The following is a 54,458-nucleotide window of genomic DNA, read 5'->3' on the forward strand; positions in this document are numbered from 1 at the left end:
TGAACCAGTTTGCTATCCTGTTTGGCGAGCGCTTCACGCTCGCACGTGGCTAGAAATCTTTAAACCGCCTCGCACACAAAAATGCGGACAGGTTCGAGAAAGCCGCTCACACCGCTAATTCTTAAGTGGGGGCCTCGCGCAGTTGCGGTAGTGGTGCATCTGGAATCTGGGTTCTCGCGCATTCCGCGTTTGTGGCACAGCAGTCATTCTTCCGGCGGCGCTGCGCGCGCCGCGGCGGTTGTTCACGCACCGCCCCTGCTAAGCGGGGTCCTCGCGCAGTTGCGGTCGTGGTGCATCTGGAATCCGTGCTCTCGCACACTCCGCGTTCGTGGCACAGCAGTCACTCTTCCGGCGGCGCTTCGCGCGCCGCGGCGGTCGTTCACGCGCCGCCTCTACTAGTGGGTTCCTTGCGCAGCTTCTGTAGTGGTGCATCTGGAATCTGTGTTCTTGCACACTCCGCGTTCGTGACATAGCGATCATCGGTTGGTCCGCGTGAGACGTACCCTGCGTCAAATCGCGCTGCGGTAATCCCTGATGGGCGAGCGCGCACTCGGCGAATCGGACACCCAAAATCGAGTGCCCGTTCAAGCTTCCGAGGGCAATTCATGATTGCGTCTCTTTTTTCGGCCGTGAGCCAACCTTAGTGCGCTACCACTCCGCGCCGCGATGAAGTCTTGGTGCGAACTCGCTTGCTCGGCATCCGCCCGGTCACAGAGGTATTCTCGCCGGTGTCTGATGCCCCCTGCCCCGCCGTCATCAGAAGCTCCGTTGCGTGACGGGCGGTCAGATGCGTTTGAGGAACACCCTTCGCATCCAGCGCGATGATGCCGTACAACTCCCGGTCCACCTCGACTTCTTGACGATAGTCTTCGCCGGTTTCGATCCAGAGTCCCAGTAGCGTGCGCTGGCGATGTCTCTCGTCGAGCGTGATAGCCGGATTCTGATAAATCGACGTTGCCAGCGTCAATAGCTTTTCCAGTTGAGCTAGTTGCCGCTCAATAAGACGGAAAGCCGATAGCGCAAGTTTCTCGTATTGAATGGCATCAACCGACGGGCGCAAAACCGTTCGAGAACTCTTGGGGGATTTACTCATGTGCGATCTCCAGTTACTGACTTGGATCGCCCGACACTAGCCTGAAAAATTTGGGTGAGCGGGCACATTGGCAGGGTTCACAGACCGGTGCATAGAACCGAAAACCGGCGAGCCGTGAGGCTCCCCCACCAAGGCCCGCCCATTGGAAATAGATACCAAAAGGCAGCCGAGCACTTGCTAATGCAAGTGTGCGGGGTCCTATGCTTAACAGGCTGTGAAACCCGTTTGTCGTGACGTACACGACCAAACGAGTCTAAAACGTATGGCGTCGGGAGTGATCGCCCGCCCAGGCTAAATGGAGCACGGCGGCCTCATTTCCGAAATTTCCCAACGTTCTTGTCAGCGCGCGAAGAACCCCTTGATGCCGAACGGATCAGAGTCACTCATCTGCCTCGACGGTTAGTTGGAGTACCTTGACGGCGCGCGAAGCGCCGCCGGAAGAATGACTGCTGTGTCACGAACGTGGAGTGCGCGAGAACACAGATTCCAGATGAGCCACTACCGTGACTGCGCAAGGAACCCACTTAGCAGAGGCGGTGCCTGAACGACCGCGACGGCGCGCGAAGCGCCGCCGGAAGAATGACTGCTGTGCCACGAACGCGGAGTGCGCGAGAGCACAGATTCCAGATGCACCACTACCGTGACTGCGCGTGGGCCCCGCTTATGAGCTAGCGGGTGAGCCGCTTTCTTTTGCTTACTTTTCTTTGCGGCAGGCAAAGAAAAGTGAGTGCCGCCCCGCACAGGGGCAACGCTAATAGACCACCAAGCCAGCAAGGAAAGGCCAACACCCGCAGAACACAACCAACGCCCCACGCAGGCAAAAAAGTCAAAGCTTCTGCTCCACAGCCAGCATCAAAATCCGCTTCCACTGCCTGGCCTGCCGCTCGCCCGCCATGGGCAAGACCCAGACCTGATGCTTAGGGTCTTTGACGTTCAGAGCGACCTGCGACTGCCCGCTTTGAGCCTGCACTTCAGCCCCAAGCAAATCGGCAAAAATATAAGCCCCGAGCTGATCACCAACCCGAATCTCACAGAGCCGTTTTCCGGCAGCAAGCCGAACAAAACCCCAATCACCCTGCAGCAAATGAGTCCAATCACCGTCGCGAACATTAGCCGCGACATCCCGACGCCGTCGCCACCAGACAGCCACAGCGGCGATAACAATCAAACCCACCAGCACGGCAACGCCAACCGCCACCGCCCACCCCAAAGCAACCTGCAAGGCATAAAACGCTCGCACCGCGCCATAAACCACCGCGCCGAGCGCAAAGAGAACGACAAGAATCGGCATCACTAGCTCACAAGACAAAGAACTTCAGCCTGGCACGAGCAACGCCTCTCCCTCACCGCAAAAACCATGGCAGAAACCGCGCCAGAGGCACCCCCCCTATTGCTGCGGATGCGCCGCCGCCCACTCCTTCACAGCCTTGAGCGTATTCTCAACATGCTTCTCAGGCGACAGACTCGTGTACTCGTAAATAATTTTCCCGTCCGGCGCAATCACATAAGAAACCCGATTCGCCATCGAGGCATGCATCGGCAACCCCGCGTCGTACGCGCCGATCACCTTCGAGTCGGCATCCGCCGCGACCGGGAATTTACTGCGGCATTCGCTCACGGAAAACTTCGTCAATGTATCGATGTTGTCATGCGACACGCCAATCACCGTCGCGCCGTACTTCTTGTACTCATCGACCGCCTCGGCGAACTCATGCGCCTCGATCGTGCAGCCCTTGGTAAAAGCCGCAGGATAGAAATACAGCACGACCGGCCCTTTCTTCAGCTCGTCGGCAAGCGAATAGGTGTACGTCTTGCCACCCAACGAAGCTTCGGCAGTGAAGGCCGGCGCGGCGTCGCCCGGCTTGAGCGTGGCCGAGGCCGTCAGCGAATAGATCGCGAAACCGGCCGACATGACAGCGGCGAGTGCCAGCGGGATGAATCTCTTCTTCATTTGCGGTTCCTCCGAGCGTTGATGCACGCGATTCGTCCAATGAGCCCACCATCGCGTCGCCGGACAGCGGATCGACGGCACGACGACGAACACGGCACGCTATTGGACCACGTACCTGCAAGGTACGCACGATCGCATCGAGGAGATGCAAACGAACGGGAATATAAGCTCGCCGGTTCGACCCGCAACCCGCGACATTGCGGCGATGCACTAATCCAGCCGCGCGAGATCAGGAGCGCGTGAAGCGGAAATCCCGCAGTACCCGCCCCACCACATGGCAACACCCCGCGTGCGCTCAAGCCGCCTCTTCGATATGCGCCCCGAACCAGGCCGCCGCCGACAGATTCAACTCCGCCAGCACGTCCGCGGTCAACATCGCAAACCCCGCAGGCGCATCGACCGCGGCGGCGATCGCCGCCGCGTCGATCCCCTCGCCCGCCGCCTCCGCCAGCCGCAGCAAGACCCCGAGCGGGCCGCTGTGCGACACGATCGCGTCACGAATCTGCGGCGCGAGCCCCAGTTTCTCCAGCACCACCGCCGGCGTGCTGCCCACCACCACATGCACCAGCGAAAAAATCCCGGTCATGAAAGCCGCATCGGCAAAATCTTCGTCATACGGCCGCAGCCACCCCGCCGCCAGCTCCATGAACCGCGAGCGCGTGCCGGCCAGTTGCACCAGCGGATCGGCCCGCCACGGCAGATCGCCACTATCCGCATACAGCAGCAGTTGCGCCCAGCGCGCGATCTGCCGCGTCCCGGTTGCAATAATGGCCTCACGCAACGACGAGATATTCCGCCCCAACCCGAACGCGCTCGAATTGACCAGCCGCATCAATTGCACGACCACGCTGGGGTTGAGCTTCAGCTCCGCTTCGAGCTCGAAAATCCCTGCATCGCGCGACAGCAGCGCCAGCAGGCGCAGCAAGCCCGGTCGTGGCGACCGGTTGCGCGGCGCGGCCAACACCTGCGGCCGCGCGAAGAAATAGCCCTGAAACAGATCGAAACCCAGATCGCGCGCCAGTTCGAAGTCTTCCCGGGTCTCGACCTTCTCGGCAATCAGCGTCTTGCCCTGCGCCCGCAGCATCGACGCCAGCTTCGGCAGCGCGGCCCGCGCGGTCAGCAAAAAGTCGACCTTGACGATATCCGCATACGGCAGCGCGGCGAGCACGTCGTCCGTCAGTTCGACCACATCGTCGAGCGCCACCTGAAACCCGGCCCGGCGCAACTCGCTCAGCCGGCGCGCAAGATGCGCGTCGAATTTCACGGTTTCAAGGATTTCGAGCACGAAGCGATCGGGCGGCATCAGATGGACGATGTCGTTGAACAGCAGCGCGCGGTCGATATTGACGAAGCCGCGATGCAGCCCGAGCGCGGCCTGCACGCCGATCCCGCCGATCGCCCGGGCCACCACCTGGGCGGTCGCCTGGGCGTCGTCGGTCACTTCGGCATAGTTGTGCGCGCCGGCGCGGAACAAAAGCTCGTAGGCACTCAGCGCGCCGTGGCGATCGAGGATTGGCTGGCGGCCGAGGTAGACAAACTGCGCGGCGGACGCCTGTTCGGCGTGGTCGGCGGTTGAGTCAAGCACCTCGAGTCGGGGGATGGCCCTGACAGATTGGCGTTCAGACATGGATCACAGGAGCAAGTATTCAAAAAACGACGCGGCAACAACCTCACAGTCGTACCGCACAACAGGCATGAGTCTTTAACGGACAACCGGCCATCTCACTTTAATGGAATCGACGCCGCGCGACGCCACGGTTCCCTTACCGCGTGTTTTTTTTAGTGGCGGCTAAAGATTTCCCGCCGACGGTCGTTATCTCGTTCTGATGGGGCGGCCTGATAATCTCTCGGCCGTCCGATTCCGGCGGCGAGCACAGCGCCCCGCCTGCAGACGATTACAGGTTGCCAGCGACAAACATGGAAGCGAACAGGATCACCGCGCCCCGCCGGGGCTCCTTGCGCACGGTCATGGACCGGCTTCGTGCGTTCGGCCGGCGTGCGGACGTCAAACCGCAGTCGGCCTCGAGCCGCGCTGCGCAACTGGAACAGGTGGTCGGCGCCGTCGACCTGCTGGCGCACATCGACGACGAGCTCCGCTTCATCTATGTCTCCGATGCCAGCCTGCGCTTCATCGGCTATCACCGCGAGTACCTCGAGACCATCACGCTGCACGATCTGGTGGCAGCGGCCGACGTGCCGCGCCTCGACGCGCTGCTGACGCTCGCGGCGACCACCGGCAACGTCGAGAAAGCCACGCTGGGCCTGATCAAGTCGCTGACCTACCCGATCACCGTCGAACTGCGCGTGGTGCGCAGCAGCCACAACGGCACCGAAGGCTACGCGATCGCCGGCTTCGACGTGTCCGCCTGGCGCGCAACCGAAGAACGTCTGACCCAGGCGCTGCATCTGGACCGCCTGACCAATCTGGCCAATCAGTCGGCGCTGATCCCGGCGCTGCTCGACGCGCAACTGCAAGCGGACGCGCACGGCACGCCGACCGCGCTGCTGCTGCTCGACCTCGACGACTATCAGCGCGTGAACCGCGCGCTCGGCTACGATGCCGGCGACGAAATGCTGCGCGACACCTCGCGCCGTCTGCTGAACATGACGAGCCCCAACGAAACGGTGGCACGCGTGGCCAGCGACGAGTTCGCGATCCTCGTCAAACCCGCCGCCACCCGCACCGACGCGGCAGCCGCCGCCGAGGCGCTGGCGCGGCGCCTGTTGACCGCGATCCAGCAGCCCTATGTCTATAACGGCCAGCAGGTTCATCTGTCCGCAAGCATCGGCATCGCGCTCTATCCCGACGTGCGCCATGCCAACGACAACGCCAGCCACGACACCCATCTGCTGCGTTGGGCCGACCATGCCCTGCTGCAAGCCAAGGCGGCCGGCGGCAACACGCTCGCCTTCTACGTGCCGGACGACAACCCGGCCGACGCCGAACGCCTGAAGCTCGAAGCCGATCTGTACGACGGCGTGCGCAACGGCGAGTTCTCGCTGCACTTCCAGCCGATCACCAGCAGCCGCACGCACGGCGTGGTCGGCGTCGAGGCGCTGATCCGCTGGCTGCATCCGGTGCACGGCCTGGTACCGCCGTCGATGTTCATTCCGCTCGCGGAATCGATCGGCCTGATCAACTTCCTCGGCAACTGGGTGTTGAAAGTCGCCTGCATGCAGTTGATCCAGTGGGACGCCAAGGGAATCTCGCTGCAATACGTGGCGGTCAACGTGTCGCCGCAGCAATTCCGCGACCCGCGTTTCAAGGACTCGGTGCGCGAGGCGATCGAGCTGACCGGCATCGACCCGCGCCGCCTCGTGTTCGAGATCACCGAAAGTCTGTTGATGCACGACCCGGCGCATGCCAAGAGTCTGCTCGAGGAATTGACGGCGATGGGCATCCGTTTTGCGGTGGACGATTTCGGCACGGGCTATTCGAGTCTGGCTTACCTGCAACGATTCCCGCTGGCCAAACTGAAGATCGACAGGAGTTTCGTCGAGAATCTGCTAACCTCCCGGAACGATCAGGCAATCGTTAGCGCGGTCGTCGGGCTGGCGCAGACGCTCGACCTCGAACTGGTTGCCGAGGGCGTCGAAACGGAAGCGCAGCGCGCGCTGCTCACCGAGATGGGCTGCGACCATATTCAGGGGTGGCTCGTCTGCAAGGCGTTGCCCTCCGACGAACTCGCGCAGCGTTTCGAAGCGCGCACGCTTCACTTGCATACCGCGTAGCAATGCAGGTCGATCGCTCAGTTAGCGGATCATGCAGCGGAACAAGCCGGCCTACCAGGGCCGGCGTGGCACTCATTGGAACATGTATGGCTTTGGCGGGACTCACATGGTAAAGGCGGCGGTGCTCGACCGGCTCTGGACGCGAATGAGCGAGCGCGGCGATTTCCCCATGCTGTCGCAATCGCTGCGCACCACCATGGCGGCGATGAACAATGACGACCTCGACTTCACCGGCCTCGTGCAGGTGGTGCTGTCGGATTTCGCGTTGACGCAAAAGGTGCTGCGGCTCGCCAACTCGGCGATGTACATGGCGTTCGGCGGCAACATCACCACGGTGTCGCGCGCGCTGATGGTGCTCGGCATGGACGCGGTCGGCCACCTGGTGGTCGGCCTGAAGATCGTCGATCACTTCCATCACAGCGCGCCGCGCCGCATCGACGCGAAACTCGAACTGAACCGCACGCTGCTGTCGGGCTGCGTCGCGCGCAAGCTGACCGAGCGCGGCGATCTGCGCGCGGGCGAGGAAGCCGTGGTCTGCACGCTGATGCGGCAGATCGGCAAGCTGCTGGTGGTGTTCTACCTCGACGCGGAGTGGGACCAGATTCGCCGTCACGTCGAAGCCGGCACGCTCGAAACCGACGCGTGCGTGCTGGTGCTGGGCGTGACCTTCGACGAAATCGGCGCGGAAGCCGCGGTGCGCTGGCGCCTGCCGGACATGATCCGCTCGGGCATGGGCGAGTTCGATCCGCAAGATACCGAACAGCCGCGCCAGGTGCAGTGGCTGCGCGCCATCACCAATTACTCGACGGCGGTCGCCGGCGTCCTCACCCAGCAGAACATGCCGGATTGGGAACGCGAGCAACGCATCGCCGAACTGGCGCAGGAATACAGCCGCGTCCTGAACACCGACCCCGACGTGCTGCTCGAAATGAGCCTTGCGCTCGCCCGCGAAGAAGGCGGCGACGGTGTGATGGCCGAGATCGTCGAGTTGCGCGCGAACGCGGACGCGATTGCCCGCGAAGCGCTCAGTCCGGAAGATCGCATCGCGGTCGGCGTCGAGGATCTGCGCGGCCTGCCCGACGGCAGCCCGCTCGCCCCGGCGCTCGCTCTGGCGGCCGAAACCGTGCTGGCCGGCCTGGGGTTCGCGCGCACGGTGGTGTTCGTCAAGCACAGCAACGGCACCTTCAAGGCGCGCCTGGGTCTGGGTCCGAAGATCGACGCAGCGCTCCCCAAGCTCAGCTTCAACACCGCGTTCGAACCCGACGTGTTCCATCTCGCGATCGCGAACTCGGTGGGCATCTTCATCGAAAACGCGCGCGATCCGAAAATGGTCGCGCGGCTGCCGGAATGGTTCCGCCGCTCGTTCGACGACGCCCGCGCCTTCGTGTTGCTACCGGTCGTCGACGAAAGCGATCAGACGGTCGCGCTACTCTACGGCGACTGGTCTCACACGCAGGAGCCACGACGAATTTCTCAAAAGGAAATGAGCGTCCTGAATGAATTGGCCAAGGAGTTAGGCCGTTTTTTCGGCCTGGGGCAGATGCGGGAAATGGAGACGATGTGAAAACCTGGCGAGATCGTTGATCGCCACGCTTCACTCTCCTGATTCTGGATTTGCCCGACGCCGCGTTTCAACAGATGTACCAAGGCCGGCATGCAGCGCATGCCGGCCTTGCTGTTTCTGCTTCTCATGATCGAGCGCCGGGGTTCGGCCGACGCTCAGTCCTCGATGCGCTCCAGCCCTTCCGCGCTGCGATCCGCCACACCGGCCCATGCGCCCGCGGCCAGGCCCATCTGCGCGACCTCCTCTACCGTCAACGGCTGCAGACGCTCGCACAGCATGGCGATCTCGTCCCATGCGCCGCGCTCGAGTGCCTCGACCGCGCTCAGCAACAGACCCAACACGCCTTCGCGTTGCAGAATCGCGGATTGAATCGGACGCGACAGCGTCAGCACGTTCAGCGTGCTTTCGAGCGAACCGCCGAACACCGCGTCGACGAACGAAAACACCCCGGTCAGGAAGGCCGCGTCGGCTTCGTCACGGCCGGCTTCCGGCAGACGTTCGATCGCCAGTTCCATGAAGCGCGCGCGGGTCGCCGCGAGTTGCAGCAACGGATCGTCTTCGAGCGCGACCTTGCGGCCGTCGGCGTAGAGCAGTAACTGCGTCCAGCGCGCGATGCGGTCGGTGCCGGTCGCGTTGATCGCGTCGCGCAGCGTGGTCACTTTGTGGCCGACCGCCAGGCCGCTCGAATTCGCCAGCTTCATCAGATGCATTACGAGCACCGGGTTCAGCTTCAACTCGGCTTCGAGTTGCGCGACGGTCGGCTCGCCCGCCAGCAATTGCAGCAGGTTCAGCAACGCGTGGCGCGGTGCGCTGACACGGCGCGTCATCGAGGTCTGCGGACGCGCGAAGAAATAACCCTGGAAACGATCGAAGCCGAGACCATGCGCGGTCTCGAAATCGGCCTGCGCATCGAGGCCGGACGCGATCAACAGCTTGCCCGCCGACTTCAGCACGCTCGACAGTTTCGGCAACAACGCGGCCGGCGCGCGCGCGATGTCGATCTTGACGACTTCCACGTACGGCAGCAGTTTGGCGAACGTTTCGTTGGGCTGCGTCACGTCGTCGAGCACGAAGCGATAGCGGCGGCCATGCAGTTGCACGATGCGCAGAATCAACGCGTCGTCGACCACCATGGACGGCGACAGTTCGAACATGAAGCGCTCGGCCGGCACGCGCAGAATCGCGTCGTCGAGCAGCATCTCGCGGCTTACGTCGACGTAAGCCGGATGCCCCGTGAGCGCGCCGCGCAGATTGCCGTGGATCAAGCCGCGAATCACGGCTCGCCTCACTAACTGCGCGGGGTCGGGCGCGCGGCCTGCCTGCGCGTCGACGTCAGTGCCGGGCGCCGCTTCGGTTACGGTTTCCGCCCCGGCTTGTGCAGCGGCCGCGGTTGCAGCGATTGCGGCAGCCGCGGCGCTCGCGGCGTCCGCCGGCGTATTCGCCGCGTCCGCGCTCACCGGCACTTCCGGCTCGAGCACCTTGATTTCGTAGCCGCACAGCATGCCGTCGCGATTCAGGATCGGCTGACGCGCGAAGCTGGCATTGAGTTGCGCATCGTCCGCAGCGCTGGTGTGGCTCGGATTCTCGATTGCGACGTTGGTCATTCAGGTCTTCCCCCGCTCAGCGCCGCCCGGCGCCGCCTGCTGTATTTTGGTTTTGCCGCATTCAACGCGCACCGTTCAAGGCCCGAAGACCCGCGGCGCCCGCGATGCGCCCGGCGATTTTAGCGCAGCGCGCCATGCCCGGACATGTCAATGAAGCAATATCTCGAAATAATTGGAGAGGCGTCGGAAAGAGCCACGGCGCGGAATCGACGATACTGTGATGCGGTGCAACAGCGTTCCTCCTGCCTTTAACCACCAAGGAAAAATATGGACGTCAAAAGCGTGCTGTCGACTGCCTTCGCGATGCCGATCACGAGCCCGGCATTTCCCATGGGCCCGTATCGTTTCATCAATCGCGAGTTCCTGATCATCACTTACCGCACCGACCCGGACAAACTGCGCGCGGTGGTGCCCGAGCCACTCGAAATCGGCGAGCCGCTGGTGCACTACGAGTTCATCCGCATGCCGGACTCGACCGGCTTCGGCGACTACACGGAAAGCGGTCAGGTGATTCCAGTGTCGTATAACGGCGTCGCGGGCGGCTACACGCTCGCCATGTATCTGGACGACCATCCGCCGATCGCCGGCGGCCGCGAGTTGTGGGGCTTTCCGAAGAAGCTCGCGAGTCCGGTGCTGTCGGTCCACACCGACACGCTCGTCGGCACGCTCGATTACGGCCCGGTGCGAATCGCCACGGGCACGATGGGCTACAAGCATCGGCAACTCGACCTCGCGCAGCAGAAGAAGCGCCTGGAAACGCCGAACTTTCTGCTCAAGGTGATTCCCCATGTGGACGGCACGCCGCGCATTTGCGAGCTGGTGCGCTACTACCTGCAGGACATCGATCTGAAAGGCGCGTGGACCGGTCCGGCCGCGCTCGAACTGGCGCCGCACGCGCTGGCGCCGGTCGCGGAATTGCCGGTGCTGGAGATCGTCGAGGCGCGGCATCTGCTTGCCGACCTGACGCTGGGTCTCGGCGAGGTGGTGTTCGATTATCTCGACCAGCCGAAGGAGAACGTGCGCTAGGTTGCGTGTTGAGTGGCGCGTGAGTTGCCGTTGGGCGATGCCTTTACAGTGATTCGCGGTGATGCAAAGACGCAGTGCCGCCTCATAAGCAAAACGGCAGCTAACGCTGCCGTTTTGCGGTCCATGGGAAGCAGCGTGCTGCTTCGATCGGCGCTTTACTTCAATACGACTTTCACGTCGAAGTACTTCGCGGCCAGACGGTCGATCGTGCCGTCCGCCTTCAGTGCCTTCAGCGCCTGGTTCAGCTCGTCCTTCAACGCCTTGTCACCCTTGCGAATGCCGTAGCCGACGCCCGCGCCGAGCAGCTTCTCGTCGCTCACGGCCGGACCCGCGAAGTCGAAGCCCGCACCCTGCGGCTTCTTCAGGAAGCCCTTGGAAGCCGCTTCCGCGTCCTGGAACGACGCATCCAGACGACCCGACGCCAGGTCGGCATAGATCTGGTCTTGCGTCTGATACGGCACGACGTCGACACCGGCCGGCGCCCAACGCGCCTTCGCGTAGGTTTCCTGGATCGTGCCTTGCAGCACGCCGACGTGCTTACCCTTCAGCGAAGCCGGCGTCGGCAGCAGACCGCTGCCCTTCTTCGCGATCATCTGGTTCGGGATCGTGTAGATCGGATCGGTGAAGTCGATTGCCTGGCGGCGTTGCTCGGTGATCGTCATGTCCGAGTTGATGGCGTCGAACTTACGCGCCTGCAACGCGGGAATCAGGCCGTCGAATGCGTTCTCGACCCACACGCATTTCACCTTCAGCTTCGCGCACACGGCGTTGCCGACATCGATATCGAAACCCTGCAGTTCGCCCGACGGCGACTTCGATTCGAACGGCGCATACGACGCCTCGACGCCGAAGCGCACTTCCTTCAAATCCGCCGCGGATGCGGAGCCAGCCGCCGCCGTTGCCGTCGCGAACAGCGCAAGCGCAGCCATGTTTCGCCAATTCATCTTCATTACGGGTGTTCCTCTACGGTTTTGAACAAGACGGAGCCGAATCCGGGCAAGCATCATTGCCGCGCCAAAAATGCGATTCAAACTCGTGCGGCCGGTGTGGTGCAGCGCAACAGCCGCGAGGCCGGGATTGTACAGGCTTCGTCGGCCGCGCCTGGCGGGCGGCAGCTGGGGCGCGCTTCCGGTGTGGGCGAATCGACGCGCCTCGAACGTGCAAATTTGTGTCGCGATTAGGCAAGGGAACATTCCGGCGAAGCGGAATAGGCGGCGATAGCGCCTCCCGTTTTATGTTTAAGGCACCCGGCAGATACAGCGCCTTAATCCATTGCACCCAAAATTTGCCATTGCCGTTGACGCCCGGAAATTCCATCGATGCAAGATGACCGAAAGAACATCGGCAATACCGTTTGACCAAATCCGCGAATATGCCGATCACATACTTAATTTCCAGAAATTTATGCCACTTCACACTAATGCGGATCGAACATCTGGTCCACCGGTCTGGAGTTTCGTAGAATCGCGCCGAGCGCGGTCGCTCGTTTAGCTAACACGAAGAGGCAGTATGGGAGCGCAGGACATAATCGGGGCAATAACTGGCGGACTTGTCCAGAACGATCGCCTGCTGAAGCTGGATACGACATTGGGAAATAATGTCCTGGTGTCACAGCGAGTCGTCGGCCACTCTCGAATTGGCCGTCACTATGCGTTCACGGTTGATGTCGTGTCTACCTCCGATACGATTGAACTCAAGAAACTGATCGCCCAACCGGTAACGCTTTGGGTCCAGCAGACCGATCGGTCCTATCTGCCCCATCACGGTTACGTGCATACCGCGCGGCGTCTCGGATCGGACAGTGGCTTGACGAGTTATCAGATCGGCTTTGCATCGTGGATGCACTTTCTGCGTTTCCGTAAAGATGCGCGAATCTGGCAGGACAAGCCGGCCGACGAAATCCTGACCGACGTCTTCAACATGCATCCGCAGGCGCAGGGTGCATTTCGCTTTGCCCTGAGCAAGCCGCTGCCCTCGCGTTCGTTCTGCATGCAATACGAGGACGACTGGAATTTCGTTCACCGACTCATGGAAAACGAAGGGCTATTCGGATACTTCGAGCAGGCCAGCGACGGACAGTCCCATACCTTCGTCCTCACAGACAGCCTCGACACATTTCAGCCGCTTTCGCCGCAGAGTGTCGAGTTCTATCGCGCGGGCACGAATAGCGAAGCCGATGCGCTAGTGCAGTGGTCTGGCACGCGAACACTTCAAAGCACGACGCTGACAACCCGCACCTTCGACTACAAGGCACCTGGGTCTCCCTTTAATCCGAAGGGCACCAACATCCCGACACTCCCCACGCAGGGGAATTTACCCCAGCAGGCGGAAGTGTATGAATACACTGGGGCCTATACCTACGACAAACAGGACAGGGGCGATGCGCTGTCAAAAATCCGTATGGAAGAATGGGAGTCGCGGGCAAAACGGTTCTATGGCTCAGGCGGTGTGCGTAATGCCGATGCGGGTCGCTGGTTCGAACTGGACGATCATCCCGGCCATGCGACAGATAGCCAGCAGAACCTCCAGTTTGCGATTATCGAAACGGTCTGGTTCATCGAAAACAATCTGCCGGTGTCCAGTCAGGCTTCCGATTTCCCGCACAGTCTGAAGAACGAACTCGCCGCTGCAAAAGCTAACCATGCTGGCCTGAAAATCACCCACGCGGATGGTAGCGAAGGTTTCTTTTTCGTCGAGATCGAAGCACAACGCAAGGTGGTTGCGTATCGCAGCCCTTTCGAACATCACAAACCAGCCATGCATTTGCAGTCGGCGACCGTTGTCGGCCCTGCGAATGCAGAGGTCTATACCGATCCGCTGAATCGGATCAAGGTTCGCTTCCATTGGGATCGGCTCAATAACGGCGACGAAAAAGCCTCGTGTTGGGTGCGTGTCGCGATGTCGGACACCGGCGGCGGATACGGTGGTGTGCATGTGCCGAGAGTCGGCGAAGAGGTCCTGATTAGCTAGGTGGACGGCGATTGCGATAGACCACTCGTGACAGGCCGTGTTTATAACGGCGCGACGAAACCGCACTGGCATTCCAACGGTCTGCTATCGGGCTACAAGTCAAAGGAATATCAAGGCAGCGGCTACAACCAGATGGTGATGGACGACTCTACTGGTCAGAACCGTGTTCAGCTTTATTCAACGAGTACGAACGCACATTTGCATCTGGGTTACCTGATTGCACAAACCGACAATACTCGCGGGACCTATCTCGGCAGTGGCTTCGACCTGAAATCGGATGCTTACGGCGCGGTGCGTGCAGGCCAAGGCCTGTATGTCACAACCTACCCGGCGACCAGCCAGCCGCTGGACGCACGGCAAACAACGTCGCAGTTAGTGAATTCGGAAAGCGTGCTGGAAGCGATGTCGAATGCCAGCACGACACATCAGGCGGAAAGTCTCAAGGACGGCTACGACTCGCTGAAGTCATACACGGACGCGACGCAGAACAGCGTGTCGGGTTCGTCGTCTGGCGGTAACACAGCGGGCGGTGGAACCGGAAACGCGAATGCGTTCAAGGAGCCGGTCATGCTATTCGGTAGTCCGTCAGGCATTGCATTGTCTACACAGAAATCCGTTCACATCGCGAGCGACGCACAGACCAACCTTGTGAGCGGACAGAGCACGCATATCGCTACTGGTAAATCGCTCATTGCGAGTGTCGCGGAAAAACTCAGCCTGTTCGCGCAAAACGCTGGGATGAAGCTCTTCGCGGCCAAGGGTAAGGTTGAAATACAGGCGCACTCGGACAACATCGAACTGACGGCACAGAAGACAGTGAAGATGCTGTCCGCGACGGAAAAGATTGAGGCGGCGGCGAAACAGGAAATTCTTCTGACATCGGGCGGTGCATACATTCGCATCAAGGATGGCAATATCGAGATTCATGCGCCGGGAAAGATTGATATCAAGGGGAGTCAGCATAGCTTTGCCGGGCCGACTGAGGCCACTTATCCACTTCCGGCACTGCCTTTCGATCACTTGTATGACCAGCCAGTATGGCTTGTAGACGACAGCGGATATGCAATCGTTGATCGACCTATTCGTGTCCATCTAAAAAACGGACAGGTCGTTACTGGGAAGACTGATCACGACGGAGTCGCACAGTTGGCTATTAGCGACCAGGCGGACATTCTCCGTGTGGAGATTCTGAAGAAAATCCGGGGGAAAACGGTATGATCAACGATGGCTTGCAACAACCCGAATTGTTGCCCAGTAGCGACGCGATTTTTCCGGTCTTTGTGCGAAACAACGTGAGCCCTGACTCCGGTGAAACGCAAACGCAATTGTCTGGTGGGCCGCTCGTCTACGAGACCGGATATATATGTAATGTCGCGATTGCAGACGAGATCGTTGACATGATGCGGAAATCGGGCGAAAGCACAGAAGTTCAACAACATCATGACGTGCCCTTGACACCAAAGGCACCTTCGGCGTCATCTACACAGCCGGCTGCAAATAGTCCGCCGGTGCCGAAAAAGAAGAACAAGAATGACACCGCAGATCATCAGCAACTGATCGATAGACTGAACAAACCGCCCCATGTCATTGAATTCCAAGGCGTTATTCTTGATAGAAACGAGCGACTGCAAATCATTGCTGCAATCGCTTTATGCGAGAGCGGCCACGACCCTTTTACCGCCGAAAATCGCGATACGGAGTTCCATGCGCAACCAAGTCCTAGCTTGAGCTATGGCCGTCTGGTGCATATAGGATTGTCATACGGAATCATTCAGTTCACTCAAGACAGCGGAGGTTTAGGAAAGCTTCTGCAAAGAATGGTTCAGAAAGACAGCGCAAAGTTCGCCGAGGTTTTCGGTGACAACTACGCAGAGTTGATAACGCTCACAACCACCGGCGTCGACGTTTCGAATGTTGATTATGCGTCTGGGCAGGCCCATTGGAATTCGATACGTCACGCAAGCGAGGGGACGCATTTGGCTTACCTCGCGGCCCACCACACTCTGCCGGTCAGTAGCGAAATTCGTGGGAGACGGGTTCAGCCTATTGCTGTGAATGTTGGAGGCCTGAAGCAAGACCTGTGGGAAGGCCAATGGGCAGCCCGCTTTGTGGAAGCCGGCAAAGTGGACGCCTTCCAAGAGGCCGAGTTGGAGTTTGCAGTGGAAGGGTATATGAATCCCGCACTCAAATTCTGCAAAGACAAGAACATCCGGTCCGCGCTTGGCATAGCGTTTGTGACAGCATGTGCGATCCGCGGCGCTAAAAAAATGCTCATTACGGCTGCAGCGAAGTGCTGTGGTGTTGCTGTCCCTTTCGTCAGTGGAGAGGATGAGAAACGGGCGGTGGAATATATCGCCCACCTCGACCCGACCCATGACAACACGCTTGCAGGTATTCCTGTCCAACGCGATGAGATTATTCGTGCCAAAACACTCTTAAAGGACGAAACAGGATTTCTTGCTGAAGATCTGTATTACTCAGCCACGTATACATCCGAATACGATCACTAATATTTAAGATGCCTACCATGAATTTTAATCGCTACCTCATTCTCGCTTTGTCCTGCGTTTCTTTGAACGCCTTTGCCTTGGACTGCAATAACCCTCCTGGAGGGACCGACCTGGCGAGCGCGCAAGGCAATTTTCAGTGCGCGGAGAAAGCACGTGTTGCAGCCGACAAGGTTCTCAACGATACCTACAAGAAGCTGCTTGGCAGCCTCAAGGATGATTCGGAAAAAGAGAATTTTTCACGGACTCAAATCGTATTGGCACAGCGCGCGTGGGTTGCATTCAGAGACGCGGAGTGTGAATTTCGGACAAGTTTGAGCGGTGGCGCGCATCAGTGGCTAGTCGTGAACCGATCCCAATGCATCGCTGAAATGACTACCGATAGAACTAAGGCGCTGCAGAGCTATTTAGAGCAAGCTCAGTCTCAGTGAATTTAATACCGACACGTGATCAAAACAGTATTATTTTTTATTTTCAAAAATAAACTGAGCCATAACTCGCCTACGAACACCAGATGGAGAAGCATGTGGAGCGGAAGCTGCGACTGGTCCAAGCTTGGTGCGATCTAGAACCAGCAGATCAGCCGTGTTCCAGCAGGAGGCGGGGATGGCCGAAAAAACCTATACACATTGGGCGGCTTAAACCCTTGTCATGTAAGAGCACGTCCGACGTGCCTAAGATCATCGAGTTTTCTTGGGAAACGCAAGACGGTGTCCGGTCGCAATCCATTCGAATATTACAAGCCTGTGATGCATTTTCAGCCACCGATTGTCGTTGGCCCTGCGAACGCGGACGTTTACACGGATCCACTGATGCCTATCAAAATTCGTTTTGATAGGCATCAGCTCAATAACGACGGCGAGAAAGCATCTTGCCGGGCGCGGGCCGTGATGTCCCATACCTGTGGTGGGTACATTGAGGTGCATGTCTCAAGAGCCGGTAAAGAAGTGCTGATCAACTTGGTGGGCGGCGATTGCGATAGTCCCCTCACAACGGGCCGTGTTCACGGCGGCGCAACGAATCCTCACTAGCATTTCAAGGGCCTGTAATGAGACACAATATAAAAATTACAGATTCAACAGCGGGTATCGACGGCACATTTTTTGGAAATGCAATCAGCGATACTTGGACCTTACTGGCGGGAGTGGATATCGATGAAAAACAAGTTCGCCGCGGTGATCATTTTCACCTCCAGCATCGGATGGGCTGCTCCTCCAAGCGAAAATCTGGTTAAAGGCTGCCTTCAGGCACGCTCAGTTGCGCCCGCTGTCACCATCCGAAACATTACCGTTGAGGAAGCTTTTCAAGAGGATGGCTATGCCAACGGATTCAATGCAATCTATATCTTCAAATATAAATATGTCGATATGGTTTATGCTCAAGGAAAGCGAGATCAAGCGTTAATTTATTCCGGCAAGCTTTACAGACTTTCCAAATCCACACCAATCGGCGATAACGTCGAGGTTAAATCCACCGCATTCAATCCGATGTTGGCACAATGGAGTCTTGCCAAAGAAGGAAAACGCAAGTATTTTTGTGTTGGCTTTAATTTTGACGGACTTGGACAGAGCGGCTCATTTCAAAATTTACACGGAGGCTATCTCTTGAATTTAAAAACTAGAGACTTGTATTTTGCTGTGCGTGACATCAGACAATGATCCCGCACGAGATAGGCGCGATCCGTGCGAATCGCGCCGTTGCAGTTGCCCCGTTACCGCTACGCGTTACCCGTAGCGTGAAGGGTATCCTCCGTCGGGTCTGCTCGATCGCCGCCAGCACGTCGGTAAAGCGCGCCAAGGATGCCCAGATGCGCAGAAGCGCCCGTATCGAGCATAGGACCAATTCCGCTCAATGCGCGCACAGGTTATCACCGAGCATTTTTGCGCCAAAAGTCTTCTGCCATGCAATCCAGGCTCGTGACAACTGAGAGGGACTGAAGTGATACGTATGGCAGTAGCTTTCATGATGGCTCTGTCGTCGCTCGTCAACTACGACGTGGCGATTGCGCAGACCCAGCCGTCGCAGGATGAACAGACGCTCTGCAATGAAGACGAGGACGTCTATTTCAGTTGTTCGTTGGAGAACCAGAAGACGGTTTCCGTCTGCGCCAAGGACAACACCACGCCCAATCGAGGCTACGTACAGTATCGATACGGCAACAAGGGCGACGCCTTCGCATTCCCACCGGAGAATGTTCTGCCCGCCACAACGACCAGGATCACGGACGTCTCCGAAGGCAGTGTCCGTGGCCTGCATTTAAGATTCTCGAAAGAGCCGTACACGTACATCGTTTCGTCGGTCTCGCCAGGTGAGATTTATGTATCGAAAAATGGGAAGATTATTTTCGATAAAAAATGCCAGGCCTCAAGCTACAAGAGTTTCTCGAACAAGGTTTTCGACGGGGTCAACGAGGCACCCGTGACGAAGGTCGATATGCACTAAATGATGTTCATCGATCTGACCTCGTCGCGAAGAGCAGAAACCGCTCTCACGCGACCGAGGGATAAAACGCACTAAGACAGGATCTGGCGGCGACACACCGACCGGGCGACGTTAATGCAGTCGTAAAGTCAGACCAGCTTCGACACCGTATCCTCAGTCGTCTCCACAACCAACAGCCCCGCACGCAACCCCGGCTTCACCGTCGCATTCGGAAACACCAGACGCTCTTCCTCATGACGCACGATGTAGCGATAGTCGCCGTCGCGGGCGAGCAGCGTGTCTTTCGCGAACGGCGTGAAATTGGCCACATCCGCCGCCACCAGCAATTCGAACGCGTCGCTTTGCTTGGTGAGCTGATCGATCACGGTGAACACGCGCGGCAACACCGCCGGCGCGTTGCCATGCGTGCCCGCCAGCAGATGACGCACCGCTTCATCCGCACCGGCGAAACGCGTCAGGTCGTTCTGGCCGAACGGCCGCACCTTGCCCAGTTCTAGCGTGCACGCTTGCGCGCCACACGCTTGCGCGGTGAAATGCGAATACGTGTTGCCCTTGGTGGTATGCAAAAGCACCGCGCTGATACGCGCCTCGCCGAGCCATTCGAACATCGCACGCGAAAACGGCTTGCCGGTATGCGGCAGCAGCGCGAATTGCTCGAAAGCCGATGCACGAATCGCCGTGTGCATGTCGATATGCCAGCGCTCACCGGGCTCGTTCGAGTCAGAGCCAGTGTCAGAGGCCACCGCCGATCCCGACCCCGCAAAAAACCGCACCGCAGCCTGCTCCAACGCAGCGGCACGCGGCGCCTCATGACTCTGCGGCACTTGCAGATGCCGCCCGCTAAACAACCGGTTCAAATCGTCATCGCGATAACGACACGCGTCGCGCATGGCGTCGACATTGCCGAGAATCACCAGCAAGCGGCAAGTCAGCGCGGCGACGCCTTGCGCGATATCACGCACCAGATACGACAGCAATTCGATCGGCGCCGTTTCGTCGCCATGCACACCCGCCGACACCAGCACGCTGCGCGTCGCGCCCTGCCCTAACGCGGCGGGTTCGATCAGCAACACGCCGTCATCCAGCCACGACCAGCGCGCGCCGCCTGCACACACGCCCCGTGTTTCATCCGCGGCCGGCCGTGTGCCCGCCAGCGTGTAGGCGAGAAAATCGTCGAGCATCGCGGCCGGCATACGGTGCTCAGCGCTGGAAGTCATACAGCGAACCCAGATCGAGAATCTGCGTCAGTTCATCGAGCGCGGTGCGCGATTCGTGAAGCAGATGCGGATCGGTCAGATCGGACGGCGCGAGACGGTCGCGATAGTGCTTCTCGATCCATGCATCCAGACGACCGAACAGCGTATCGTCGATCCACACGCCCGGTGTGACGGCCGCGCGTTCCGCGTCGTTCAGCACCACCCGCAAACGCAAACACGCCGGGCCGCCGCCGTTCTTCATGCTTTCGCGCAGATCGAACACCAGCACGTCGTCGATCGGGCCGGTATGCGACGTCAGATCGTCGAGGTACGCTGCCACGCGCGCATTCTCGCGGCATTCCTGCGGCACCACCAGCACCTGCTTGCCGTCGGGGCGCGTCAACAACTGGCTATTGAACAGATACGAGGTGACGGCATCGGACACGTTCACCTGCGCGTCGGGCACTTCGATCACGTTGAAGTCGGATTTGAAACCCAGCAGTTTCGAACGCAACTCGTCGTACACCGCGCTCTGGTCGACGAACGCCAGTTGATGACAGAACAACGTGTTGCGATTGCCCACCGCGATCACGTCGTTATGGAACACGCCCGCGTCGATCACGTCGGGGTTCTGCTGCGCGTACACCGTGGCCGCCTCGTCGAGCCCGTGACGATGCGCGACGGCGCGGCTCGCCTCGAACGTCTGGCGTGCCGGGAAACGCTTCGGTTCCGGCCCGCGACGATACTCGCTACGGCCATACACGAAGAATTCGACCCCACGTGTGCCGTATTCCGAACCGAAGCGCGTGTGATTCGCCGCGCCTTCGTCGCCGAGCGCGGGCGTGCCGGGCAGCGCCTCATGCACCGCGAAACGATCGGCATCGCTGAAAATCGCGCGCAACGTGCGGCGCGTCGATTCATGTTCGATCGCGCGGTGCAGCTTGCTGCACAGATTGGCCGGCGTGAAATGCACGCGGCCATCCTGCGTATCGGCGGACGGGCTCACGGTCGCCGCATTCGCGGTCCACATGGCCGAGGCCGAACTCGCCGCTGCCAGCAACTCGGGCGCGTCTTTAGCCACGCGCGCGATCACCGTGGCGTCGTCGCCGGAGAAGCCGAGTTCGCGCAACAGACGCATCGACGGACGCTCCTGCGGCGGCAACACGCCCTGGTGAAAACCGAGGTCGGCGAGTTGCTTCATCTTGCGCAGACCCTGCTTCGCGGCCGCCTTCGGATTCGCTACCGACTTCTCGTTGTTCTGCGACGCGACGTTGCCGAACGACAGTCCCGCGTAGTTGTGGGTCGGGCCGACCAGACCGTCGAAATTGGCTTCAGTGGCTTGCATCGTCGATCCTTAGAATTGGAGGCCCGGCGAGACGCTCGCGGGCATTTGCAGTTGCGCGCTTTCGACGGAAGCCATCGGGAAGGCGCAGTAATCGGCGGCGTAATACGCGCTCGGCCGATGGTTGCCGGAGCGGCCCGGACCACCGAACGGCGCCCCGGAAGAAGCCCCATTGGTCGGCCGGTTCCAGTTGACGATACCGGCGCGGATGGTGCGCTGAAAATGCGTCCACAGCGCTTCGTCGTCGGCGAGCAGGCCCGCGGAGAGACCGAACTCGGTGTCGTTGGCCCGGTCGAGCGCTTCGTCGAAGCTGCCGTAGCGGATGATCTGCGCGAGCGGGCCGAAGTGTTCTTCGTCCGGCAGATGCTTCACGTGCGTCACGTCGAGAATCGCAGGCGTGACGAAGCCGAGGTTCGGGTCGCGCTGCTCCATTTCAAGCAGGGCGTTCGCCCCGTCGGCCAGCAAACGTTGCTGCGCGGCGACGAGTCGCGAAGCCGCGCGCGCCGAGATCACCGCGCCCATGAACGGCTGCGGATCGGCGTTGTATTCGCCCACGGTAATGCGCGCGGTGACTTCCGTGAGACGCGCGAGGAAGCGATCGCCAAACGCGTCGTTCGGCACGAAAATCCGCCGTGCGCAGGTGCAGCGCTGCCCCGCCGACAGAAACGCCGACTGGATCGTGTGATGCACGGCGGCGTCGACATCGGCCACCGGTCCGATCACGAGCGGATTGTTGCCGCCCATCTCCAGCGCCAGCACGATCTCCGGGCGGCCGCCGAACTGCTTGTGCAGCAAGGTGCCGGTATCCGAGCTGCCGGTGAAGAACAGGCCGTCGATCTGCCGGTGATTCGCCAGCGCGATACCCGTCTCTTTCTCGCCTTGCACGAGATTCAGCACGCCCGGCGGCAAGCCCGCATCGCGCCAGATCTGCACGGTCAGCGTCGCGACAGCCGGCGCCAGCTCGGACGGTTTGAACACGACCGCATTACCCGCGATCAACGCCGGCACGATATGCCCGTTCGGCAAATGGCCCGGAAAGTTATACGGCCCGAACACCGCCACCACGCCATGCGGACGATGCCGCAACACAGCGGTACCGTCGGCCATGGCCGAGCGCTTCTCGCCGGTGCGCTCGTGATAGGCCTGAATCGAAATCTCCACCTTGGCGGCCATCGACGCCGCTTCGGTACGCGCTTCCCACAACGGCTTGCCCGTCTCGCGGCCAATCGCTTCGGCCAGCGCTTCCTTGCGTTCGGTCACGAGTGCAGCGAAGCGGCGTACCACGCCGCAACGCTCGTCGAGGCTCAACGCCGACCACCCGGCGAACGCGCGGCGCGCGCTGCGCACGGCGCGATCGACGTCGTCCGCCGACGCGCCATTGCCTTCCCACACCGCCGCGCCCGTACCGGGGTTACGCGACGCGAAAACGGGTCCTGTGCCGGCGGCCCATTCGCCGTCGATGAAAAGCTCGCTCATGATCATCCTTATTTGTGTTTCTGCGGCAGCACGCGCACGAGGTCGCCTGCCTTGACGTCGAGCGCCGCGGCTTCGGCGGCGCTCAGGCGGAACACGCCGTCCTGCGGCACGCCCGCCACCACGCCGACGCGAAAATCGCCGAGCGACGTGTTCGATACCATCGACTTCGGCCCATCCTGCGGCGCACCCGCCGGCGCGCCAGTGATCTCGACCGGCACCAGCACGCTCTCGCGCACCGTGCGCAAGTCGGCGATATGGCATTCGAGCACCGGACCGGCGTCGAAAATATCCACATGATTCTCGTAACGCAGCCCTTCCGTTTCGAGCATGCGGCGCGCCGGAATCGTGTCGTTGTGCGTGAGACCGACGCAGTCCTGCGCCTCCTGCGGCAGCAACTCGACATACACCGGATAGCGTGGCATCAGCTCGGCGAGAAACGCCTTGCGGCCGTGCGAACTCAGATAGTCCGCCGCGTTGAAATCGATCTGATAGAAATGCGAGCCGACCGCGCGCCAGAACGGCGAGGTGCCGTCGGCATCGAAATGACCGCGCAATTCCGCGCACAAACGCTGCGGAAACCGCTCGCGAAACTGGGCGAGAAACATAAAACGCGAGCGCGACAGCAAACCGCCCACCCCGCTCGTGCGATAACGCGGGCTCAGGAACAGCGAGCAGACTTCGGCATAACCCGTCAGGTCGTGCGAGATGTTCAGCGCGCGCATTCGCGTCCAGATGCCGAGATCCTGGCTCGCGTGCACCACCGTGCTCACGCGATAGTTGTAGAACGGCTGCTGCAGACCGACTGCCGTTTCGATGCCACACACGCCGGCCACGTCGCCGGTATCGGTGTCTTCCATCACGAAGAAGTAGCCGGCTTCATGCGGCTCGGCCTTGTCTTCCATCGTGCGGCGCGCGCGTTCCACCCGCGCCGCCAGCGCGTCGCGATCCGGCTTGAAGGTGGTGAGACCCGGGCCGGTTTCCTGCGCGAGCCGCATCAGCGCGTCCACATCGCCTCGTTGCACAACGCGTACGACGATCATCGTGCGTCTCCCCTAGGTTCATCCTGATGCGACGCGTGCAGCGGCACGCAGCGCACCGCGTCGCCCTCGCTCACGCCGAGCGCGACGCGCGCCGCGTGCGGCAATGCCGCGTCGCGGGTCTTATCCGCTGCGTGATCGACTGCGTTGCCGGCCGCCAGTTCGCCGAGCACGCAACGGAATTCGCCGTCGGCGCCGTTATGCGCGATCAGATACGTCGACCCGTTCGCCGCAGCGGCCGCGTCGCGCACCACGCGCGTTTCGTTGCGCGTGACGCAGGCGCTGCGATCCACCTGCGCGGTCAGCACCGGGCCCGCATCGAAAATATCGATGTAGCGGTCGGTCTCGAAGCCTTCTTCCTGGTGAATCTCGTAAGCGAGCAAGGCCTTCGAATCCGGCTCGCCGAGCACGCGCTGCGCCGCTTCCGGCAGCAACGGCACATACACGGGGTAAGTAGGCATCACTTCGGCGATAAACGTGCGGCTGCGGCCACCCGATTCGATTTCGATGTCCGCGAAATCGCGGCCGAAGAACTTGCGCCCCACCGCTTCCCAGAACGGCGACACGCCGTGCTCGTCGGTCACGCCGAGCAGCAGCGAGAACACCTCGGACGTGAAGCGCTTGCGATTCGCGGCGATATACATCATCCGCGCGCGCGACATCAGATGCGCGGCGGCGTCGCCACGCAGCGACGGATCGATGTAGTACCCCGCGAGCCGGCTCTTGCCGGTCAGTTCATGCGACATGGTCAGCGCGTGAATCTTGCGATTCACGTGCAGTTCGCGCGACGCATGAATCAGCGCGTCGTTGCGAAACGCGTAGAACGGGTCCGAATAACCGGCCGCGGCGACGATGCTCGCCGTGCCCATCAGCTTGCCGCTTTGTCCGTCTTCGAGCACGAACAGATAAAACTCCTCGCCCGGAAAATCGACATCCGCGCGAAACGAGTCTTCCGACAACGCGATGCGCGCTTCGAGCGCGCCCCGGTCGTGCGGTAGCGAATGCAGCACCGGTTGCGCGGTGCGCGCCATCTGTTCGAGCGCGTCGAGATCGGCGAGGCGGCTGGGGCGTACGAAGAGCATCATCGTTCCTGTTGAATGTGACGCATGATGCCGTGCCTGTGGCTCGTCATCGGTCTGGCGCGAAAAATCACTTCGACGCCGCCTCGGCTCTCGCGCCGACGATCTCTTCGATCGCCTTCGCCAGACGCGCGAAGCCTTCGTTCATATCGTCGAGCGGCATGACCAGCGACGGCACGAAACGCAGCACGTCGGGACCCGCCATCAGCATGATCACGCCATGCTGACCGGCGGCAGTGACGAAATCCTTCGCGCGGCCCTTGAAGGCGTCGGTCAGTTCAGCGCCGATCAGCAGGCCTTTACCGCGCACTTCCTTGAAGAGACCAAAGCGTTCGTTGAGCTTCGCGAGGTGGCCCTTCAACGCGTCGCTGCGCGTACGCACGCCTTCCAGCAACTTCGGGTTGCTGATCAACTCGACGACCTTCTCCGCGATAGCCGCGCCCAGCGGATTGCCGCCGTACGTCGTGCCGTGCACGCCGACCTTGAAATGCGCGGCCAGTTCGTTCGTGGTCAGCATCGCGCCGATCGGGAAACCGTTGCCGAGCGCCTTCGCGGTGGTCAGGATATCCGGCGTCACGCCGCTTTCCTCGTACGCGTAGAAGTAGCCGCTGCGGCCCACCCCCGTTTGTACCTCGTCAAAAATCAGCAGGGCGCCGTGCGCGTCGCACGCTTCGCGCAGCGCTTTCAGGAAGGCCGGATCCGCCGGGATCACACCGCCTTCGCCCTGAATCGGCTCGACGATCACCGCACAGGTTTTCGCGCCGATCGCTTGCTTCGCCGCTTCGATATCGTTGTACGGCAAATGGACGATGCCCTGCGGCACCGGGCCGAAGCCTTCCGAATATTTCGGCTGACCGCCCACGCTCACGGTGAAGAACGTGCGGCCATGGAACGACTGCGTGAACGAGATGATCTCGACCTTGTCGGCGCCATGACGCTCGAACGCGACGCGACGCGCCAGCTTCAGCGCGGCTTCGTTCGCTTCGGCGCCCGAGTTGGCGAAGAAGGCGCGGTCGGCGAAGGTCAGGTCTTCGAGACGTTTGGCCAGACGCAGCACCGGTTCGTTGGTGTAGCCGTTGCCGATGTGCCACAGCTTGCCGCCCTGCTCGTGCAGCACTTTCAGCAGTTCGGGATGGGCATGACCGAGCGCGGTGACGGCAATGCCGCCGGCGAAGTCGACATAGTCGCGGCCTTGCGTATCCCAGACGCGTGAGCCGAGACCGCGATCCGGCACGAAGGCGGCGGGCGAAAACACCGGCACCATCACTTCGTCGAAAGTCTGGCGTGTCACTGTCAGGTCGTTCATGGCAAATCCTCGTTACGGGTGAGAGGTAGTACAGATAGTGTAGGAAATCGTCAGCGAGCCGTCTTGCGCATACGCGACGCTTTCTATGAGCTTCGGTGCGCGGTGCAATGCTCTCAATCCGCCTGATCCGGCCGTTCGATCAACGCGCCGGGCCGCGGCTCGCTGGCCGCCGCGCCGCTCGCGCCGGTCTGCCTGTCGATCCAGTTGCGACGATCCTCGCGTGGCGTGACATTGAAGCGTTCGCGGTACGCATTCGAAAAATGCGCCGCCGACGAAAACCCGCACGCGAGGCTGATCTGCACCACCGATTTACTGGTGCGCTGCAACTGCGTGCGCGCTTTGGACAGCCGCAAGCCCAGATAGTATTTGGACGGCATCGAACCGAGATACTGGCGAAACAGCCGCTCCAGCTGTCGGCGCGAAACGCCCACGAGATTCGCGATGTCGTCGGTGGTCAGCGGGTCTTCGATATTCGCTTCCATCAGCATCAGCGCGTCGTTCAAACGCGGATGCCGTTCGCCCGGCGCCGTCACGAACGGAATCCGCTGCCGCTCCTCGCCCGCGCGCAACACGCCGACGCCGAGCGTATCGGCGATCCGCTCCGCCAGTTCGGGACCGTGCTCGCGGCCGATCATCGCGAGCATGAAGTCGACGCTCGCCTGGCCGCCCGCACAGGTGGCGCGATCGCGGTCGATTTCGAAGATCTGCTGGGTGACGATGGAGCGCTCGAACTGCTCGGAGAACTGCTGGTAGGTTTCCCAGTTGACGCTTACGCGATAGCCGGACAACTGCCCCGCCATGGCAAGCCACCACACACCGTGATGGATGCCGGTAACGAGCGGCGTGCGTTGTCCGACGCGCGACAGACTGGCGAGAAACAGGCGGTAATCGGCGAACTGCTGAAACCGTTCGCTGACGATAATCAGCCAGTCGCACGAAATGGCGTCGCCGAACGCGGCGTCGGCGGGCCACTGCGCGCCACCCGCCAGCGGCACCGCGCGGCCGTCCCACGAACAGACCTGCACGCGGTACAGCGCGCGGCCGTCGATCTCGTTGGCGAGATTGAGCGCGTCGACGATCGGCCCGACGCCCGACATCGACACGGGCGGCAAGGCGACGATGGCGACCTGGGTGGTGCGGGCCGGGCTGGACGTACGAGCCATCGAATGAAGCGGCGCGAGCCGCGCGTTACTTCAGACTGCCGGACAGGAACTGCTTGAGCCGTTCGCTGCGCGGCGCGGTCAGCACGTCGGCGGGCAAGCCTTCTTCTTCGGTGCGGCCCTGATGCAGGAACATCACATGGTTCGACACGTTGCGCGCGAATCCCATTTCGTGCGTGACGACGATCATGGTGCGGCCTTCTTCGGCGAGCTTCTGCATGACCTTCAACACTTCGCCGACCAGTTCGGGATCGAGCGCCGAGGTGGGCTCGTCGAATAGCATCACGTCCGGATTCATGGCCAGTGCCCGGGCAATCGCCACGCGCTGCTGCTGACCGCCCGACAGATGCGACGGATACTGTTTTTCCAGACGCGGCGCGAGACCGACTTTTTCGAGGTACTCGCGCGCGCGCTCTTCGGCTTCGCGACGCGACATGCCGAGCACGTGAATCGGCGCTTCGACGATATTCTCGATCACGTTCATGTGCGCCCACAAATTGAAGTGCTGGAACACCATCGCGAGTTTCGTGCGAATGCGCTGCAGCTGCTTGTGATCGGCGACTTCGAGATTGCCGGCGCGATCGGCTTTGGTCTTGACCGTTTCACCATCGACGACGATCTGCCCCGCGTTCGGCCGTTCGAGAAAGTTGATGCAGCGCAGGAAGGTGCTCTTGCCCGACCCGCTCGCGCCGATGATGCTGATCACGTCGCCCTTGTTCGCGTTCAATGAAACGCCCTTGAGCACCTCGTTGTCGCCGTAGCGCTTGTGGATGTCCTGTACGGCGAGCTTGCAAGCTTCGGTTTGAGTCGTGTGGAGCAAGATGCTCTCCCTTTGAAAATACGGATCAGTCTTCGACGGCGCTCAATCACTGCGATGCACTGCGATGCATTGCGGTGCGCTGAGCGCCCGATGCCAATGTTGCACGATCAGGTCAGCCCACCGCGGCTCAATGCGTGCGCACCGCCAGGTAACCCAGCCAGTGACGCTCGGCGCGCCGGAACAAGGCCACCAGCGCGAACGACACCACGAGGTAAATCAGCGCCGCGAGGCCGAACGAGTCGAACGAGCGATACGTGGCCGAATTCGCGTCGCGCGCCACCTTCAGAATGTCCGGCACCGTGGCCGTGAAAGCGACCGTGGTGGCGTGCAGCATCAGGATCACCTCGTTACTGTACAACGGCAGTGCCCGGCGCAGCGCGGACGGTATCACAATGCGCCGGTACATCGTGAACCAGCTCATGCCGTAGGCGCGGGCCGCTTCCACTTCGCCGTGCGAGGTCGAACGGATCGCGCCGGCGAAAATCTCGGTGGTGTACGCGCAGGTGTTCAACGCGAAGGCCAGAATCGCACAGTGAAAACCGCTGCGGAAAAACGCGTCCAGCAACTCATGCGAGCGCACGAATTCGAGACTGTACATGCCGGTATAAATCAACAACAGTTGCACGTACAACGGCGTGCCGCGAAACACGTAGGTGTAAAGACGCACCGGCGTCGACAGCCAGCGCTTTTTCGACACGCGCGCCACCGCCAGCGGAATCGCCCCGAAAAAGCCGATCCCGACCGACGCCACCAGCAGCCACAACGTCACCGCGAGGCCGGACAGGCGCTGGCCGTCCCAGTACAGAAACGCGCGCCAGAATTGATTGAGAATGTCGATCATGGTCTTAGAGCTCCGCGTGGCGCACGCCGGTCGAATAGCGCTTTTCCAGCCAGATCAGCACGAGGTTCGAGGCGGTGGTGATCGCCAGATAGATGGCCGCGGCGATCAGAATGAAGAAGAACATGTTGAAGGTGCTTTTGCCGGCGTCCTGCGCGGCTTTCACCACGTCGGCGAGACCGATGATCGACACCAGCGCCGTCGCCTTGACCAGTACCTGCCAGTTATTGCCGATGCCCGGCAGCGCGAAACGCATCATTTGCGGAAACAAAATGCGGGTGAACACGCGCGCGCCGCTCATGCCGTAGGCACTGCCCGCTTCGAGCTGGCCGCGCGGCACGGCGAGAAACGCGCCGCGAAAAGTCTCGGTGAAATACGCGCCGTAGATGAAGCCGAGCGTCAGCACGCCGGCCACGAACGGATCGATATCGAACTGCGGCAGATTCAACGCGTCGGTGACGTTGTTCACCGCGATCTGGATGCTGTAGAACAGCAGCAGCATCAGCACGAGGTCGGGCACCGAGCGGATCAGCGTCGTATAACCCGTCGCGACGGCCCGCAGCGGGCGATTGAAGGAGAGTTTCGCCGCCGCGCCCGCGAGGCCGAGCAGCACGGCGGCCGCCAGCGACAGGACGGACAGCTCGATCGTCTGGATCGTGCCGGCCAGCAACACCGGACCAAAGCCGTATAGGAACACGCGTGTCTCCATCCAGGTTGTTTGAGGATGTGCCTGCAACGCGTCGCCGGGTGTCAATCCGTTTGCCCGACGCGTTCAGCATGGCGCGGAGTCTCCCAAGCAAAAATTAATTGCTCAAATGGTGGAGGGGTGTCATGTTGCGACGCAACATTGCGCCGTTTGCCGGGCGGGAGCGCTGGCAGCGCTTGGTTTTGCAGGGGATATGTCGTTGTAAGGCGCGGCGCGGGCGGTGGGCGCCGCCGCGATTTAGCAAGTTTCGGGTCGCTTTTTCGATAGACGCGGCGCGGCCGGTGCGACTGGAATCGGGGGGGCCTGTGCGCCGGAGCGCACCCAGGCCCTTCAGTCCATCCCCAGCCGCGAGCGGATCGCCGGCAGCATGTGCTCGACCGCCGCCCGCCCCTCTTCGATGGCCGGCCCCGCACGATGAAAGTCGAAAATCCCCATGCCGCCCAGCCTTGGCTGGATCAGGATATCCGCCGGTTCGCCGGCCAGCCGGCTGCGCGTAATCCGCACCTGCATGATGTCGATACTCTGCGCGATCGAACTCAGCATCGACGGCACGCGCGCGCTCGGCGCGGGCGGCACGCGCACGTCGCGGGTGACGGGCGTATCGGCCGGGGCCAGCCAGCGCGGCCACGGCTTGCCGTTACGGCGCAGCGAGACCGGCGGCGGCGCGTCGGGATCGATGGCGGGCGTGTCGACCACCGCGCCGCCGAAGTCGCGGCCATTCAGAATGTCGTTGTTCAGATCCACCGCGATCACGCAGTCGGCGCGCATGCCGCGCGCGACCGACACCGGCACCGGATTGCTGAGACCGCCGTCCACCAGCCACACGCCGTTGTGATAGACCGGCGTGAAAATGCCCGGAATCGCAATCGATGCGCGCACCGCGTCGGACACGCTGCCGTCCTGCAACCAGGTCTCGCGGCCGCTGTCGAGTTCGGTCGCGACCGCCGCGAACGGCAGGTTCAGTTGCGCGATCGAGCAGCCGTTGAATTTGTCGGCGAACAGCTGGATCACTTTGCGCCCGCCGAGCAGACCGCCCGAGAAACGCAGATCGAGCAGGCGCACCACCGTCTGCCAGGTGAGCCGCGAGACCCATTCCTCCAGCCAGTCGAGGTCGCCGTTCGCGTAGACCGCGCCGACCAGCGCGCCGATCGACGTGCCGCACACCACGTCCGGCTTGATGCCCGCGTCGTGCAGCGCGCGAATCGCGCCGATATGCGCCCAGCCGCGCGCGGCGCCGCCCCCCAACACCAGCCCGATACGGCTGTATCGACGTCGACGTATCATTTTTTTCCCCGCCTGTTGTCGTCTAGTGCCCGCGCATCACGTCCGAGCGCGATGTCGTATAAACCTTGTGAAACTCGTCGAAGTGCACGTTGAAAATACCTTCTTCGGTCACGCCGCGCTCGCGCCACTTCCAGCTCCACACCGTCTCCGGCTTGAGCGGAAAAACCGCCACCTGGCCCGGCTTGCCGAGCAGGCGGCGCACTTCGTCCTCGCTCATGCCGGTATGAATCTTCGCGAAGTTGGCGGCGGTCAGCACCTGGGTGATGGCCTGCAATTTGCCGTCACGATCGATATCGACCATATACGTGTTCAAACCTTCCGGGCCCCGCGGATATTCGAAGCGCTTCGAACCGTCGGTGAAAGTGCGCTCGGTTTCCGGCTTGCCCATCTGATCGCGGATCTGCGCCTCGGTCGTGACGCCCGGCGTCATGTCCTTCAGCAGCAGCGCGTCGGGTTTAACGGCGTTGAAGAATGCCTTGAGTTTTTGCACGGCCTGATCGCTCTGTTGTTGGTCGCAGCCGGTCAGCGCGACGCACGCGGCCAGCATGACGGCAATTAGCGGTTTGAGACTCACAGCGGATTTCCTGTATCGATGCGGCGGCGTAACGGTCCGCATCGCGGTGGATGTTGTGTAGGGTGTACTACAGGATAACCGTGTGCGGAGAAAACCGCGAGCGAGGGTGGCGATGGGACGCCTGCGAGGAGCTTGCGCGCCACACGCCGCAGCACGCAAAAAAGGCGACGCTGTGCAAAGCGTCGCCACGGTCGATACGGTCAACCGGGAAATCAGTGTAGACGGTGAAGCAACGGTCAGCCCGGCGGCATCGAAGCACCGCCGTCGCGACACGACGAACGACGCGCGAGGGACGACACGCAGCGGTCCGCTCCGAACGTGACGGCGAGCGACCTTGGCCTCTCGCCTTGCGCCAGCGCCGGTGTGACGGACCGCTGCTTGGTTGGCCGCCCTGGTCCCTCGATAAGCCTGCCAAGTGCAGTTAATCTAAATGGATTGGCCGCTTTAGACGAGAGCGCGTTTACACCGAATCGGCAGAGGATTCGCAAGCGGCGCGCGCATGCCCGCGCCGTGCGTTTCAAGCCGGCAAAAACGCGGCGAATCCCGCGCGCCCCACGCCCTGCAGCACCGAGTCGTTCTGCGGCGTGTGAATGCGTGCGCACAGCACGTCGCGATAGTGGCGCTCCAGCGGATTGTCGCGCGTGAGGCCCGGGTTGCCGCTCGCCTCGATCGCCAGCTGCACCGCTTCGATCGACTGATTCGTCACCGTGTATTTGACGAGCGGCGCTTCGTCGAGCGCCACCTGCGCGGCTTGTGCGCCCGCATCGAGCAGCACGCGATTGCTGAACAGCAGCGCGTCGATCCGGCCGAGCGTCTGTTGAAACGCCGGCAAGCTTGCGAGCGGTGCGCCGAGGCTGCCGGGGCGACGCGTCGCGGCCCACTGCGCGAACCAGTCGCGCGCGGCGCGCGCCACGCCGTCGTAGACCGCCGACAACAGCACGCTCATCCACGCAAGTCCGGTCGCGTCGAGGCCGGCGCCCGGTTCGCCCGGCGGGTGCACGTCCACGGCGTAGGCGGCCGGCACGAACACGTTGTCGAACACCAGTTCGTGACTGCCGGTCGCGCGCATGCCGAGATGATTCCATGCGCTGCCCACGCGCACGCCCGGCGCGTCGCGCGGCACGAGCCACACGCCGACCCGCGGCGGGGTTTCGTCGCTGCGCGCCCAGACCGCGAGCCACGTGAGTCCGGGGCTGCCGGTCGAATAGAGTTTGCTGCCGTCGATCAGCCAGCCGTCGCCGCTACGCCTCGCCACCGTCGACGGCAAGCCGCCGCGTGCCGGCGAACCGAGTTCGGGTTCGACGCGCAGCGAGTTGATCAATGCGCCATCACGCACCGCTTCACGCGCGACGCGTTCACGCAGTTCGACCGGCCAATGCGGATTGCTCTGCAAGCGAAACTGAAACAGGTACTGCATCACCACGACCAGCGCGGTGGAGGGCTCGCCGCGCGCGACCGCGCGCACGACGTCGAGCGCTTGCGGCAAGCTCGCACCGGCTCCGCCCAGCGATGCGGGCACCGTCAGCGAAAGCAGATCGAATTCGTGCAGGCGGGCGAGGTTCGCGTGGGGAAATTCGGCGCTGGCGTCGTACTGCGCGGCGCTCGCGGCGAACTCGCGGGTGAGATCGGCGAGCAACGCGCGGAAGGCGCCGCTATCGAGCGGAGGATGACGTCGCGTCACGGCGCTTTCGGCAATCGGGGCATTCATGCGGGCACTCCGGGGGGCCTCATCGGGCGATCGAGGGTGGTCGAGGATTCACGACGAACGGTTGGCGCGACGCCGCGGCGAATCGTCACGCAAACCGTCGCGCAAACCGTCGAACAAGAAGTCGAACAAGCGGCCCAACCTCACGGCAAAGGAAAACTGCGATCGAAACTCGCGCGTACGTCGAGATGCGCGCGGATCACGTTGGCGGCTTCATAGGTATCGGCGGTGCGCTGCTGCGCGGCGACGACGCTGTCGTCGATCGCGACCGGATGCACCTGGCCGCGTTGATAGACCGTCTTCAGCACATCGGTCGGCAAACCCGTGACGCGCGACTGCATCGCCGCGACTTCGTCCGGATGCGAAAGCGCCCAGCGCTGACCAATCGCCACCCGACGCAGGAAGTCCGCGAGTTGCACGCGCTTGTCCGTGATCGCGCGTTCCGTCGCGACCTGATAGCTGAGCCCTTCCGACAGGCCCACGCCGTTCGCGATCAGGCGGTCGTGATCGCGCGATTCGGCGAGCGCCGTGTACGGGTCCCACACCGACCAGGCATCGACGCTGCCCGACGCGAGCGCCGCTTTGGCATCGGCGGGCGCGAGGAAAACGAAGTTGACGTCGTTCGGCGCAATGCCGGCCTTCTTCAGCGCGGCCAGCGCGAGATAGTGGCCGATCGAGCCGCGCGTCGTCGCAATGCGCTTGCCCTTCAAACTCGCCGCGTCGTTCAACGGCGAATGCTCGCCGACGACAATCGCCAGATCCCGCGGATTCGAGCGGGTCGCCGCGACCGCTCGCACGCGCGCGCCGGCCGCGAGCGCGAACACCAGCGGCGCGTCGCCGAGACCGCCAACGTCGACGGCGCCCGCATTCAAGGCTTCACCGAGCGGTTGCGCCGCCGGAAAGTTGAACCACTCGATCTTGTACGGCAGGTCTTTCAACTGTCCGGACGCTTCGAGAATCCCGCGCGTTTGCAAGGCCTGATCGCCGACCTTGAGCACCGGCAGATCGGCCGCGTACGAAGGCAGCGCGCACCACATGGCCGACAGCGCCAGTACGGCGACGCCGAGCGGTTTATACAACACGCGGTATGCGGGAGAAAAACGGGAAATCGTCATGGATGCCTATCCGTCGAGGTTTGAAGCGCGATTGCCGTTGACGATAAGGCCCCTCTCCGTATAAGACAAACGCATTATTCTGCTAAGCAAATATGCGAATTTTCTTCGGCATCGTCGCGTGAATGCGAGACGCTGCGGGTATCATCGACGCCACCGATCAGGCGCATTTTCAAGCGCTATCTCTCTCGCTCAGCTCAACATGAAGATCGACGAAATCGACGCCTTTGTCACCGTCATTCGCTGTCAGTCGCTGCAACAGGCGGCGCTCGCGCTCGGCCTCACGCAACCGGCCATTACGCGCCGTCTGCAGAATTTCGAGGAAGCGCTCGGCGTCGAACTGCTCGACCGCCATACGCGACCGTTGAAAGCGACCGCCACGGGCCGCGTGGTCTATGAACAATGCCGCGTGATCCAGCGCGAACTCGACGTGCTGCGCGAGATCGTCGCCAGCGACACGCCGCCGGTCGGCACGCTGCGTCTGGGCGTCGCGCAGACCATCGCGGATATCGCGCTGAGCGAAGCGATGCGCGGTTTGAAAGCGGCTTACCCCGACTTGCAGGCGCGCGCATCGACCGGCTGGGGCAGCCAGTTGCTGCAACGGCTCGAACAGGGCGAACTCGACGCCGCCGCGATCCTGTTGCCGGCCAACAAATCCTTCGACGACACACTCACGGCGCGTTCGCTCGGCCGCGTCAAGCTGGCGGCGGTCGCGCAGAAAGGCCTGCTGAAAAAGCGCGCGCATACGCTGGCCGAATGCCAGTCGATCGGCTGGATATTGAATCCGGACGGCTGCGGTTTCCGCGACGGCCTGCAACGCGCACTGACGGGCTTGGGGCTGGCGTTGAAACTGAATCTGGAAACGCCCGGCACCGGGTTGCAATTGCAACTGGTCGCGGACGGCCATGGACTCGGCCTCGTGCCGTTGCCGCTACTTCAGGCCAGTGCTCATGCCGACACGCTCGACGTCGTATCGATCAGCGACTTCAAGCCGCTGATCGATATCTGGCTCGTGCATCCGCGCGTGCTTGGCAAATTGCAGCAACCGGTGGAACGCTTCGGCGCGGCGCTTGAACGGCAGTTCAAGGAGATCCGCGGGCAACGCGCGGCCTGAGGCCGCGCCCTATTTTTCAAATCACCCGGAACCCATGCGTCCCGTCGCGCCCAAGCTGCGCGACCAGACCATACTCCCACTCCAGATACGCATTCATCGCTTCGCGCGCGTTATCGGTGCCTTCATACGGACGCCGGTAACGATCGATGCGCGGCGACGCCAGCCGCGCCTCCCCGCTTTCCAGCGGCAAGCCCGCGTCGATCCACGCCGCCGTCCCGCCGCTCAGCACCTGCACCGGCTTGCCGGTCAAGGCCGCCAGTTCGGGCGCGGCAAACCGCGCGAGCGCGCTGCTGCCGCATGTCGCCACATACCGCTGCGCGGCCGGCAACTTGTGCAACGCGTCTGCGAGTTGCGAGCGAATCACGAACCACGCGCCGGGTATGTGCCGCTTCACGTAGTTCGCGCTGGTGGTGAAATCCAGCACGACCGTGCCCGGCGTTTGCAGCAACGTCACCAGGCCAGCCGGCGTGATTTCATCGGCGTCCGGCGGTGCCGGCGCGTCGCGTGCCGCCGGCGCCGCGCCTTTCTCGCCGAGGTCGGCGGCCGTCAGTCCGTCGACCACGTACACCTCGACGTTCATCTGCGCGAGCCAGGACGCCGTCATATTGGCGCGCACGCCGTCGTTGTCGGCGAGAATCACGCGCGCGCCGCGCACCGGCGCGAACATGTCGGTTTCCTGTACCAGTTGCCCACCCGGCGCGCTACGAAAACCGGGCACGTGGCCCGCTTCGTATTCTTCCGGCGTGCGCACGTCGAAGCGATAGACGGTACGCACCGCTTCGCCGGCCCAGCGCCGCGCTTCGTCGCGCGACGTGCGGCCCACCTTCGCGCGATCCGCGACCGTGCGTGCGGCATTGGCGGCGGCCAGACGCAGCGTGTCGTCGGCGATCGGTTCGAAACGGCGCGCGCTGCCGTGCGCCGGCGCCTGGCCCGCGAGTGTCCAGCCGATCGTGCCGTTGCGCAGCGCCGCGACCGGATTCGGCACGCCCGCGTTGATCAGCGATTGCGCGCCGATGATGCTGCGCGTGCGCCCCGCGCAATTGACGATGATCCGCGTCGCCGGATTGGGTGCGAGCTGGCGCGCGCGCAACACCAGTTCCGCGCCCGGCACGCTGATGCTGCCGGGAATGTTCATGGTCTGGTATTCGTCGAAGCGACGCGCGTCGAGCACTACCACGTCGGCTTCGTGATCGAGCAGCGCCTGCACCTGCGGCGCGGCCAGCGACGGCGTATGCCGCTCGCTTTCCACCAGTTCGCCGAATGCCTTGCTCGGCGCGTTGACGTCCTGGAACAGTTCACCGCCGGCTGCGCGCCAGCCTTGCAGGCCGCCTTCGAGCAACGCGACGTCGGTATAGCCCAACTCGCTTAACCGCAGCGCGGCGCGTTCGGCGAGCCCTTCGCCCGAATCGAACACGACGATCGGCACCGCGCGACGCGGCAAGCGGACCGGTGCATCGAGTTCGAGTCGCGACAACGGCAGGTTAGCGGCAAACAGCGGATGACTGCGCGCGTGCGGGTCCTCCTCGCGCACATCCACGAGCGCGATTTCCTCGCGATCGAGCAGTGTGCGGCGCACGTCGTCGAATGATCGGGTACGAAAGTTTGTAACGACACTCATGAGATCGAAGACTCCTTCGAGACATTCCAGATATTCGGTAACACGTCGTTCGAGTAGCCGGAAATAAACCTTTTGCGGCCGCCGCCGGCCGGATAGACCGAACGGCTCACCGCGCCGATATTCGCACCGTACACGTGAATGCTGATCGACGTACGGTCACCAAAAGCATTGCTCACGCGATGGATGTCGCCGATGCCCGGCGAGACCGCATCCACGTCACCGGTGTCGAGGCGTTTGGCCGCGCCGTGTTCCTGCAGCGCGCCATCCGGCGCGACACGATAAGCCTGTGCAATTTCCGCGCCACGCAGCACACCGATCAGCCCCCAGACGGTGTGATCGTGAACGGGGGTCGCCTGCCCCGGCCCCCACACGAAACTGACCACGGAAAAGCGTTGCGCCGAGTCCGCGTGCAACAGGAACTGCTGGTAACGCTCGGGATCGGGCTGCGCGAATGCATCGGGCAGCCAGTCGTCGTGGGCGATCAATTCGCGCAAGGCGGCGGCGCCGGCGTCGAGTAGCTGGGCTTCGGGCGCCGCTGCGTCGACGAGGGATGCAATCCGGCCGACGAACGTGCGCAGACGGTCCGGCCTCAGGGCTTGGGTCATCGAATGATCGGAAGATAGGTTGGGGTAAGACCGCTTACGCACCGTGAGCGAGCGCGGTATTGAAGGTGTCGGTCCACAGCGGTGCGACGTCGACATGGCGGTCGATCACCCCGGCGCGCGCGAACGTGTCCGCCACCTGCTGCTCGCTGGCGATATCGGCCGCCGTCGTGCCGGCAATACGGCGCTGCTGGCTCTGGTTGCGATACAGCGACAGGATGGCCTCTTCCGGCACGCGCAGCTCGGCGGACAGCACCTTCGCGTACGCGTCCTGATGCTGGCCGAACCATGTGCAGGCGCGCTGCAGCCGTACCAGCAAATCCGCCGACGCGGCTCGCCGCAGGGGCTCGGCGAGTGTCGTGGGATGCCCGTAATACAGGTAATTGCCCGACAGATAGCCGTTCGCGTTCTTCAGCACGCGCGCGCCCGAGCGCGAGATCGCGAGCGGCACGTTGTAGCCGTAGATCGCCCAGGCGTCGAGCGAGCCGGCATTGAAGGCCGCGAAACCGTCGCGCGGGGCGAGCGAGGTCGCCTGAATGTCGTTGAACGACAGGCCGGCTTCTTCGAGCATCCGCAGCAGGTAGTAATGGGTGGTGGTCGCGCGCAGGTAGCCGACGCGCTTGCCCTTCAGATCGGCGATCGAACGGATCGTCGAGCCCTTCGGCACCAGCACGACCTGGTTGTTGACGTCGTCCTTGTAGACGGCGATCACGCGGACCTGGGCGTTTTGCAGGCGCGCGAAGATCGGCGGAATCTCGCTGCCCGAGGCGATATCCAGCGCGCCGCCGTTCATCGCCTCGACCATCGCGTTGCCCGACTGGAATTCGGCCCAGTCGATCGTATAGGGCGTATCGGCGAGGCCGGCGGTTTTCAGCAAGGTGGCGTCGCCGCCTTTGTAGGTCGCGACACGCAGGCGTACCTTGCTCAGATCGAGCTGCTGCGCGGCGCTGCCTTGGGTTGTGGCAGGCGTGGCGCCTGAAGCAACCGCCGAAATCAGACCGCCGCTCGCGCCGAACCACGTGAGCGCCGGTAACGCGGCCACCAGCCGGCGACGCCGCGGCGAAGCCGGCGTATCGAAACGCTGAGTCATTTGGGGGTGTTCCGTGATGGTGTGGTCAACGCATGGCGCGTGGCGTCCTACGGTTAGCAGGTGGCCTTTCGCCTTTCGCCTTTCGCCTTTCGCCTTTGGTCTTTGGCCTTTGTCGCTCAACCCAGCACGTCGGGCTCGGCTTCGACCAGCCCCGCCAGCAGGCTCTCGAAAGCGAACAGCGCGCCGCCGGGGCGGCCCACCTGTTCGTGCGTGAGCGTGGCAATGTCGTGCGGGATGGCCTGCGGTGTACCGGCGGCTTCGGCCAGCAATTGCGCATGACACGCGTTGTCCAGCCCGATGTACCACCACGCCGCCGCTTCCACGCTCGGGCCCGCGGTGAGGATGCCGTGATTCTTCAGAATCACCGCCTTGCGCTCGCCGAGCGCCGCCGCAATGCGTGCGCCTTCATCCGTATCGAGCACGACGCCGCGGAAATCGTCGAACAGTGCGTGATCCTGATAGAACGCGCACGAGTCCTGGGTGAGCGGATCGAGCGTGCGGCCGAGCGTCGACCACGCTTTGCCATACAGCGAATGCGTATGGGCCGCCGCGATCACGTCGGGACGCGCTTCGTGAATCGCCGCGTGAATCGCGAACGCGGCCTGATTGAGCGGGCCTTCGCCGACCACGATCTCGCCGTCGGCATTCACCAGCAGCAGATCGGACACGCGGATGCGGCTGAAATGCCTGCCGAACGGATTGACCCAGAAGTGATCGGTCCACTCGGGGTCGCGTGCGGTGATATGGCCGGCGAGACCCTGATCGAAACCGTAGCGCGCGAACAGACGAAACGCGACGGCGAGGCGTTCCTGCCGATGGCGACGTTCCGCCGCGACGCTGTCGCGCGGCGGAATCTCGTCGAACCAGAATTTGCGCAGCGGCGCGTGGCGTTCGAGTGTGCGGCCGAACCCAGCGGCAGTGGCGTGAGAGAGGTCGGTCATCGCGGCTCCGTTCAGGCCGCCACGCGTTCGACACGCGCAATGCGCTCACGGGTCGCGGGAATCAGCTCGCGGCCGTAGTCGATCGCGTCTTCGAGCGGATCGAAGCCGCGCACGAGAAAGGTCGTGACGCCCAGCGCGTAATACTCGGCGAGCGTGTCGGCCACCTGCTCGGGCGTGCCGACCAGCGCGGTCGAATTCGAGCGTCCGCCAATCTCTTTCGCTACCCCCGTCCACAGGCGTTCGTCGACGCGGTCCGATTCCCCCGATGCCGCGAGCAAACGCCGCGCGCCTTCGCTCTGTGCCGGGCCGCCCACGCCAAGCCCTTGCGCCGCGCGCAACCGCCGGGTTTCGTCGAGGATATGGTGCGCGCGCTCCCATGCCGCGCTTTCCGTGGCCGCAAGAATCGGCCGGAACGACACCGAGAAGCGCACCGAGCGGCCATGCTTCGCCGCTTCGGCTCGCACGCGCGTCACCTGCTCGCGCACCTGTGCCTTCGATTCGCCCCACAGCGCGTAGACATCCGCGTGACGGCCGGCGATTTCGAGTGCAGGCGCCGACGCGCCGCCGAAATACACCGGAATGTGCGGCTGTTGCAGCGGCTTCACTTCGGAGAAGCCCTGTTCGAAGCGGTAGTACTTGCCGTGGTGATCGAACGGTGTCGTTTCGGTCCATACACGGCGCAGTATCTGCAGATATTCGTCGGTGCGCGCATAGCGTTCGTCGTGCGACAGAAAATCGCCGTCGCGGCGCTGCTCGGCATCGTCGCCGCCGGAAATGATGTGGACCGCGAGGCGGCCGCGCGAATAGTGATCGAGGGTTGCCAGTTGGCGCGCGGCCAGCGTCGGCGCGACAAAACCCGGCCGGTGCGCGAGCATGAAATGCACGTTGCGCGTCACGCTCGCGGCGTGCGAGATGGTCAGCAGCGCGTCGGGACTCGTCGACTGATGCGGCACGAGGATCCGGTCGAAACCCGCGTCTTCGTGCGCGCGGGCGAACTGCCCGACATACTCGAGGTCGATCACGGGACCTTGCGCTGCGTGCGTTTCAGACACCTTGCGGGTCTGGATCATGCCGATGAATTCGATGGACACGTGGAGGGCTCCCGGAATGGTGTCTGCCCGGCGGGGCGGTGGCGCGTTACGCTGGATACATGGCTTGGTTCGAGGGGTTTAAGGTAGCAGCGCGACATGCGCTTGTTAAATATTGATCGGCCATATCTATATCGGCTTTGCATGTAACGGTGTGCCGGTCCAAGTCCGGTCCCCGGCAGCCAGCCGCAAACACCCCTCCACTAACGTGGGCTTCCGCGCACCGTCAGCAGAAAACCCGAACCTTTGCGAGAATGCCCCATCGCGCGAAAGCGCCGGAAACCGCAAACCAACAGACAATGATCCCCTTCTCGGTCCTCGACCTCTCGCCGGTCATCGCGGGCGCCACGCCCGCGGATGCCTTCAGGAACACGCTCGACCTCGCGCAGCACGCGGAAAAATGGAACTACCGCCGCTTCTGGCTCGCGGAACATCACAACATGACCGGGATCGCCAGTGCGGCGACGTCGGTGGTGATCGGCTATGTCGCGGGCGGCACGAAGACGATCCGTGTCGGTTCCGGCGGCGTGATGCTGCCGAACCATGCGCCGCTCGTGATCGCGGAACAGTTCGGCACGCTGGCGTCGCTCTACCCCGGGCGCATCGACCTCGGTCTGGGCCGCGCGCCCGGCACCGATCAGAGCACCGCCCGCGCATTGCGCCGCGATCTGCAGAACAGCGCCGATTCGTTCCCCGACGACGTCGTCGAGTTGCAGCGCTACTTCGCCGACGCGGTGCCTGGGCAGCGCATTCAGGCCGTGCCGGGCGCCGGATTGCATGTGCCGCTGTGGCTGCTCGGCTCGTCGCTGTTCAGTGCGCAACTGGCCGCCTCACTCGGTTTGCCGTTCGCGTTCGCGTCGCATTTCGCGCCCGACTACATGCTCACCGCGCTGCAGATGTATCGCGCGCAATTCCGGCCGTCGGCCACGCTCGACAAACCGCACGCGATGGTCGGTGTGAATCTGTTCGCCGCGGATAGCAACGACGAAGCGCAGCGTCTGTTCACGTCGCTGCAGCAGCAGTTCATCAACTTGCGGCGCGGCACGCCTGGCAAGTTGCAGCCGCCGGTCAAGCGGCTTCAGGCGTCGGAGATGGAGTTGAACAACGTCGCCCATTCGCTCGCGTGTACGGTGATTGGCGATCGCGACGCGGTGCGCGAAGGGCTGAAGTCGGTGATCGCGCAAACCGGTGCGGACGAGTTGATGCTCACCGCGCAGATTTACGATCACGCGGCGCGACTGCGCTCGTTCGAGATCGGCGCGCAGATCCGTGACGAGTTGGCGGCCGCCGAGTGATCGCGGCGGCGTGAGATGTAAAAAGGGAGGCCAGGCGGCCTCCCTTTTTTATTGCATGCGCGTTGCAGGCTCAGGCCTTCGCTCATGTCGCTTGCGCGCGAAGTTCGCTGGCCTGCAATGACTGAATTTTTGCCAATTGCTTCTCGAGTTGCTGAACGAACACCGTGAGTCCCTGCGTGCCCGCATGGCTCATCGAGGTCATCATGCACACGCCCACTGACAGCGCCGGCTCGAGTTGCCTGACGGCAAACGTGTCGGCCGCCGACTGCGCGGTATATTCGTCGATGATCGTAAAGCCGACACCGCTCTCCACCAGCGCGCGCGCCAGATAGTAGGTCTTGACCTGGATCATGGGCACGCGGCTGGCTTCGTCGAAACCGGCCAGCGTCGCGTTGACGATCGAGCCGAGCGGATCCATGGAGTCGAGGCTGATCCACTTCGACAGGTCGAGTTCGCGCACGTGGACCGGCGCCTTGGCCGGCCAGTCGCTAACGGCGCCGAACAGGACGGCCCGCGCGCGCCCCAGTTCTTCGATAGCGATGCCGGCCATCGCCACCGGTTCGAACGCGATACCGATGTCGATTTCCTGCGTCAGCAGCAGCGCCGACAAGGTCTGCTGGTTTTCGGTGCGAATCTCGATCGATACATCGGGACAGAGTCGCGTGAAAGCGGCGATCGCACGCGGCACGAGACTCAAGCCGAGACTCGGAATACAACCGATACGAAGCATGCCGCCGGGATGCGAGGCCAGATTGCGCGCCAGATGTCTGACGCGATCCAGGCTCGCGTGCAGCGTCTTGGTCTCCTGAAACAGCAGCATTGCTTCGGGCGTCGGTTTCAGCCCGCTGGGCAGCCGCTTGAACAGCGCCACGCCGAGACTGTGCTCGGCCTGCGCCAGCATCTTGCTCGCCGCCGGTTGCGAAATGTTCAGGAGGCTGGCGGCCCCTGAAAGCGAGCCGGCCTGCATGACAGCGTGAAAAACTTCGATGTGGCGCAAACGCATGGTCGTGGACGAAACAGAAAGAGGCTTCGGCATGTCAGGCTTCGCGCGGCATCCGGAAGGCGCCGTCGCGAGGTCATCTGGTTGTTCAGCAACGGATGCCGGACCCAGTTTAGCTCAAGCGTCACGCACCACATCCCCGCGATGTTTGCGGCACGGATGCCGCACTGCTGGTTTCGCTCACGACGGCTGCACGCTTTCGCCCATGCGCGGTTCAAGCGGCTCCCACGTCGCCGCGACCAGCACACCGGCGACTGCGGAGCCGATCAGCAGCCAGAACGCCGAGATATACGCGCCGCCGGACGCATTGATCAGCGCGCCCATCGCGATCGGTGCGAGCGTGGCGCCCATCTGGCCGCCGAAATTCATCAAGCCGGTCGCGCTGCCGATCAGATGTTCCGGGAAGTAGCGCAACGGCATCGCGAAGACCGAGGCATAGACGAAGTTGAACGCAAGCAGACAGACGGTGAGATAAACCATCAACAACGTCATGCTGGTGGTGTTGATCATCAACGCGATAGAGAGCGCGCTCACGAGCGCGCCGCCGATCATGAACGCACGCTCGTGTCCCCTGGCGCGCCGGTCGAGCAGATAACCCACCGCGTTGGTGCCGATGAACGCAAGCAGGTTCGGAATGGCGACGGCCATGCCGGTGTGCGCGAGATCGATGTGATACGTGTGCATCAGGTAGGACGGCATCCACGACGTCACCCCGACATAGAGCACGCTGGCGAAGAACCAGATGGCCGCGATCTTCCACGCCGCGGGCATGCGCAGCAACGGCCCCCACAGCGTGCGATGACGATTGGCATTGCGCGCCCGCTGCCCTTTCATGCCGCTGCGCAACGAGGCCCAGAGAATCGCCGCGACGATCAGACCCATCACCGCCAGCATCGTGAACGAACTGCGCCAGCCGAAACGCGCCACGGTCAAACCGATGAGCCCGGAGCCCAACGCGTTACCGAGGAAGGTCGTCGAAATCAGCAGCGACTTGGCGCGCGCGCGTTCCTTGCGTGGAAACACTTCGGCGATCGTCACCGAACTCGCCGGCGAGAACGCGCCCTCTCCAATGCCGAACAGCAGACGGATCGCGACCAGCGAAGCAAACGACCAGGCCACCCCAGTCGCGCCCGTGAAGAACGACCAGGACGCCACGCAACCCACCACCACGATCCGCGAACCGATCTTGTCGGACAGCCAGCCGCCGATCAATTGCGTGATCGCATAGCTGAAGTAAAACGCGCTCAGCACGATGCCGGCCTGGCGCGCGTCGAGGTTGAACTCCGCCCGGATCGGAATGATGGCGGTGCTGATCAGGATGCGATCCGCGTAACCGGCTGCCCACGCAATGAAGAGGCTCGTCAAAGCGGCCGTCTTCTGCTTCCTTGAAAACGTTGTGTCCATATCGAGTCCCGCCTCGCGGTCGTGGTTCGATTCACCGGTCTGCTTTGCGATACACCAGCGCCGACAATGCCACGTCGACGAGACCGATCCCCACCGACTTGTAGACGGTGATACCCGTTCTGCGTTGAACGGCCCCGTCGCTCGCAGCCAGCACCTGACCGAGTTCGACCACGCTGTCCCAGTCGATCGTGCCGTGTTTCGCCATCAGCAGATCGCCCGCTTCTTTCCTTGCCTGCTCCTTATGCTCGACGACGATGCGGCTTGCCCGTTGCAACGTGACGTCGTCGATTTCCCGCGTGCGCGGCTTGCTCGAACCGATCGCGGCGACAAAAACGTCGGGCTTCAACAGACGGCCGTCGAACAGCGGCGTTTCGCTACGCGTGCAGGTGATCAGCACGTCGGCTTGTGAAACCGCGGCCGGCGCGTCGCTCGTAGCGATCTCGAGATCGGGGTGAGTCTCGGCGAGGCTGGCGGCCAGCGCTTCGCCATCGCCCGGACTCACGATGAACACGCGTCGAAACATGCCCAGTTCGAGCAGCGCCGCGAGATGGGCGCGCGCCTGAACGCCTGCCCCGAAGACCGTCAGCGTGTGAGCGCCGGGAGGCAGTTGGGCTTCGACCGCAACGGCGGTCGTCGCCGCCGTGCGGAATTCGGTCAGCGCATTGCCCTGGATGGTCGCGAGAAACCGGCCGTCGTTCGTATCGAACAGGACAACCACGAAATCGAAGCGACCGGCGTGCGTCGAATAAATCTTCGCGCCCGACACGTGCGCGTCGGGAACGATACCGCCCATCACGCTGAGCGTAAGGTGGTCGAGATGGACCCGGCTTCGTGGCAGCGTAGCGGCCCGTTCATACGCCGTGTCGAGAAAAGCGCCGCGCACCACCTCCCTGCTCTCGCGCATCGTCAGGACTTGGCGAACCTGCTCATCGGTAATCAGTTTCATGGCGAATGGTCGAATTGTCATTGATCGGCTTTAGCACGAGGCGAATTGTTTGCCGCCCAAATTGACCCGTCTAATGCATTTTTTTTGCCGGGCATAACCTGCCGTTAACCCCGCTGTTAACCCTTCGATGACGCCAACTTTCGCAAGCTCTCAAGCCCACGAGCTCGGGCCAACGCGTGTTAACTCCAGGTTATACCCGCGCTCGTTTTCTCAATTGCGACCGGAAGGCGGCGTTCCCATACTGACGAGGTGCCGTGCACAACACGCGTGGGCCGTCACCGGCGCCCTCCCTGCAATTACTCTTCGGACCAACCTGTCATGCATGTCTGTGTTCTCGGTGGTGGTGTCGTCGGCGTAACGACCGCCTACTATCTGGCGCGCGAAGGATGGCGCGTCACCGTCATCGAACAGCATCCGCAACCCGGCCTGGAAACGAGCTTCGCCAACGGCGGCCAGCTCAGCTACAGCTACGTGACGCCGCTTGCCGGGCCGTCGGTGCCGGGCAACCTGCCGCAATGGCTGCTGAGCCGGACCGCGCCGTTACGTTTCCAGCCGCGCCTGAGTCTCGCGCAATGGCACTGGTGCGCGGCGTTCCTGTTCAATTGCACGACGGCACGCAGCCGGCGCACGACCATCGAACTGCTGCAACTCGGCGCGTACAGCCGCGATGTCATGCACGAGCTGATGCAGGCGGAACAACTGGAGTTCGCCTTCCGCGCGAGCGGCAAGCTGGTGGTCTACCGTAATCGCCATGACTTCGACGGTGCGCGCCGGCAGATGGAGCTTCAGGCGCGTTTCGGCGCGCAACACACCGCGCTCGACGCAGCGTCGTGCATCGATACCGAGCCGGCACTGGACTCGCTGCGGCACAAACTCGCCGGCGGCATTTACACGGCGTCCGAGGAAACCGGCGACTGCTACCTGTTCACGCGCGAGCTGGCCCGCGTGGCCGCCGCGAAATACGGCGTGCAGTTCGTCTGCGGAACGTCCGTGCGCGGCCTGCGGCGCGAAGGCCGCGAGATTGTCGCGGCGCGCACCTCGCAAGGCGACCTTGCCGCCGACGCGTACGTGGTCGCGCTGGGCAACGACAGCGCCGCGCTCGTCAGGCCGCTTGGCATCCGCCTGCCCATTTATCCGCTCAAGGGCTACAGCCTGACGATGCCGGTCGACGACCATCACGTGGCGCCCCAGGTCAGCGTCACCGACCTTCATCACAAGGTGGTGTACGCGAGACTTGGGCAGCAATTGCGCGTCGCCGGCATGGTCGATATGACGCCGGCAGGTTCGCGTGAGGATGAGGCGCGGATTCGTCTGCTGACCTCGCAGGCACAGGCCACCATGCCGAACGGCGGCGATTTCTCGTCGGCGCGCGCATGGACGGGTTGCCGTCCGGCGACGCCCGACAGCAAACCGCTACTCGGCGCCACGCCGCTCGCCAATCTCTGGCTCAACACGGGCCAGGGTTCGCTCGGCTTCACGCTGGCCGGCGCCAGCGCCGCGCTGGTCACCGACGCGATCCGCGGCCGTGCGGGCAAGCTCGATTTGCGGCCGTATCAGCTCGCGAACCGCGACGCCGTGCGCGAGCTGGAAACAGTGGCGCACTCGTCGCCGTCATAATGGTCGACGCTTCGCGCCGCCCCCCCTCAAGCCCATCGAGACACGCGCATGACTGACAAAATGCTGGATCTGATCATTGAAAACGGTACGGTAATCGACGGTACGGGTGCGCCGCGCGAGGCGTGCGATGTCGGTGTGGAAGGCGGACGTATTACGCGGCTCGGCGACCTGCGCGAAGTGCCGGCGAGGCAGCGTGTCGATGCCCGCGAACGGATCGTCGCGCCCGGCTTCATCGACGTGCATACGCACGACGATCAACTGCTGCTGGAGCCGGTCGACGGTCCGCATCCCAAGCTGTCGCAAGGCGTGACGACGGTCGTCACCGGAAATTGCGGCATCAGTCTCGCGCCGCTCGTGATGCGCGACCCGCCCGCGCCGCTCAGTCTGCTCGGCGACGATATCTGGCGTTTCTCACGCTTCGCCGATTACCTCGATGCGCTCGACGACGCACGGCCCGCACTCAACGCGGCCTGCCTCGTCGGCCACACGACACTGCGCGCACGGCACATGGCGAACCTCGACCGGAGCGCGACGCGCGAGGAGATTGCCCGCATGTCGCGCGACCTGGACGAGGCGCTGGAAGCGGGTGCGATCGGCATGTCGACCGGGCTCTACTATCCGCCCACTCGCGCGGCCAGCGCCCAGGAAGTGATCGACATCGGCCGGCCGCTGAGCGCCGCGAACGGCGTGCTGACCATGCATCTGCGCGACGAAAGCGACGCCGTCGACGACGCGCTGCGTGAAGCGCTGCAGATCGGCCGCGCCCTCGCTATCGATACGGTCGTATCGCATCACAAGATCATCGGCCGCAATAATCATGGCCATTCCACCAAGACGCTCGCGATGCTCGACGCGGCGTCCGCGCATCAGTCCGTCTGTTTCGACTGCTACCCGAATAACGCCTCGTCGACGATGCTGTTGCCGGCACGCGTCAAACAGTCCGATGAGGTGCTGGTGACCTGGTCGAAAGCGGACCCGACTGCCGCGGGCCATTCGCTGTTCACGCTCGCGAAGGCCCGCAACGTCGATCCGGAAGCGCTCGCGGCCTCGTTGACGCCGGCCGGCGCGATCTACTTCGCGATGAGCGAGGACGACGTGTCGCGCATTCTCGCGCATCCCATGAGCATGATCGGATCGGACGGCCTCGCGCACGACGCGCAGCCGCATCCGCGCCTGTGGGGCACCTTCCCACGCGTGCTCGGCCACTACACACGCGAGCGCCGCCTGTTCACGCTCGAAACCGCGATCCACAAGATGACCGCGCTGAGCGCGCGACGCTTCGGCCTGGCAGGTCGCGGGAAGATCGCGCCGGGCTACTGCGCCGACCTCGTCGTGTTCGACGCACAGCGCATTGCCGATCACGCGACCTTCGAGCACCCGACGCGGGCGAGCAGCGGCATCGACGCGGTGCTCGTGAACGGCGAGTTTGCTTACCGGGATGGGATGCCGGTGAATGTGCATGCGGGCGAGGTGATTCGCCGGGTGGGTCGCTAGATTGACGAGCGTGTCATCGGCCCTGGCAGACCGGTTTCACCGCGCGTGGAGCGTGAGTCCGGCGTCGTCTCATCCCTTGCCGAGCGGTGGCCGACCGGGGAATCCCGCCATATTGCTCAACTGGGCAAGCTCGTTCGCCGCCTCGCGCAGCAGTACCGAGTACTCGTGAATCCTCTCGACGGTCAGGCGCGTTCGCGGGCCGGCCAGACTGATTACGCCGACGCAGCGCGAGCCGCTTACCACGGGCGTCGCCACCGCTGACATGCGCGGAGCAAACACCTCGTCGATCATCGCGTAGCCGCGCACGCGCGCAGCGTGCAGGAAACCCAGCAGCGCCTTGATCGTGGTCGGCGCATTGGGTCCGAACTCGTTCGGCTGTCCGAAGCCCTGCTTCAACACGAGTGCGATCGCCTGTTCGTCGGTCATTGTCATGAGCCACGCGTGTCCGGTCGACGTGCATGAAAGTCGGGCGGCCTGCCCCATGTCGGGATCGTAGCGAAAGCCGATGCGCTGTCCGTCCGCCTTACCCACCCAGATAATCGCCTCGCCGTCCGCCAGCGACAGCCGTGCCAGTTCACCGGTCTGCGCGGCCACGCGTTCGATGATCGGCTGGGCGATATCGGCGATACCCGTCAGGCTCAGGAATTCGAGCCCGTTCGAGGTCATGCGCATGGTCAGGATGTAGCGGCTGTGCTCGACCAGTTGCCGGACATACCCGCTTTCAACGAGTTCGGTGAGCACGCGGTGGCACGTGCTGCGCGGCAGAGACAAGGCGTCGGCAATGGCCACGAGGCCTGCGCCTTCACCTTGCGACGCCAGCAAATCGAGAATTCTCAGGCCGTTTTTGAGCGACATGTCTCGCCATTTACTACGATATGAAATGCAGTTCCGGTATGGAACGTCCGTTCCTTGCAGCGCAAACAATAGCACTTGTTCGTCGCCAGAAACGAACGTTTCACCATATCGAGAACTCAGGAGACGACATGTCATTTTTTGCAGACTCAGACCTCGCCGCGGAAGAGCGCTCCGCGCAGGCCCACCTGATGGCGCGTCGCGCGGTGGCCGGCGCGACCGTCGGTACAGCGCTCGAATGGTTCGACTTCGCGCTGTATGGCGTGGTCGCGGCCACGATCTTCCCGAAGCTGTTTTTCCCGTCGCTCGACCCGACCGCCGCGCTACTCGCTTCGCTGGCGAGTTTCTGGGCCGGGCTCGCCGCCCGCCCGCTGGGCGCAGTGATCTGCGGGATGCTCGGCGACCGTTGGGGACGCCGGAAACTGATGCTGATTACCGTCTCGGTGATGGGTGCGTCGTCGTTCCTGATGGGCCTGCTGCCCACCTATCACCAGGTTGGCATCCTCGCGCCGACGCTGCTGGTCCTGTTACGAATCGTGCAGGGTTTCGCGCTCGGCGGGGAATCGACCGGCGCCCAATTGATGGCCGTGGAGCATGCTTGCGCAGCACGGCGCGGATGGTATTCGGGCCTGCTCGGCATCTGTTCTCCGCTCAGCCAGATTCTCGCCAACTTTGCACTTTTCACGCTGTCCGCCCTGCTCTCATCGGACGACTTCGATGCCTGGGGATGGCGAATTCCTTTCCTCGCGAGCTTCGTCCTGGTGCTACTCGGGATCTACATCCGCAGGAAGGTCAGTGAGACGCCCGCATTCGAGGCGCTCAATAAAAGTGGCGCACGCGTACGCTCCGCCAATCCGCTCGGGATCGTCTTCAGGTACCACTGGCGCACCGCGCTTCGCCTGACGCTGTTCTTTTGCGGACCGGCCGCGCTGTTTTATCTGATCGTGGTTTTCTCGCTCAGCTATCTGACCCGGCACCTCGGCGTGCCCAGGCAGACCGGTTTCATGCTGTTGATGATTGCCAATGTCTGCGCCATCGTGGGCGCGCTGGCGGGTGGCTATCTGAGCGATCGGATCGGGCGTAAACGCGCGCTGATGATCGGCTCGTTCTGCACGCTAATCTGCTGCCTGATCTACTTTCCGATTCTCGACCAGAACTCGATCGCCGCGACAATGGCCGTGATGGGCGCGTTCCTCGGCTTCACCCAGTTCCAGAGTGGCATCCAGCCGGTCTGGTTCGCCGAGTCCTTTCCCACCGAGGCGCGCTACACGGGGTCCGCCCTCTCGTACTCGGGAGCCAACCTGCTCACCGGCGGGCCCATGCCGATTGTCGCCGTGGCGTTGCTCAATGCCTTTCACGGTTCCCCGTGGGCCATCGTGGCGGTGTGCGGCTCGCTGAATCTGCTCTCCCTGCTCATGATCGCGGTATCCCGGGAAACCCGCGGCACGGTCCTGGAACGCTCCTCCACACATTGAAACCATGACTCGAAAACTCTACATCCTCAATGGCTCCAATCTGAACATGCTGGGCGTCAGGGAGCCTCACATTTACGGCAGCACCACGCTGAAGGACATCGAACAGAACTGCCTGACGCTCGCCGGCACGCTCGAGTTCGATTGCGTCTTCCGTCAGACCAACAGCGAAAGCGCGCTGATCGACTGGATCCAGGAAGCGTTCCTGCAGGACGCCGCGCTGATCATCAATCCAGCCGGCTTTTCGTTCGGTCGGATTCCGGTGCTCGACGCGGTCAAGCTCATCCAACGGCCGGTGGTGGAATTGCATATCACCAACATCCACAAGCGTTCGGAAGAGTATCGTCATTCGACGATCTCGGTGGCGGCCACGGCGGTGATCTGCGGGGCAGGCGCGAACGGATATCTGCTGGCGATCCGCGCGGTCGACGATCTGTGGGGCAAGCCGGCTTGAGGGGGTTTCTCCATTTTTGAAGCACGCGGGGGACTGCCTTCCAGCCGCCCCCGTCCACCGCGCTTCGCTGCTCGCCGCCAGCAATCCGAGCGATCTGCAACAGCAACTGGAGCGGGTGAAGGATAATGGCGGCATCGTCATTTGATGCACCATTCAGGATTCCCCCATGGAAATTAAAGTCAACTTCCTCGACAAGCTACGTCTCGAGGCCAAGTTCGATGACTTCACGGTCATAGCCGACCAGCCTATCCGTTATAAAGGCGACGGCTCGGCACCGGGTCCGTTCGATTATTTTCTGGCTTCGTCGGCCCTGTGCGCCGCTTACTTCGTGAAGTTGTACTGCGTAAATCGCAATATTCCCACGGAAAACATCCGCCTTTCGCAGAATAATATTGTCGATCCGGAAAATCGTTATCAGCAGATTTTCAAGATTCAGGTTGAATTACCGCCGGATATTTCGGAAACGGACCGCCGGGGCATTTTGCGCTTTATCGACCGTTGCACCGTGAAGAAAGTGGTGCAAGCCGGGCCCGAGTTTGTCATTGAAGAAGTGGAAAACCTGGATGCCGATGCTCAGGCCTTGCTGACGCTGAACCCGGCTTCAGATGCGAGCACCTATATTCCGGGCAAGGATTTGCCGCTGGAGCAAACCATCGCCAATATGTCGGGCCTGCTGGCGGGCCTGGGCATGAAGATTGAAATTGCTTCGTGGCGCAATATCGTTCCGAATGTGTGGTCGCTGCATATTCGCGACGCGCACTCGCCCATGTGTTTTACCAATGGCAAGGGATCGACCAAGGAAAGCGCGTTGGCGTCGGCATTGGGCGAGTTTATCGAGCGCCTGAACTGCAACCATTTTTATGGTGCTGCATTTTGGGGTGAAGACATCGCCAATGCGGCGTTCGTCCATTACCCGAACGAACGCTGGTTCAAGCCCGGCCGAAAGGACGCGCTGCCGCCTGAGATTCTGGATGAGTATTGCCGGGAAATTTATGATCCCGACGGCGAATTGCGCGGCTCGCATCTGTACGACACCAATTCCGGCAATGTGGCGCGCGGTATCTGTTCGCTCCCGTTCGTGCGGCAGTCGGACGGTGAAGTGGTGTACTTTCCGTCGAACCTGATCGAGAACCTGTACGTCAGCAATGGCATGAGTGCCGGCAATACGCTCGCCGAAGCGCAGGTGCAATGTCTGTCCGAGATTTTCGAACGGGCAGTGAAGCGTGAAATTCTGGAAGGTGAAATCGCACTCCCGGATGTCCCGCAGGAAGTGCTGGCGAAATACCCCGGCATTCTGGCCGGGATCAAGGGCCTGGAAGAGCAAGGTTTCCCTGTGCTGGTGAAGGATGCGTCGCTGGGCGGGGTCTATCCGCTGATGTGCGTCACGTTGATGAACCCGCGCACCGGCGGTGTTTTTGCGTCGTTCGGCGCTCACCCGAGCTTCGAGGTGGCGCTGGAACGGAGTCTGACGGAGTTGCTGCAGGGACGCAGTTTTGAAGGCCTGAACGATTTACCTCAGCCCACCTTCGTCAGTAACGCCGTGACTGAACCGAATAACTTTGTCGAGCACTTCATCGATTCGAGCGGTGTGGTGTCGTGGCGCTTTTTCAGCGCGAAAGCGAATTTCGAGTTCGTCGAATGGGATTTCTCCGGCCAGGGCGAAAACTCCAATGCCGAGGAAGCGGCAACCTTGTTCGGCATTCTCGAAGAGATGGGCAAGGAAGTGTATACGGCGGTATATGACCAGTTGGGCGCCGTCGCTTGCCGGATTCTGGTACCGGGTTATTCCGAGGTGTATCCGATAGACGATTTGATCTGGGATAACACGAACAAGTCGCTGCTGTTCCGTGCCGATATCCTGAACCTGCATCGTCTGGACGATGCCGCCCTGGCCGCCCTGCTTGAGCGGATGGAAAACAGCGAGCTGGACGAGTACTCCGATATCGCCACGTTGATCGGCATCGAGTTTGACGAGAATACGGAGTGGGGGCAGCTCACCGTTATCGAGTTGAAGCTGCTGATCAATCTCGCCTTGCAGCAATTCGAGGCGGCGCAAGAACTGGTGGGCGCCTTCCTGCAGTACAACGACAACACCGTCGAGCGCGGATTGTTTTACCAGGCGTTGAACGTGGTGCTGGAGGTGATGCTCGACGACGAACTCGAAATGGACGACTACGAGGTCAACTTCCGCCGGATGTTTGGTGACGCAAGGATGGACGCGGTAATGGGGTCGGTGGACGGCAGCGTGCGGTTCCATGGTTTGACGCCGACGAGTATGAAACTGGAGGGGCTGGATCGGCACCATCGGTTGATCGACAGTTATAGAAAGCTGCATACGGCGCGGGCTCATGCGGCGGGTGCGGCGGGCGCGGCGGGCGCGGGGAAGTAAGGTCGAGAGTCGGGGGATGAACGCGATAATGCCGTTCATCCCCGCTCAAAATGTGAAACGCCTGCGGATCGCGTCGAAACTGGCGACCACGACTCATCAGTCGAACTTGATCAAGTCCTTGAAGATCAGGTGACCCCAGCTGTTTCCACGACCGTGCACAAGCAGTCCGCCTTCGGAAAGGCCGCCGAGTTGAATCGGCGAGAAGCCGAGATTTTCCGCGAGCGCGCCAATCTCGGCCGCGGCGCCGTCATCGTCGCTCGCGAGGAACACGACTCTCCTGCCACCCTGTACGGCAGGATCCTGGCCAAGGACAGTCGCGCCCAAATGATTGAAGCCCTTGACCAGTCGAGCGCCAGTGAAGGCTTGCGCGACGGCCCTGGAAGAAGGTTGCCCCTCCAGCAACGCCTCAGGCGGCACGCCGTAGTGCGAGCCTCTCCAACGCGTTCCAGACGAGTTTATGGCTTTTTTTCAGGGCCTAAAGGGGTTCTCACGCACCCACCAGCCGCATCGCCTTCATTGTCTTTTTAAAGCCCAGGATTCTCAGCACTCGCGTGAGAT

43 protein-coding genes and 2 pseudogenes are annotated in these 54,458 nt (G+C 62.4%); 15 read left to right on the forward strand and 30 right to left on the reverse strand.

The window, feature by feature from the left end:
• Positions 1–640 precede the first annotated feature (640 nt).
• The 4 genes from BX591_RS33010 to BX591_RS33025 all read right to left on the reverse strand — a co-directional run bounded on the left by BX591_RS33010 (position 641) and on the right by BX591_RS33025 (position 4,671).
• Positions 641–1,093 carry a hypothetical protein gene (locus BX591_RS33010; RefSeq protein ID WP_176343149.1) on the reverse strand — a complete coding sequence of 151 codons (453 nt, stop codon included), beginning with the start codon at positions 1,091–1,093 and terminating at the stop codon, positions 641–643.
• Between the two features lie 826 nt (positions 1,094–1,919).
• Entirely contained in the window at positions 1,920–2,384 is a 465-nt protein-coding gene (locus tag BX591_RS33015) for a hypothetical protein (RefSeq protein ID WP_111935512.1), read from the reverse strand.
• Between the two features lie 96 nt (positions 2,385–2,480).
• Positions 2,481–3,044, reverse strand: a complete 564-nt coding sequence (locus BX591_RS33020; RefSeq protein WP_111935513.1) for a peroxiredoxin — start codon at positions 3,042–3,044, stop codon at positions 2,481–2,483.
• A 295-nt stretch (positions 3,045–3,339) separates the two neighbouring features.
• A complete protein-coding gene (locus BX591_RS33025) occupies positions 3,340–4,671 on the reverse strand; it encodes an EAL and HDOD domain-containing protein (protein ID WP_111935514.1) in 1,332 nt (443 codons plus the stop codon).
• 290 nt (positions 4,672–4,961) lie between these two features.
• Between BX591_RS33025 and BX591_RS33030 the strand changes: the two genes are divergently transcribed.
• Positions 4,962–6,776, forward strand: a complete 1,815-nt coding sequence (locus BX591_RS33030; protein WP_111935515.1) for a putative bifunctional diguanylate cyclase/phosphodiesterase — start codon at positions 4,962–4,964, stop codon at positions 6,774–6,776.
• Between the two features lie 106 nt (positions 6,777–6,882).
• Positions 6,883–8,340, forward strand: a complete 1,458-nt coding sequence (locus BX591_RS33035; protein ID WP_111935516.1) for an HDOD domain-containing protein — start codon at positions 6,883–6,885, stop codon at positions 8,338–8,340.
• 155 nt (positions 8,341–8,495) lie between these two features.
• On the opposite strand, the gene BX591_RS33040 is transcribed toward BX591_RS33035, so the two are convergent.
• On the reverse strand, positions 8,496–9,944 hold the full coding sequence (locus BX591_RS33040) for an EAL and HDOD domain-containing protein (RefSeq protein WP_111935517.1): 1,449 nt from the start codon (positions 9,942–9,944) through the stop codon (positions 8,496–8,498).
• Between the two features lie 267 nt (positions 9,945–10,211).
• Between BX591_RS33040 and BX591_RS33045 the strand changes: the two genes are divergently transcribed.
• Positions 10,212–10,970 (forward strand): acetoacetate decarboxylase, encoded by a 759-nt coding sequence (locus BX591_RS33045; RefSeq protein WP_111935518.1) that lies wholly within the window; start codon positions 10,212–10,214, stop codon positions 10,968–10,970.
• Positions 10,971–11,125: 155 nt separating this feature from the next.
• Here BX591_RS33045 and BX591_RS33050 read toward each other — a convergent pair whose 3' ends face one another.
• The gene (locus BX591_RS33050) at positions 11,126–11,920 is read right to left on the reverse strand and encodes an ABC transporter substrate-binding protein (RefSeq protein WP_035551072.1); all 795 of its coding nucleotides are present in this window, start codon (positions 11,918–11,920) and stop codon (positions 11,126–11,128) included.
• A gap of 559 nt (positions 11,921–12,479) precedes the next feature.
• Between BX591_RS33050 and BX591_RS33060 the strand changes: the two are divergent.
• The 5 genes and pseudogenes from BX591_RS33060 to BX591_RS33075 all read left to right on the forward strand — a co-directional run bounded on the left by BX591_RS33060 (position 12,480) and on the right by BX591_RS33075 (position 18,889).
• Positions 12,480–15,158, forward strand: a pseudogene (locus tag BX591_RS33060) (type VI secretion system Vgr family protein).
• Positions 15,155–16,450, forward strand: coding sequence for a lysozyme family protein (locus BX591_RS33065; protein WP_111935520.1), 1,296 nt, complete (start codon positions 15,155–15,157; stop codon positions 16,448–16,450). The pseudogene BX591_RS33060 and the gene BX591_RS33065 overlap by 4 nt, the downstream one beginning before the upstream one ends.
• 17 nt (positions 16,451–16,467) lie before the next feature.
• Positions 16,468–16,878 (forward strand): lysozyme inhibitor LprI family protein, encoded by a 411-nt coding sequence (locus BX591_RS33070; protein ID WP_111935549.1) that lies wholly within the window; start codon positions 16,468–16,470, stop codon positions 16,876–16,878.
• Positions 16,879–17,601: 723 nt separating this feature from the next.
• On the forward strand, positions 17,602–18,105 hold the full coding sequence (locus BX591_RS36265) for a hypothetical protein (RefSeq protein ID WP_146749848.1): 504 nt from the start codon (positions 17,602–17,604) through the stop codon (positions 18,103–18,105).
• 289 nt (positions 18,106–18,394) lie between these two features.
• Complete coding sequence (locus BX591_RS33075) at positions 18,395–18,889, forward strand: hypothetical protein (RefSeq protein WP_111935521.1); 495 nt, start codon at positions 18,395–18,397, stop codon at positions 18,887–18,889.
• Positions 18,890–19,017: 128 nt separating this feature from the next.
• On the opposite strand, the gene astE is transcribed toward BX591_RS33075, so the two are convergent.
• The 14 genes from astE to BX591_RS33145 all read right to left on the reverse strand — a co-directional run bounded on the left by astE (position 19,018) and on the right by BX591_RS33145 (position 34,527).
• Positions 19,018–20,106: a succinylglutamate desuccinylase gene (gene astE / locus BX591_RS33080; protein WP_176343148.1), complete on the reverse strand. Its 1,089-nt coding sequence runs from the start codon at positions 20,104–20,106 to the stop codon at positions 19,018–19,020.
• Positions 20,090–21,430: an N-succinylarginine dihydrolase gene (gene astB / locus BX591_RS33085; RefSeq protein ID WP_111935523.1), complete on the reverse strand. Its 1,341-nt coding sequence runs from the start codon at positions 21,428–21,430 to the stop codon at positions 20,090–20,092. The genes astE and astB overlap by 17 nt, the downstream gene beginning before the upstream one ends.
• A gap of 9 nt (positions 21,431–21,439) precedes the next feature.
• Complete coding sequence (gene astD / locus BX591_RS33090; RefSeq protein ID WP_111935550.1) at positions 21,440–22,903, reverse strand: succinylglutamate-semialdehyde dehydrogenase; 1,464 nt, start codon at positions 22,901–22,903, stop codon at positions 21,440–21,442.
• 8 nt (positions 22,904–22,911) lie between these two features.
• Positions 22,912–23,943 (reverse strand): arginine N-succinyltransferase, encoded by a 1,032-nt coding sequence (gene astA / locus BX591_RS33095; RefSeq protein ID WP_111935524.1) that lies wholly within the window; start codon positions 23,941–23,943, stop codon positions 22,912–22,914.
• Positions 23,940–25,022 (reverse strand): arginine/ornithine succinyltransferase subunit alpha, encoded by a 1,083-nt coding sequence (aruF, locus tag BX591_RS33100; protein ID WP_111935525.1) that lies wholly within the window; start codon positions 25,020–25,022, stop codon positions 23,940–23,942. The genes astA and aruF overlap by 4 nt, the downstream gene beginning before the upstream one ends.
• Positions 25,023–25,089: 67 nt before the next feature.
• Positions 25,090–26,325, reverse strand: a complete 1,236-nt coding sequence (locus BX591_RS33105; protein ID WP_111935526.1) for an aspartate aminotransferase family protein — start codon at positions 26,323–26,325, stop codon at positions 25,090–25,092.
• A gap of 113 nt (positions 26,326–26,438) precedes the next feature.
• Positions 26,439–27,488: a GlxA family transcriptional regulator gene (locus BX591_RS33110; protein ID WP_111935527.1), complete on the reverse strand. Its 1,050-nt coding sequence runs from the start codon at positions 27,486–27,488 to the stop codon at positions 26,439–26,441.
• Between the two features lie 25 nt (positions 27,489–27,513).
• A complete protein-coding gene (locus BX591_RS33115) occupies positions 27,514–28,305 on the reverse strand; it encodes an ABC transporter ATP-binding protein (protein WP_111935528.1) in 792 nt (263 codons plus the stop codon).
• A 127-nt stretch (positions 28,306–28,432) separates the two neighbouring features.
• Positions 28,433–29,146: an ABC transporter permease gene (locus BX591_RS33120; protein ID WP_111935529.1), complete on the reverse strand. Its 714-nt coding sequence runs from the start codon at positions 29,144–29,146 to the stop codon at positions 28,433–28,435.
• Positions 29,147–29,150: 4 nt separating this feature from the next.
• A complete protein-coding gene (locus tag BX591_RS33125) occupies positions 29,151–29,840 on the reverse strand; it encodes an ABC transporter permease (protein ID WP_111935530.1) in 690 nt (229 codons plus the stop codon).
• A 339-nt stretch (positions 29,841–30,179) separates the two neighbouring features.
• Positions 30,180–31,133 (reverse strand): patatin-like phospholipase family protein, encoded by a 954-nt coding sequence (locus BX591_RS33130; RefSeq protein WP_111935531.1) that lies wholly within the window; start codon positions 31,131–31,133, stop codon positions 30,180–30,182.
• Positions 31,134–31,155: 22 nt separating this feature from the next.
• Positions 31,156–31,707 (reverse strand): hypothetical protein, encoded by a 552-nt coding sequence (locus tag BX591_RS33135; RefSeq protein WP_111935532.1) that lies wholly within the window; start codon positions 31,705–31,707, stop codon positions 31,156–31,158.
• Positions 31,708–32,224: 517 nt separating this feature from the next.
• On the reverse strand, positions 32,225–33,415 hold the full coding sequence (locus BX591_RS33140) for an acyl-CoA dehydrogenase family protein (RefSeq protein WP_111935533.1): 1,191 nt from the start codon (positions 33,413–33,415) through the stop codon (positions 32,225–32,227).
• Positions 33,416–33,555: 140 nt separating this feature from the next.
• Entirely contained in the window at positions 33,556–34,527 is a 972-nt protein-coding gene (locus BX591_RS33145; protein WP_111935534.1) for an ABC transporter substrate-binding protein, read from the reverse strand.
• Between the two features lie 199 nt (positions 34,528–34,726).
• On the opposite strand from BX591_RS33145, the gene BX591_RS33150 reads away from it, so the two are divergent.
• A complete protein-coding gene (locus tag BX591_RS33150) occupies positions 34,727–35,638 on the forward strand; it encodes a LysR family transcriptional regulator (protein WP_111935535.1) in 912 nt (303 codons plus the stop codon).
• 16 nt (positions 35,639–35,654) lie between these two features.
• Here BX591_RS33150 and BX591_RS33155 read toward each other — a convergent pair whose 3' ends face one another.
• The 5 genes from BX591_RS33155 to BX591_RS33175 all read right to left on the reverse strand — a co-directional run bounded on the left by BX591_RS33155 (position 35,655) and on the right by BX591_RS33175 (position 40,980).
• Positions 35,655–37,256: a rhodanese-related sulfurtransferase gene (locus BX591_RS33155; RefSeq protein WP_111935536.1), complete on the reverse strand. Its 1,602-nt coding sequence runs from the start codon at positions 37,254–37,256 to the stop codon at positions 35,655–35,657.
• A complete protein-coding gene (locus BX591_RS33160) occupies positions 37,253–37,861 on the reverse strand; it encodes a cysteine dioxygenase family protein (protein ID WP_111935537.1) in 609 nt (202 codons plus the stop codon). Before BX591_RS33160 ends, BX591_RS33155 begins: the two co-directional genes overlap by 4 nt.
• 34 nt (positions 37,862–37,895) lie before the next feature.
• Positions 37,896–38,948 (reverse strand): ABC transporter substrate-binding protein, encoded by a 1,053-nt coding sequence (locus tag BX591_RS33165; RefSeq protein ID WP_111935538.1) that lies wholly within the window; start codon positions 38,946–38,948, stop codon positions 37,896–37,898.
• 116 nt (positions 38,949–39,064) lie between these two features.
• Positions 39,065–39,889 carry a class II aldolase/adducin family protein gene (locus tag BX591_RS33170; protein WP_111935539.1) on the reverse strand — a complete coding sequence of 275 codons (825 nt, stop codon included), beginning with the start codon at positions 39,887–39,889 and terminating at the stop codon, positions 39,065–39,067.
• An 11-nt stretch (positions 39,890–39,900) separates the two neighbouring features.
• A complete protein-coding gene (locus BX591_RS33175; protein WP_111935540.1) occupies positions 39,901–40,980 on the reverse strand; it encodes an LLM class flavin-dependent oxidoreductase in 1,080 nt (359 codons plus the stop codon).
• A 296-nt stretch (positions 40,981–41,276) separates the two neighbouring features.
• Between BX591_RS33175 and BX591_RS33180 the strand changes: the two genes are divergently transcribed.
• Entirely contained in the window at positions 41,277–42,272 is a 996-nt protein-coding gene (locus tag BX591_RS33180) for an LLM class flavin-dependent oxidoreductase (protein ID WP_111935551.1), read from the forward strand.
• Between the two features lie 82 nt (positions 42,273–42,354).
• On the opposite strand, the gene BX591_RS33185 is transcribed toward BX591_RS33180, so the two are convergent.
• The 3 genes from BX591_RS33185 to BX591_RS33195 form a co-directional block, all read right to left on the reverse strand.
• Entirely contained in the window at positions 42,355–43,308 is a 954-nt protein-coding gene (locus tag BX591_RS33185; protein WP_111935541.1) for a LysR family transcriptional regulator, read from the reverse strand.
• 144 nt (positions 43,309–43,452) lie between these two features.
• A complete protein-coding gene (locus BX591_RS33190; protein ID WP_111935542.1) occupies positions 43,453–44,676 on the reverse strand; it encodes an MFS transporter in 1,224 nt (407 codons plus the stop codon).
• Positions 44,677–44,707: 31 nt separating this feature from the next.
• A complete protein-coding gene (locus BX591_RS33195; RefSeq protein WP_111935543.1) occupies positions 44,708–45,622 on the reverse strand; it encodes an ornithine cyclodeaminase family protein in 915 nt (304 codons plus the stop codon).
• Between the two features lie 318 nt (positions 45,623–45,940).
• Between BX591_RS33195 and BX591_RS33200 the strand changes: the two genes are divergently transcribed.
• Together BX591_RS33200 and BX591_RS33205 are read left to right on the forward strand one after the other, a co-directional pair.
• The gene (locus tag BX591_RS33200; protein WP_111935544.1) at positions 45,941–47,239 is read left to right on the forward strand and encodes a D-amino acid dehydrogenase; all 1,299 of its coding nucleotides are present in this window, start codon (positions 45,941–45,943) and stop codon (positions 47,237–47,239) included.
• Between the two features lie 48 nt (positions 47,240–47,287).
• Positions 47,288–48,733 (forward strand): N-acyl-D-amino-acid deacylase family protein, encoded by a 1,446-nt coding sequence (locus tag BX591_RS33205; protein ID WP_111935545.1) that lies wholly within the window; start codon positions 47,288–47,290, stop codon positions 48,731–48,733.
• 69 nt (positions 48,734–48,802) lie between these two features.
• On the opposite strand, the gene BX591_RS33210 is transcribed toward BX591_RS33205, so the two are convergent.
• Positions 48,803–49,588 carry an IclR family transcriptional regulator gene (locus BX591_RS33210; RefSeq protein ID WP_111935546.1) on the reverse strand — a complete coding sequence of 262 codons (786 nt, stop codon included), beginning with the start codon at positions 49,586–49,588 and terminating at the stop codon, positions 48,803–48,805.
• 188 nt (positions 49,589–49,776) lie between these two features.
• On the opposite strand from BX591_RS33210, the gene BX591_RS33215 reads away from it, so the two are divergent.
• The 3 genes from BX591_RS33215 (at position 49,777) to BX591_RS33225 (ending at position 53,900) form a co-directional block, all read left to right on the forward strand.
• Positions 49,777–51,060: an MFS transporter gene (locus BX591_RS33215; RefSeq protein ID WP_111935552.1), complete on the forward strand. Its 1,284-nt coding sequence runs from the start codon at positions 49,777–49,779 to the stop codon at positions 51,058–51,060.
• A 4-nt stretch (positions 51,061–51,064) separates the two neighbouring features.
• The gene (locus BX591_RS33220; protein WP_111935547.1) at positions 51,065–51,511 is read left to right on the forward strand and encodes a type II 3-dehydroquinate dehydratase; all 447 of its coding nucleotides are present in this window, start codon (positions 51,065–51,067) and stop codon (positions 51,509–51,511) included.
• A gap of 166 nt (positions 51,512–51,677) precedes the next feature.
• Positions 51,678–53,900 (forward strand): OsmC domain/YcaO domain-containing protein, encoded by a 2,223-nt coding sequence (locus tag BX591_RS33225; RefSeq protein WP_111935548.1) that lies wholly within the window; start codon positions 51,678–51,680, stop codon positions 53,898–53,900.
• Between the two features lie 96 nt (positions 53,901–53,996).
• On the opposite strand, the pseudogene BX591_RS33230 reads toward BX591_RS33225, so the two are convergent.
• Positions 53,997–54,323 (reverse strand): annotated as a pseudogene (locus BX591_RS33230) (NADP oxidoreductase coenzyme); the annotation flags it as partial.
• Positions 54,324–54,458 lie beyond the last annotated feature (135 nt).

It is taken from the genome of Paraburkholderia bryophila (genome assembly GCF_003269035.1).
GTDB classification, from domain to species: Bacteria; Pseudomonadota; Gammaproteobacteria; order Burkholderiales; family Burkholderiaceae; genus Paraburkholderia; species Paraburkholderia bryophila.

What these genes read in the sequence shown, in the direction of transcription:
- BX591_RS33010 (WP_176343149.1), bottom strand. Translation starts at nt 1,093, where the DNA reads ATGAGTAAATCCCCCAAGAGTTCTCGAACGGTTTTGCGCCCGTCGGTT.
- BX591_RS33015 (WP_111935512.1), bottom strand. Translation starts at nt 2,384, where the DNA reads ATGCCGATTCTTGTCGTTCTCTTTGCGCTCGGCGCGGTGGTTTATGGC.
- BX591_RS33020 (WP_111935513.1), bottom strand. Translation starts at nt 3,044, where the DNA reads ATGAAGAAGAGATTCATCCCGCTGGCACTCGCCGCTGTCATGTCGGCC.
- BX591_RS33025 (WP_111935514.1), bottom strand. Translation starts at nt 4,671, where the DNA reads ATGTCTGAACGCCAATCTGTCAGGGCCATCCCCCGACTCGAGGTGCTT.
- BX591_RS33030 (WP_111935515.1), top strand. Translation starts at nt 4,962, where the DNA reads ATGGAAGCGAACAGGATCACCGCGCCCCGCCGGGGCTCCTTGCGCACG.
- BX591_RS33035 (WP_111935516.1), top strand. Translation starts at nt 6,883, where the DNA reads ATGGTAAAGGCGGCGGTGCTCGACCGGCTCTGGACGCGAATGAGCGAG.
- BX591_RS33040 (WP_111935517.1), bottom strand. Translation starts at nt 9,944, where the DNA reads ATGACCAACGTCGCAATCGAGAATCCGAGCCACACCAGCGCTGCGGAC.
- BX591_RS33045 (WP_111935518.1), top strand. Translation starts at nt 10,212, where the DNA reads ATGGACGTCAAAAGCGTGCTGTCGACTGCCTTCGCGATGCCGATCACG.
- BX591_RS33050 (WP_035551072.1), bottom strand. Translation starts at nt 11,920, where the DNA reads ATGAAGATGAATTGGCGAAACATGGCTGCGCTTGCGCTGTTCGCGACG.
- BX591_RS33065 (WP_111935520.1), top strand. Translation starts at nt 15,155, where the DNA reads ATGATCAACGATGGCTTGCAACAACCCGAATTGTTGCCCAGTAGCGAC.
- BX591_RS33070 (WP_111935549.1), top strand. Translation starts at nt 16,468, where the DNA reads ATGAATTTTAATCGCTACCTCATTCTCGCTTTGTCCTGCGTTTCTTTG.
- BX591_RS36265 (WP_146749848.1), top strand. Translation starts at nt 17,602, where the DNA reads ATGAAAAACAAGTTCGCCGCGGTGATCATTTTCACCTCCAGCATCGGA.
- BX591_RS33075 (WP_111935521.1), top strand. Translation starts at nt 18,395, where the DNA reads ATGGCAGTAGCTTTCATGATGGCTCTGTCGTCGCTCGTCAACTACGAC.
- astE (WP_176343148.1), bottom strand. Translation starts at nt 20,106, where the DNA reads ATGACTTCCAGCGCTGAGCACCGTATGCCGGCCGCGATGCTCGACGAT.
- astB (WP_111935523.1), bottom strand. Translation starts at nt 21,430, where the DNA reads ATGCAAGCCACTGAAGCCAATTTCGACGGTCTGGTCGGCCCGACCCAC.
- astD (WP_111935550.1), bottom strand. Translation starts at nt 22,903, where the DNA reads ATGAGCGAGCTTTTCATCGACGGCGAATGGGCCGCCGGCACAGGACCC.
- astA (WP_111935524.1), bottom strand. Translation starts at nt 23,943, where the DNA reads ATGATCGTCGTACGCGTTGTGCAACGAGGCGATGTGGACGCGCTGATG.
- aruF (WP_111935525.1), bottom strand. Translation starts at nt 25,022, where the DNA reads ATGCTCTTCGTACGCCCCAGCCGCCTCGCCGATCTCGACGCGCTCGAA.
- BX591_RS33105 (WP_111935526.1), bottom strand. Translation starts at nt 26,325, where the DNA reads ATGAACGACCTGACAGTGACACGCCAGACTTTCGACGAAGTGATGGTG.
- BX591_RS33110 (WP_111935527.1), bottom strand. Translation starts at nt 27,488, where the DNA reads ATGGCTCGTACGTCCAGCCCGGCCCGCACCACCCAGGTCGCCATCGTC.
- BX591_RS33120 (WP_111935529.1), bottom strand. Translation starts at nt 29,146, where the DNA reads ATGATCGACATTCTCAATCAATTCTGGCGCGCGTTTCTGTACTGGGAC.
- BX591_RS33130 (WP_111935531.1), bottom strand. Translation starts at nt 31,133, where the DNA reads ATGATACGTCGACGTCGATACAGCCGTATCGGGCTGGTGTTGGGGGGC.
- BX591_RS33140 (WP_111935533.1), bottom strand. Translation starts at nt 33,415, where the DNA reads ATGAATGCCCCGATTGCCGAAAGCGCCGTGACGCGACGTCATCCTCCG.
- BX591_RS33145 (WP_111935534.1), bottom strand. Translation starts at nt 34,527, where the DNA reads ATGACGATTTCCCGTTTTTCTCCCGCATACCGCGTGTTGTATAAACCG.
- BX591_RS33150 (WP_111935535.1), top strand. Translation starts at nt 34,727, where the DNA reads ATGAAGATCGACGAAATCGACGCCTTTGTCACCGTCATTCGCTGTCAG.
- BX591_RS33155 (WP_111935536.1), bottom strand. Translation starts at nt 37,256, where the DNA reads ATGAGTGTCGTTACAAACTTTCGTACCCGATCATTCGACGACGTGCGC.
- BX591_RS33160 (WP_111935537.1), bottom strand. Translation starts at nt 37,861, where the DNA reads ATGACCCAAGCCCTGAGGCCGGACCGTCTGCGCACGTTCGTCGGCCGG.
- BX591_RS33165 (WP_111935538.1), bottom strand. Translation starts at nt 38,948, where the DNA reads ATGACTCAGCGTTTCGATACGCCGGCTTCGCCGCGGCGTCGCCGGCTG.
- BX591_RS33170 (WP_111935539.1), bottom strand. Translation starts at nt 39,889, where the DNA reads ATGACCGACCTCTCTCACGCCACTGCCGCTGGGTTCGGCCGCACACTC.
- BX591_RS33180 (WP_111935551.1), top strand. Translation starts at nt 41,277, where the DNA reads ATGATCCCCTTCTCGGTCCTCGACCTCTCGCCGGTCATCGCGGGCGCC.
- BX591_RS33185 (WP_111935541.1), bottom strand. Translation starts at nt 43,308, where the DNA reads ATGCCGAAGCCTCTTTCTGTTTCGTCCACGACCATGCGTTTGCGCCAC.
- BX591_RS33190 (WP_111935542.1), bottom strand. Translation starts at nt 44,676, where the DNA reads ATGGACACAACGTTTTCAAGGAAGCAGAAGACGGCCGCTTTGACGAGC.
- BX591_RS33195 (WP_111935543.1), bottom strand. Translation starts at nt 45,622, where the DNA reads ATGAAACTGATTACCGATGAGCAGGTTCGCCAAGTCCTGACGATGCGC.
- BX591_RS33200 (WP_111935544.1), top strand. Translation starts at nt 45,941, where the DNA reads ATGCATGTCTGTGTTCTCGGTGGTGGTGTCGTCGGCGTAACGACCGCC.
- BX591_RS33205 (WP_111935545.1), top strand. Translation starts at nt 47,288, where the DNA reads ATGACTGACAAAATGCTGGATCTGATCATTGAAAACGGTACGGTAATC.
- BX591_RS33210 (WP_111935546.1), bottom strand. Translation starts at nt 49,588, where the DNA reads ATGTCGCTCAAAAACGGCCTGAGAATTCTCGATTTGCTGGCGTCGCAA.
- BX591_RS33215 (WP_111935552.1), top strand. Translation starts at nt 49,777, where the DNA reads ATGGCGCGTCGCGCGGTGGCCGGCGCGACCGTCGGTACAGCGCTCGAA.
- BX591_RS33220 (WP_111935547.1), top strand. Translation starts at nt 51,065, where the DNA reads ATGACTCGAAAACTCTACATCCTCAATGGCTCCAATCTGAACATGCTG.
- BX591_RS33225 (WP_111935548.1), top strand. Translation starts at nt 51,678, where the DNA reads ATGGAAATTAAAGTCAACTTCCTCGACAAGCTACGTCTCGAGGCCAAG.